This is a genomic window from Microbacterium sp. MEC084 (genome assembly GCF_004514465.2).
Classification (GTDB): Bacteria; Actinomycetota; Actinomycetes; order Actinomycetales; family Microbacteriaceae; genus Microbacterium.
The window spans coordinates 55,065-109,696 of sequence record NZ_MYFP02000007.1; the positions used below are offsets into that span (position 1 = coordinate 55,065).

Below are 54,632 nucleotides of genomic sequence, written 5' to 3' on the forward strand. Positions count from 1 at the left end.
GTGAACGTCGTCCCGGGCGAGGCCCGGTTCAGCCTGGACCTCCGCGGCGAGTTCGACGCGGACCGCGACCGCGTGTGGCGGGCGATCTCGCTCGAGCTCGACGACATCATGGGGCGCCGCGGCCTGCGCTGGCGCGCCCGCGAGGTGCACAGCGCGCCGGCCGTGTTCTGCGCGCCGCTGCTGCAGGACGTCGTGCGCGAGGGCATCCGGCACTCGGTCGGCGCCGCCGCGGAGCCGGCGACGCTGTTCAGCCCCGCGGGCCACGACGGCATGGCGCTGGGCGCCGTCGCGCCGGTGGGCATGCTGTTCCTCCGCAACCCCGACGGCATCAGCCACCACCCCGACGAGTCGGTCTCCGCGCCGGACGTCGCGCTGGGCATCCGCGCCCTCGCCGAGGCGGTCGCGCACGTCGGCGCCGAGCCCCGCTGAGCCGGCGCGGCAGGCGCGGTCAGGCGACCGCGGCGGTGCGCTCGTGGACGAGCTCAGAGATCTCGCGCTTGAGGGCGTTGAACGCGGGGGCCGTGACATCGCGGTCGTCGCCGAGCGGGACCGGGACGACCGCGCGGATGTGCCCCGGCACGCCGTGCGAGGCGCCGCCGGTCATCACGACGACCCGGTCGGCGAGGTACACGGCCTCCTCGATCGAGTGCGTGATGAACACGACCGTGCGGCCCTCCGAGCGCTGGATGCGCCGCAGCTGCACCTGTAGGTCACTGCGGGTGAGGGCGTCGAGCGCGCCGAACGGCTCGTCCATCAGCATCACGGCCGGGTCGTTCGCCAGCACGCGCGCAATGGCGACGCGCTGCTGCATGCCGCCGGACAGCTCGCCGGGGAAGCGCTGCGCGAAGCGCGTCAGCCCCACGGTCTCGAGGTGCGCGTCGGCCGTGGCCCGCGCGGCCGCGCGCGACATCCCGCGGCGCGAGGGGCCGTACGCGACGTTCTCGCGTACGGTCAGCCATGGGAACAGGCCGTAGTCCTGGAACACGACCCCGCGGTCGGGCCCCGGGCCCGAGATCGGCGCCCCCGCGACCGTGACCTCGCCGCCGCTGGGCTCCTCGAAGCCGGCCAGGATGCGCAGCAGCGTGCTCTTGCCGCATCCGCTGGCCCCCACGACCGCGACGAACTCGCCCGCAGCGACGTCGAGCGACACGTCCGCCACGGCCAGGACGTCGCCCGACGCGGTCGCGAACCGCTTCTCGAGCCCCGCGATGTGGATCTCCGCGCTCATCCGCGCGCCCCCTTCTGGAACACCGGGCGCCGCCCGACCAGCAGCCGCAGCACGAGGCTGAGCAGCCGGTCCGACAGGAACCCGGACAGGCCGATGACGATCATCCCGGCCACGATCAGGTCGGTGCGCACGATGTCGCGCGCGAGCGTGATGGTGGCGCCCAGGCCCTCGTTCACGCCCGTGGACTCGCCGAGCACGAGGATCACCCACGCCAGCCCCAGCCCCACGCGCAGCCCGTTGACGATCGCGGGCGCCGCGGCGGGCACCATGACCCGCCACAGCACGGCGGCCCGCGTGGTCCCGAGCATGCGCGCAGCCTCCACCAGCCGCTCGGGCACCTGCCGGGTGCCGCTCGCGGCGCCCAGCACGATCGGGAAGAACGCCGACAGCGTGATCAGGAAGATCGTGGCCTGGTCGCCGATGCCGATCAGCAGCGCGACGAGCGGCACCCACGCGGTCGCGGGGATGGGGCGGATCAGGTTGATGAACGGATCGAACAGCGAGTCCATGACGTAGAAGCGCCCCATCAGCACCCCGACAGGCACGGCGATCAGCGTCGCCAGGCCGAATCCGGCGCCGACCCGCAGCGCGCTCGCGCCGAGGTGCTGCCACAGGGTCGTGCTGAACGCGTCGTCCCGCAGGCCGCCGAAGGCGAAGTCCCACAGCGTCACGGCCACGTCCGCGGGGTACGGCAGGTACCCCATCCGGATGCCGAACGGCAGCTCGAGCTGCAGCTCGCGACCGAGGTGCCAGAACGCGACGAACAGGACGGGGACGACGAGCCCCAGGGCGATCCGGGCGGGCAGGGACCGGATGCCGCGCCCGCGCCGGCGCCCGGAGAAGCCCGGCGCGACCGGCCGCGTGGCGGGCGGAGCGAGAGTCGCGGTGGCGGTCATGCTCACTCCACGAACGACGTGTCGACGACGTCCTCGATCGCGGGCGCCTCCTCGACGAAGCCCAGCTCGCCCATCTCGGTCGCGAGCGCCTCGAGCTGGCCGAGGTACTCCTCCGAGAGGTCGGAGCGCATCCAGAAGTTCGCGATCGCGGTGTCGAAGATCGCCTGGTCGCCGCCGAACATGCTGACCATCTCGGACAGCCATTCGTCCTCGTTGCCGGTCATCCAGTCGGTCGCGGCCACGTGTGTGTCGACCACCTGCTGCACGAGCTCGGGGTCCTCCGCGATCAGCGCACCCGTCGTGACGAGGCCGAGGTTGACCTTTCCGATCGGCGTCGCGTACGGGTCGGCGAACTCGTGGCCGCCCTGCTCGAGCGCGATCGAGGCGCCGATCTCGACGCCGAAGAACGCGTCGATCGACCCGGACCCGAGCTGCCCGGCCATCTCGGGCGCCAGCACCGTGACGAGCTCGATGTCGTCGGGATCGACGCCGGCCTCCTCGAGCGTGAGGCGCATGGCGACCTCCTGCGCGGTCGTCTGCATGTAGCCGACCTTCTTGCCGACCAGGTCGTCCAGCGTCTGGATGGAGTCGTTGCCGATGAACCCGGATCCGCCGTCGGCGGCGGACGCGACGATCCTGAGGTCGCGGCCCTGCGCGACCGAGGCGATCGTGGGGGTGACGCCGCTGATCGCGAAGTCGATCGTGCCGGCGACGAGCGCGTCGCTGAGGGCGGGCGTGGTGTCGAGCGTGATGACCTCGAACCGGACGCCCTCGGCCGCGAAGTCCTCGTAGAGGAACGGCGCGTAGAAGTGCGGCTGGCCGCGCAGGGTGCCGATCTTGACGGTCGCGGTCTCGCCGGCGGCGCCCGATGCGGCGTCGGAGGACGACGAGCAGCCGGACAGGACCAGCGCCGCGGCGGCGCTCGCGGCGATCGGGATGAGCAGTCGACGGAGGTGCATGGCGGCGCCTTTCGGACGGGGGATTCGGTGGGGATCCGCGGCGCTCGTGCGCCTGCTCCGCAGTCAATCGGCCGCGGCGGTCGAGGCCGTTTCCCGGTCATTTCGCTCACGTAAAACCGTGAAGCGATCACTTCATCCGCCGGGCCCGTCGGGGGATCGCGGTCTCGCGCTCAGGCGCCCTGCGCGAGCCGCCACACGCGCTCGCGCGTGAACGGCTGCTCGAACGGGCGGGCGCCCAGCGCCCGGGCGATCGCGTTGCCGATCGCGGGCGCGACGGGGTTGTACGGCGACTCGCTCATCGACTTCGCGCCGAACGGACCGAGATCGTCGCTCGTCGTCGCGAACAGCACCTCGACGTCGGGGATGTCGGCCGACTGCGGCACGCGGTAGGTGCGGAACGCGGGGTTCTGCACGCGGCCGCCCGCGACGACCACCTCCTCGTACAGCGCCCCGCCGATGCCCTGGGCGACGCCGCCCTCGATCTGCCCGCGGCACTGGGCGGGGTTCATCACGAAGCCCGCGTCGGCCGCGTGCACGTTCCGCAGGATGCGCACGGCGCCGGTCTCGGGATCGACCGCGACCCGCACGGCGTGCACGTTGAACGCGAGCGATCGCAGCTCGCCGTGCTCCTCGCCCGAGGCGGTCAGCCCGCCCGCGCCCGCGATCTCCGCGAGCGGCACGACGCCGGCGGGCGTCCGCACGCCGTCGGGCCCGTACGCGCACTCTGCCGCCGGTGCGCCCACGCGCGCCGCGGCCTCCTCGACGATCCGGTCGCGCAGCGCAAGGCACGCGCCGTGCAGCGCCTTGCCCGCGATCGTCGTGCCGGCCGATGCGAACGCGCCCGTGTCGAACGCGACGGCGTCGGTGTCGGCGTGCGCGAGCCGGATCCGATCGGCGCCCACCCCGAAGACGCTCGCGGCGATCTGGCGCTGGACGGTCGTCGTGCCGTTGCCGAACTCGGCCGTGCCCGTCCGCAGCTCGAACGCGCCGCCGGGCAGGAGCGTGGCGGTCGCGTGGGCGCGGTGGCCGCGCGGCGCGAGCGTGGCGATCATCGCGGCGGCCATGCCCTCGCCGACCAGCCACCCCGCGGGCGGGTCCTCCCCGGGCTCGGCGAGCGCGGCCTGCGCGAGGTCGAGGCACTGGTCCAGGCCGTAGCTTCCCCAGACCAGGTCGGCCTCGATCTCGCCGTCCGCCCGGCGGAGCGCGTCGCCCTCCCGCACGGCGTTGATGCGCCGGATGTCGAACGGGTCCATCCCGATGCGCTCGGCGAGCATGTCGAGCGCAGACTCGATCCCGAGCGTGACCTGGCCCAGTCCGTAGCCGCGGAAGGCTCCCGACGGCACGTTGTTGGTGTAGACCGCCTCGGCGTCCACCCGCGCGACGGGTGCGCGGTACAGCGTGACCGACTCGGCGCACCCGTGGAACAGCACCCCGATCGCGTGGTTGCCGTACGCGCCGGTGTCGCTCAGCACGTCGAGCTTGATCGCCGTCAGCCGGCCGTCGGGCTCGGCGCCCAGCGTCACCGACACCCGCATCGGATGCCGCATGGACGAGCGCCAGAACTGCTCGGCGCGCGTGAACTCGTACGCCACGGGGCGGCCGGTGCGCAGCACGGCGAACGCGACGAGGTCCTCCGTGAACATCTCCTGCTTGCCGCCGAAGCCGCCGCCCACGCGGGGCGCGTACACCCGCACGCGGTCGCGCGGCAGGTCGAACAGCGTGCACAGCTCGTCGCGCGTCAGGAACGGCACCTGCGTCGACGAGCGGATGACCAGCCGTCCCTCCTCGTCCAGCCAGCCGACGGATCCGTGCGTCTCGAGCTGAGCGTGGATCGAGCGCCCCGTGCGCCACGTGCCGCTCACCGTGACGGGGCTCGCAGCGAGCGCCGCGTCGACGTCGCCGCCGTAGCCCGCGTGCAGCGCCGCGACGACGTTGCGCCCCGCATCGGCGACGCGGTCCTCGGGCGTGCGCTCCGGATGCACGAGCGGCGCGCCGGGCGTCCGCGCCTCCTCGGGATCGAACACGGCGGGCAGCGGCTCGTAGTCGACGCGGATCAGTGCGCACGCCCGCTCGGCGGCCGCCGCGGTCTCGGCCACGACCGCGGCGACCCGCTGCCCCACGTGGCGCACGACGTCGTCGAGCATGCGGGTGTCGTCGGGGTCGTCCTGCCGGTGCTCGTGGCGCGCGGTCGAGTACCGGGCCGCGGGCGCGTCCTCGTGCGTGTACACCGCCACGACCCCCGGCACCGCGCGCGCGGCGGCGGCGTCGATCGCGCGGATGCGGGCGTGCGGATGCGGCGAGCCGAGCACGCGCAGGATGAGCGCGCCCGCCGGGACGTCGTCGAACGCGTACGGCTCGAGGCCCTGCACCACCCGCTGCGCCGGCTCGGGCACGGCCGAGACTCCGACACCATCGCCGGGGCCCGGGCCGGTCTCCCGGACCGGTCCGAGCACGGCCGCGCGTACGGCCTCGCGGATCGGCCGGTACCCGGTGCAGCGGCACAGGCTCCCCTTGAGGCGGCGGTCGAGATCCGGGAGGTCCTCCTCGCCGAGGCACGATGCCGTAACGCTCATGCCGGGCGTGCAGAACCCGCACTGGAACCCGAAGCCGTTCGCGAGCGCGTCCTGCACCGGATGCAGCGCGTCGCCGGGGGCGAGGCCCGCGGCGGTCGTGACCGCCCGGTCCTCGGCGCGCACCGCCGGCACGACGCACGAGTGCACGGGCTCGCCGTCCAGCAGCACGGCGCACGCCCCGCAGTCTCCGGAATCGCAGCCGCGCTTGACCGACAGGGCGCCGTGCTCGCGCAGCAGCGTGCGCAGGCACTGTCCCGGCCGCGGGTCGGCCTCGACCGCGGCGCCGTCGATCTCGAGCCTCACGCGCGCGTCTCCCCGGCCAGCTCCGCGCGGGCGCGCTCGGCGAGCACGACCGACACGGCCCGCCGCCAATCGGCCGCGCCCAGCGGATCCGAGAAGTAGCCCGGCGCGGACCGCACCGCCTCGGCCAGCTCGGTCGCCGAGGGCGCCGCGGGGAACCGCAGCACGACCGGGCGCTCGGTGGCCGCGGTCACGACGAACACGGCCGCACCGTCCTCGTCGGCCCGGCCCGTCACGACCGCCGCGGACCTGCCGAGCTCGGCGAGCGCGATCCGGTGCAGCGTGAAGCGCGAGCGCAGCGTGCGCGCGGGCAGGTCGATCGCGCGGATGACCTCGCCCAGCCGCAGCGTGCTGACCCCGTCCCGCGCGGGGATCTCGGCGACGGGCAGCGTGCGCTCGCCGCCGTCGGGGGTCCACACCTCGGCGGTGCCGTCGAGCCCGGTGGCGAGCGACACCATCGCCGCGGCCGCGAACGCTCGGGCGATGTTGCCGCCGACCGTCGCGGTGTTCCAGATCTTGAACGACGCGAGCAGCGCGTCCGCGGCGACCGGGAACATCCGGGTCGCGGCCCACTCCGCGGGCGCCTCGCCGTCGCGCGCGAACCGGACGAGCCGCGCGATGGAGCACGTGGCGCCGATCCGCAGCCCGGCGGGGGAGACCTCCAGGTCGGGCCACCCCATCGCCGTGAGGTCGACCAGCCCCGTGACTTCGGGCTGAGGCTCGCCGAACAGCCACGTGCCGCCGGCGAGCACGGTCTCGCCCGGCGCCAGCGCGAGGTCGCCGCGGCCGCGCGCGCGGCGGAAGGACGTGACGGTGCTCAGGTCCACGCGGGCCGCCCCTCGCCGAGCGCGCAGGCGGCGTCCGGGCCGGCGGGCGCGGTGCCGAGGGTGCCGTGCAGGGGGCCCTGGCCGTCGCGCAGTGGTCGTCCCGTTCCGCCGTGGCGCGACTGGACGATCTCGGCCAGCGCCGAGAGCGCCACCTCGTCGGGCGAGGCCCCTCCGAGGTCGAGGCCCAGGGGGGAGTGCAGCCGGGCGAGGTCCGCGTCCTCCACGCCCGCGGCGCGCAGCAGCTCGGCGCGCCGCGCGACCGTGCGGCGGGCGCCGAGCGCTCCCACGAACCCGACGGGCAGGGCGAGCGCGGTCGCGATCGCGGGGACGTCGAGGCGCGTGTCATGCGTGAGGACGCACACGGCCGTGCGGGCGTCGACCCGATCCCCGGCCTCGCCCCGCAGGTACTCGGCCGGGTCGCCCACGACCCGCTCGGCCGCGTCGGGGAAGCGCTCCGGGGTGATGAGCGTCTCCCACACGTCGCACACCGTCACGGCGAAGCCCGCCGCCGCGCCGACCCGGCACAGCGCGGCTGCGTGCTCGCCGGCGCCGAGCAGGATGAGGCGCGGCCGCGGTGCGTGCGCGAGAGCCAGGACCGCCGGGCCGTCCGGAACCGGCAGGATGCGCCCCGCGGCGGCGCCCTGCAGCACGAGCCCGACAGCGACGGGCCGGTCCGCCGCGGCCCGCTCGAGCGCCGCGCGGGCCACGTCGTCGCCGGCCCGGACCTCGTACGCGAGCACGTCGATCCGCCCGCCGCACGCCAGGCCCGCGGCGAACGCGGCCTCGTCGTCGAAGCCGAACCCCGCCGCCTGTGCCCGCCCGGTCGCGAGCACCGTGCGGGCGAGGACGATCGCGTCGCCCTCCACGCAGCCGCCCGAGATCGAGCCGATCACCTCGCCGTCGTCGGCCACCGCCATGGATGAGCCGACGCCCCGCGGGGCGCTGCGCGCGACGCCGGTGACCGTGACCACCGCGATCCGCCGCCCGGCGCGCAGCCGGTCGAGGATCACGGCGGCGAGTTCGAGCATGGCGCCACCGTAGTCATGCCGTGTTACCGGACTGCTACACGCCACGCCCGGCGCGTCACGCGCCCGACCCCGCGCCGTGACCTGCGGGTCCTAGACTGCGGCGATGGACCCCGCCCGCGTGCGCCTGTGCGGCCTCGTGCTCGCCGCCGGAGCGGGTCGCCGGTTCGGCGGCCCGAAGGCGCTCGCGCGCGGCGCCGACGGGGCGCCGTGGGTGGCGCGCGCGGTCGACGCCCTGGTCAAGGGCGGGTGCGACCGGGTCGTCGTGGCGCTGTCGCCGGCCTCCGCGGCGGCCGCCGCCCTGGTGCCGGCGCCCGCGACGTCGGTCGTCGTCGGCGACGCGGCGCGCGGGCTGGCCGCCACGCTGCGCGGCGCGCTCGCCGCGGCGGTCCCGGCCGACGGCGTCGTCATCCTGCCGGTGGACACGCCGGACGTCGTCCCCGGCGCGGTTCGCCGCGTGATCGCCGAGGGCGGGCGGCCGCTGCGTCAGGCGCTGGCTCAGGCCGTGTACCGCGGCCGCCCGGGCCATCCGGTCCTGGTCGGCGCGGATCACGTCGCGGCGCTGCGGGCAACGCTCCGCGGAGACGAGGGCGCCCGGGCGTATCTGCGGGCGGCCGCCGCCCGGCAGGTGGAGTGCGGGGACCTGTGGTCGGGGGACGACATCGACGAGCGCGGCGGCGCCCACCTGGGGTCGTAGGCTTGAGGGAGTGAGCACCCCGGACCAGCCGTCGCCGTCACGCCGCGCCCGGGGCCTCGCCCCGGTGGCGGGAGCCATCGCGGTCGGGGTGCTCACGGCCATCCAGTCGCGGCTGAACGGCGGGCTCGGCGCCGCGCTCGACAACGCGATCGTGGCCGCCGTCATCTCGTTCGGATCGGGCCTGGCCATCATGGTCGCGCTCGCCGCGGCGCTGCCGGCGGGCCGGGCCGGCGTCGCGCGGCTCGTGCGCGGCGTCCGCGCGCGCGACATCCCGTGGTGGATCCTGATCGGCGGCGCGGCCGGAGCGCTCACGGTGGGCTCGCAGGGCGCCGTGGTCGGGGTGATCGGCACGGCGCTGTTCACGGTGGGCGTCGTGGCGGGGCAGACGCTCAGCGGACTGATCCTGGACCGCGTCGGGTACAGTCCGGCCGGCGTGACGGCGGTGACCGTGCCGCGGGTGGTCGGCGTGGCGCTCGCGCTCGCGGCCGTGACCGTCTCGCTCACGGGCGGCACGGTCGCGCAGGCGCCGCTGTGGATGCTGCTGCTTCCGCTCCTGGTCGGCGCCGGCCTCGCGTGGCAGCAGGCCACCAACGGACGGCTGCAGCGCGCGACCGCGTCGGCGATGACCGCGACGCTCGTCAACTTCGTCGGCGGCACGGTCGTGCTCGGGGCGATCGCGCTGGTGCAGGCGCCGCTCGTCGGCGTCGCGCCGCTTCCGGCCGACCCGTGGCTGTACCTGGGCGGCGCGATCGGCGTCGCCTACATCGCGCTGTCGGCGGCGCTCGCGCCGCGGATCGGCGTGCTGCTGCTCTCGCTCGGATCCGTGCTCGGGATGCTCGTCGGCTCGCTCGCGCTGGACCTGCTGTGGCCGCCCGCCGTGCCGCCGTCGCCTGTCCGGTCCGCCATCACGGTCGCGGTCGCGTGCGTGGGCGTCACGATCGCCGCGGTCGGCCGGCGTTCCGCGCGCTGAGGCGCGCGGAACGAGGTCGTCAGGCCTTCTTCTTGGCCTTCTTGCCCGCGGGGAGAGCGGAGAGGAACTTGGCGCCGTCGACGGCCTTGCGGCGCAGCGGGCGCGACCGGGTGGGCTTTCCGCCCACGTAGAGCCAGCCGAGCAGGACCTCGTCCTTCGTGAGGCCGTGCGCCTTGGCGACCGCGCGGTGCCGCGTGTGGCCGCCCGTGCGCCAGAAGACGCCGTAGCCCGCCTCGTCCAGCAGCAGGCTGAGCGCATGGGCGACGCCGGAGGCGACGGCCTCCTGCTCCCAGACCGGCACCTTGCCGCGCCGCACCGACGCGACGATCGCGATCAGCAGCGGCGCGCGGAGGGGCTTGGAGTACACGCCCTTCTTGCCCTCGGCCTTCGCGATCGCGCGGCCGAGCGCTACGCGGTCGTCGCCGCGGATCTCGATCAGCCGCCAGGGTTTGAGCTCCTTGTGGTCGGCGACGCGGCCCGCGGCCGACACCAGCTCGACGAGCTCGTCGTGCGTGGGCGCGTCGTCCGTGACCTTCGACAGCGAGCGGCGCGCGAGCATCGCGGCCCGCGCGCCCCCGACGGCCGCCGCGGTCATCAGGCCGGGGCGTCCTGCTCGTCGCTCTCCTCCGGAGTGAAGTTCAGCGACAGCGAGTTCATGCAGTAGCGGTCGCCCGTGGGCGTGCCGAAGCCGTCAGGGAAGACGTGACCCAGGTGCGAGCCGCAGTTGGCGCAGCGCACCTCGGTGCGCTCCATGCCGTGGCTGTTGTCCTCGAGCAGCTCGACCGCGTCGGGGCGGATGGACTCGTAGAAGCTGGGCCAGCCGCAGTGCGAGTCGAACTTGGTGCCGCTCTTGAACAGCTCCGAACCGCACGCCGCGCACGTGTACAGGCCGGCGCGCTCCTCGTCCAGCAGCTCGCCCGTCCAGGGACGCTCGGTGCCGGCCTCGCGCAGCACCGCGTACTGCTCGGGGGTGAGCTCCTGGCGCCACTCATCCTCGGACTTGCTCACGTTGTACGACATGGGTTCCTCCCGTTGATCGCCTTACAGACTACGTCCGCGGGAGGGTGCGCGGATCGGACGTGTCGTAACGTTCGCGGCCCGGGAGAATGAGGGGATGAGCGCCCCGACGACCGACCACGACCCGGCCGCCGTCGCGGACCGGTTCGCCCGCTTCGCACGCGACGAGGCGCCGGGCCGCTCGGACGTCTATCTCGCGTGGGCCGAGGGCGTCGCGGTCGATCCCGGGATGTGCGAGATCCTCGCCCGCATCCCCGCCACGCGCCGGCAGCCGCCGCTCGTGTTCGCCGTCACGCGGATGCTGGGCGCCCCGCTGGACGGCGGCTACGACGCCTGGGCGGCGTTCGTGCGCGCGCACGCCGCCACGGTGGTCGCCGAGTGCGCGGCGCGCACGCTCCAGACGAACGAGCCGCTGCGCTGCGCCGCGCTCCTTCCCGCCCTCGCGCGCCTGCAGGGCCCGATCGCGCTGCTCGAGCTCGGCGCCTCGGGCGGGCTGTGCCTGTACCCGGATCGCTACGCGTACCGCTTCCGTGCGGGCGACGACGTCGTCGCGGTGGATCCGGGCGGGGGAGCGGCCGTCGTGCTCGAGGCCGAGCTGCGCGGAGCCGTGCCGGACCTCCGCCTGCCGGACGTCGTGTGGCGCGCGGGCATCGACCTGCAGCCGCTGGACGCCGGCGACCCCGCCGACCGGGCCTGGCTCGAGGGGCTCGTGTGGCCCGAGGAGACGGCCAGGGCCCGGCGGATCGCCGCCGCGATCGACGTCGCCGCCGCCGACCCGCCGCGCCTCGTCGCGGGGGATGCCGCGGATCTCGGGCTCGTGCGCCGCCTCGCGGCCGAGGCGCCGCGCGATGCCGCGCTCGTGATCACGACCCCCGGTGTGCTGCCGTACGTGCCGCGCGGCCGGCGCGACGCGCTGATCGCGGCGCTGCGGGCACCGGGCGGCATCCGCCCCGAGCCCGTGCACTGGATCACGCTCGACCAGCCCGCGCTGCACGACGCCTGGACCCCGCCCATCGACACCGGGACGTGGGGCCCGGGATTCGCGCTCGCGCTCGACGGCGAGGTGCTCGCGGCCGCCGACCCTCTGGGCGCCTGGATCGACTGGCGCGCCTGACCGGCGCGCGCCGCAGCGCCGCCTACCGTGGGGACGTGCCCCTCTCCGACCGCGACCGCGCCATCCTCGCCTTCGAGGCCGAGTGGCGCCGCCACGGCGGCGCGAAGGAGGAGGCCATCCGGTCCCAGCTCGAGATGGCGCCGGCGCGCTACTACCAGCTGCTGGGCCGGCTGATCGACTCGGCCGACGCGCTCGCCGAGGACCCGCTGCTCGTGGGCCGGCTGCGCCGCCTGCGCGACGCGCGCCGCGCGGACCGCTCCCGCATCGCCGGCTGACCGGAGCCGCGCCTGAGGCGTCGCCCCAGGGTCGTCCGGGTAGCATCGGGGTCGTGCCGACCACCTACCCCCGGGACCGCTTCGACGACGTCCCGCGCCAGTCCGCCAGGGTCGGCGCCCATCGTGCCGAGCAGCCCCGCGCACCCCGCCGCGTCGTGCTGCTGTGGGCCGCGCTCGCGACGGTCCTGCTCACGATCGCGGGCATCCTCGCGTTCCTCGTCCTGTCGCAGCGCGTCGACATCGTGCCGGGACAGCAGTCCCCGGTGCCGCAGTCCACGGTGTCGCCGATCGTCGACCCCACCTACACGGTGCTCGTGCTCAACGGCACGGGCTCGCAGGGCGTGGCCGAGGAGGTCGCCGCCGAACTTGTGGCGGCCGGATGGTCGGACGACATGGTCCTGCCGAGCGAGTCGTCCGCGACGGACTTCCCCGCCACGACCGTGTACTACGCGTCTCCCGAGGAGGAGGCCGTCGCGCTGGGCATCGCGCAGGCCATCGGCGGCGCGCGCGTCGCGCTGAGCGACCAGTACCAGAGCCCGCCGGATCCCGCGCTCAAGGAGATCACGGTGGTCGCCGGTCTCGACCGTGTTTCGGCCGGGTAAACAGTTCGATTCGGGCGTGTTCATTCTCGCCCTCTCGGCGTTCTGGCGCGGAACGGCGCGGATACCATTCCCGATATCCGCCCCCAGCACCAGGAGAGTTTTCGCATGACCCAGGGCACCGTGAAGTGGTTCAACGCCGAGAAGGGCTACGGGTTCATCACCGTGGCAGACGGCAGCCAGGACGTCTTCGTCCACTACTCGAACATCGAGATGAGCGGCTTCCGCGTCCTGGAGGAGGGGCAGTCCGTCGAGTTCACCGTCGGCTCGGGCCAGAAGGGCCCGCAGGCGGAGGCCGTCCGCCCCGTCTGACCCGGCGTCCACGCAGAGCGCCCCGCGGCCCGGACCGCGGGGCGCTCTCGCGCGTCCGGGCGTCGCCCGCCCACGGGCGCGCCCGCCGGACGCGGCTTGCACTCGATGGGGGAGAGTGCCAGAATCGTCCTAGCACTCGTGCAAGAGGAGTGCTAAAGACCACACGCCTACGTCCGGGAGGGACGACACCAACATGGCAAAGATGATCGCTTTCGACGAGGAGGCCCGTCGTGGCCTCGAGCGCGGCCTCAACACGCTGGCCGACGCCGTCAAGGTGACGCTCGGCCCGCGCGGTCGCAACGTCGTGCTCGAGAAGAAGTGGGGCGCCCCCACCATCACGAACGACGGCGTCTCGATCGCCAAGGAGATCGAGCTCGACGACCCGTACGAGAAGATCGGCGCCGAGCTGGTCAAGGAGGTCGCCAAGAAGACCGACGACGTCGCGGGTGACGGCACCACGACCGCCACGGTCCTCGCCCAGGCGCTGGTCCGCGAGGGCCTCCGCAACGTCGCCGCCGGCGCCGACCCCATCAGCCTGAAGCGCGGCATCGAGAAGGCCGTCAAGGCGCTCTCGGACGAGCTGCTCGCGCAGGCCAAGGAGGTCGAGTCGAAGGAGCAGATCGCCGCGACCGCGTCGATCTCGGCCGCCGACCCCGCGATCGGCGAGCTCATCGCCGAGGCCATCGACAAGGTGGGCAAGGAGGGCGTCGTCACGGTCGAGGAGTCGAACACGTTCGGCACCGAGCTCGAGCTCACCGAGGGCATGCGCTTCGACAAGGGCTACCTGAACCCCTACTTCGTCACGGACCCGGAGCGCCAGGAGGCGGTCTTCGAGGACCCGTACATCCTGATCGCGAACCAGAAGATCTCGAACATCAAGGACCTTCTGCCGGTCGTCGACAAGGTCATCCAGGCGGGCAAGGAGCTCGTCATCATCGCCGAGGACGTCGAGGGCGAGGCCCTCGCGACGCTCGTGCTGAACAAGATCCGCGGCATCTTCAAGTCGGTGGCCGTCAAGGCCCCCGGCTTCGGCGACCGCCGCAAGGCCCAGCTGCAGGACATCGCGATCCTCACGGGCGGCCAGGTCATCACCGAGGAGGTCGGCCTCAAGCTCGAGAACACCGACCTCGAGCTGCTCGGCCGCGCCCGCAAGGTCATCGTCACCAAGGACGAGACCACGATCGTCGAGGGCGCCGGCGACGCGTCGCAGATCGAGGGCCGCGTGACCCAGATCCGTCGCGAGATCGAGAACACCGACAGCGACTACGACCGCGAGAAGCTGCAGGAGCGCCTCGCCAAGCTCGCCGGCGGCGTCGCCGTCATCAAGGCGGGCGCGGCCACCGAGGTCGAGCTCAAGGAGCGCAAGCACCGCATCGAGGACGCCGTGCGCAACGCGAAGGCCGCCGTCGAGGAGGGCATCGTCGCCGGTGGTGGCGTGGCCCTCATCCAGGCCGGCAAGACCGCGTTCGACGGCCTGGACCTCGTCGGCGACGAGGCGACCGGCGCGAACATCGTCAAGGTCGCGATCGAGGCTCCGCTGAAGCAGATCGCCCTCAACGCCGGCCTCGAGCCGGGCGTCGTGGCCAACAAGGTCGCCGACCTCCCGGTCGGCCACGGTCTGAACGCCGCCACGGGCGAGTACGGCGACCTGTTCGCGCAGGGCATCATCGACCCCGCCAAGGTGACGCGCTCGGCGCTGCAGAACGCCGCGTCGATCGCCGGCCTCTTCCTCACCACCGAGGCCGTCGTCGCCGACAAGCCCGAGAAGGCGGCCGCTCCGGCGGGCGCCGAGGGTGCGGGCATGGACTTCTGATCCACGCCTGATCTCCTCTCGGACGGCCCCTTCCCCTCGCGGGGGAGGGGCCGTCCCGCGTCTCCGGGGCGTGGATGACACAGGGCGTAACACCCGCTTGGAGCACGGTAGGGTGCGTCGCCATACTTGCGTGACCCGATCCGAACACCCGAAGGATTCCCATGACCGTCATCGACACCGAGGTCTCGCCCGTCGCCGACCTCGAGACGCCCCTGAAGTTCGCCTACTGGGTGCCGAACGTCTCCGGCGGCCTCGTCGTCTCCACCATCGAGCAGCGCACCAGCTGGGACTTCGACTACAACAAGAAGCTCGCCCGCATCGCCGAGGACGCCGGCTTCGAGTACGCGCTGTCGCAGACGCGCTACGCCGCGAGCTACGGCGCCGACAAGCAGCACGAGGCCACGTCGTTCACGCTGGGCCTGCTGGGCGCGACCGAGCGACTCAAGATCATCGCCGCCGTCCACCCGGGCATGTGGCACCCCGGGGTGCTCGCCAAGTGGCTCATCACGGCCGACCACATCTCGAACGGCCGCGCCGCCGTCAACATCGTGTCGGGGTGGCTCAAGGACGAGTTCGTGAAGTTCGGCCTGCCCTGGCTCGAGCACGACGAGCGCTACGTGCGCACCGAGGAGTTCATCTCGATCCTGCGCGGCCTGCTGACCGAGGACGGCTACTCGTTCGACGGCAAGCACTACCAGATCTCGGACTTCACGCTCTCGCCGAAGCCGCTCGACGTGCCCGGCCGCGCGCACCCCGAGATCTTCTTCGGCGGCAACTCGACCGCGGCGCAGGCCGCGGCCGGCCGCACCGCGGACTGGTACTTCTCGAACGGCCGCTCGCTGGAGGGCTTCCAGGAGAACATCGCGGGCGTCGTCGCGGCCGCCGAGTCGGGCGGGCGCACCGCGCCGCAGAAGCCGCGCTTCGGCATCAACGGCTTCGTGATCGCGCGCGACACCGAGAACGAGGCGGTCGAGACCCTGCGCGAGATCATCGCGAAGGCCCACCGCCCCGCCGTCGAGGGCTTCGCCGCGGCGGTCAAGGAGGCCGGCCAGTCGACCAAGGACGGCAAGGGCATGTGGGAGGACTCGACCTTCGAGGACCTCGTGCAGTACAACGACGGCTTCCGCACCGGCCTGATCGGCACCCCGGAGCAGATCGCCGAGCGCATCATCGCGTTCAAGAAGATCGGCGTGAACCTGGTCCTGACCGCCTACCTGCACTTCCAGGAGGAGGTCGAGGCCTTCGGCCGCGACGTCCTGCCGATCGTCCGCGAGCTCGAGGCCGACCTGGCACGCGCCAACGGCACCGAGCTGAACACCGAGCTGCTGCCGCAGGTCGCCGCGCCCGCGGCCGTCTGACCCGGCGCACGAACGGCACCCGGAGGGGGTGGGGCATCGCGCCCCACCCCCTCCGCGCGTCAGCGGAACATGCCGGCCGCCGTGCGCTCGGTGTCGGCGTACTGCGCCCCGGCCGCGCCGAGCAGCCGGCCGATGCCGTCGAGCGTGTCCTCGACCGCGCGCTGGGTCGCCTTCCACTGATCGAGCGTGCCCTGGAACGCGACCGCCGCCGAGCCCGTCCAGGCCGATTGCAGGCCCAGCAGCTGGGCGCTGAGCGCGGCCGTCTCGGCCCGCAGGCGCTCGGCGGTCGCGAGGGCCTGCCCGTTCGCGGTGAGGATCGCGTCGCTGTCGACACTGAACACGGCCATGAGGTGCTCCCTGGGTCATCGGATGGGTGACACCCACGCTAGGGACGCGTGGCGCGGCCCGTCGGCCCGTGCCCGGCGGCCTCGAACAGCCCGCCGCGTCGGCGAGGCTGGGGACGAACGGCCGCTCAGCCCGAGGGCGTCTCGGCGCCGCGGATGCGCGGCATCGGCCGGGTCGCGGCCAGCGCGAGCTCCTCGTCGGTGCGCGGCGCGAGCGGGAAGGCCACGCGGAACGTCGCGCCGCCGCCCGGGGTGTCGCGCACCTCGACGGAGCCGTGCAGCGCCTCGACGATCGAGGCGACGATGGCCAGGCCCAGGCCGCTGCCGCCGGTCTCCCGCGCGCGCGACGTGTCGGCCCGCCAGAACCGCTCGAAGATCTGCTCGCGGATCGCCTCCGGAACGCCCTCGCCGTGGTCGACCACGGCGATCCAGCCCATGCCCGCGCCCACGTCGACCCCGACCTCGATCTCGATCGGGGAGCCCTCCGGGCTGAAGCGGCGCGCGTTGCCGAGCAGGTTCGCGATCACCTGGCGCACGCGGTGCTCCTCACCGAGCACGATCGGCGGAACGGCCACGGGCCGCAGGGCCTGCGGCACCGAGAAGTCGAGCCGCGGCACGGCGGTCTCGGTCTCGCCGGTGTCGGCCGCCGGCTCGCCCGCGGCGCGCGGGCGCCGGCGCAGCAGGGCCGTGAGGGCGTTCGCGGCGACCGGGCGCGCGCGGCGACGCGGGGCCTCGTCCGCGCCGCCGCCCGCCTCGGCCGGCAGCTCCTCGTCCGGCCGCGAGATCGTGATGGGGCCGGTCAGCGCCTCGATCGTGGTGTCGATCACGGTCACCGTGCGCGACGGCTCGGCCGCGCGCACGTCGAGCGCGGCGTCGCGTGCCAGCGGGCGCAGGTCGAGCGGCTGGATGTCGAGCTCGCGCTTCTCGTCCAGGCGCGCGAGGGCGAGGAGGTCCTCGACGAGGACGCCCATCCGGATGGCCTCCTTCTCGATCCGCTCCATCGCGCGGGCCGTGTCCTCGTCGCCCTGGATGGCGCCCATCCGGTACAGCTCGGCGTAGCCGCGCACGCTGACCAGCGGCGTGCGCAGCTCGTGGCTCGCGTCGCCCACGAAGCGTCGCATCTGCCGGACGGTCGCGTCGCGCTCGGCGATCGCGTCGTCGATCCGGTCCAGCATGGTGTTGATCGCGGCCTTGAGCCGGCCGATCTCGGTGCTGGGCTCGATGTCGGTCAGGCGCTGGCTGAAGTCGCCCGCCGCGATCGACATCGCGGTGGCCTCGACCTGCCCGAACCGGCGGAACGTGAGCGTCACGGCCCAGCGGGTCAGCAGCGCCCCGCCGATGATCGTGACGAGCGCGACCAGGAAGAAGATCCCGAAGTAGGTGCCGACGACCTTCTCGACCTCGTCGAGCGGCAGGGCGACCAGCTGCGTGTAGATGTTGTTGCTGCCGGGGAACTGCACGACCGCGAACGCCGCGTGGTAGCCGGGGCCCTCGCCCGTCGTGTTGTCGAGCAGGATGATGCTGCCCTGGTGCGAGTACGCGTAGTCCGTGCCGAACGTGGCGGGGAAGTCGGGGCGGCTCTGCCGCGGATCCTGCCCGCCCGCGCTGGCCATCAGGTCGCCGTCGGGGCCGTAGATCGCGACGTAGTACTCGGTGCGCGGCGCGCCCGCCTTGGCCGTGAACGTCGGGCCGGCGTCGCCGCTCGACGAGATGTTGAACAGCTGCTCTCCGACCGCGCCCGCCGCGAGCTGCGTGAGCGACGAGTCGACGTTGCTCAGCATCGCGTTGCGCAGGATGGGCACGGTGCCGACGCCCGCCGCCATCAGGCCGAGCGCGAGCACCGTCACCGTGACGCCCGTGACCTTGGCCCGCAGGCTGATGCGGCGCCACCATCGCGTCAGCGCATCGGTCTTGTCAGCCAGGGCGTCGCCTCTTTCGAACGGGGGCGCCGCCGCGGGGATGCGGCGGCGCGGGCGGGGATCAGCCCGCCTTGTCGACCTTCAGCATGTAGCCGAAGCCGCGCTTGGTCTGGATGAGCGACTCCGACGCGTGCGGGTCGATCTTGCGGCGCAGGTAGGAGATGTAGGACTCGACGATGCCCGCGTCGCCGTTGAAGTCGTACTCCCACACGTGGTCGAGGATCTGCGCCTTCGACAGCACCCGGTTCGGGTTGAGCATCAGGTAGCGCAGCAGCTTGAACTCGGTGGGGCTGAGGTCGATCGCGGTGTCGCCGACGTACACGTCGTGCGTGTCCTGATCCATGGTCAGCTCGCCGGCGCGGATGACCTGCTCCTCCTCGTCGTTCTGCATCGTGCGGCGCAGGATCGCCTGGATCCGCGCCACGATCTCGTCGAGGCTGAACGGCTTGGTGACGTAATCGTCGCCGCCGACGTTGAGGCCCTTGATCTTGTCCTCCGTCTCGTCCTTGGCGGTGAGGAACAGGATCGGGGCGGTGTAGCCCGCGTCGCGCAGGCGCTTGGTGACGCTGAACCCGTTCATGTCGGGCAGCATCACGTCGAGCACGATCAGGTCGGGCTCCTCCTCGAGGACGGCCGAGATCGTCTGTGCGCCGTTCGCGACGGTCTTCACCTGGAAGCCCGCGAACCGCAGGCTCTGCGAGAGCAGGTCTCGGATGTTGGGCTCGTCGTCGACGACCAGGATGCGCGGTGCGGTCATGCGCCCATTATGTCGGTGCTGCTCATGATCCGGCTGGATATCGCGCCGGATCGGCCGAAAGCGAACAGCGGCCCGCTGTCCGGGGTCACGCTTCGGTGAGGCGACTTCAAGCGGCGAGGCCCTGGGGCGCCCCGCCTCACTCATGCACCCAGACCTCGGTGCCGATCTGGGCGAAGCGGTACACGTGCTCGGCGGCCGCGACGGTCATGTTGACGCAGCCGTGGCTCATCCGAGCGCCCGCGCCGAAGTTGCCGTGCCAGTACGTGCCATGGAAGCCCTGGTCGCCGTTGAAGTACGACACCCACGGCACGTTCGGCTGGCAGTAGGCGAACCGGCCGCCCGGGATGTGGTTCCCCCGTGCGTCGCAGGAGCCCATGTGCTGTCCCGCGAGCTGCGACGTCACGGTGAAGCGGCCCGTCTGCGTCTCGGTCTGGACGCCGTCGCGCACGCCGCCCGTGCCGATCGCCACGGGATAGGACGCGACGAGCGCGCCGTTCTCGTAGAGGTGGGTCCTCCCGCCGCTCTTGTCCACCTCGATGGTGCGCAGCAGCGTCTGCGCCCCGTGCGGGATCGCCCGGCCCTGCAGCTCGAAGGTCAGGTCGCCCTTCTCCACCGAGGCGGCGACCTTCTCGGCGAGCCCCGCGGTGGAGGCCAGGCCGTAGCCGTCCTGTCCCGCCTGGATGGCGCGCAGGTGCCGGCCGGCCGAGTCCGTCACCACGAGCGAGTCCGCCGGCGCGCGGTTCAGCTTCTGCGGCAGCCCCGCCACGACCTCGCCGATGGCCGGGACGTCGGCCCAGATCGTGAATCCTCCCGCGGCCGGATCCGGGGCGATGTCGATCCACGACGCGACGGTCGCCAGGCCGATCGGGAGCGAGCCGGCCCCGTCCAGGTGGAAGCCCGCCTCGTCGGCCTGTCCGTTGAGCCGCGACGCGAGCTCCTCGGCGGCGCCGGTCTCGATGGCCGGCTCCTGCTCGGTCGGCCGCGGCTCCGCGGCGAGGGCGCCGCCCGCGGTCAGCGCGTCGCGCAGGTCGGTCTCGAGCGCGGCCAGGTCGACGCCCCGTCCGGGACGGGCGGGATCCGCGGCGAACCTCCCGGCCTCCTCGTCGAAGACCACCCGGGCGTCGACCGGGTCGGCGAACAGGTCGGGGAGGTGCTGGCGCAGCGTAGCGGCCGCCGTGGCGGCGTCGAGCGCGAGCCCCGTCGGGAGCGGCCCGGGGTCCCACGCCGTCACGTTCCAGAGGGGATGCGCCCCCAGCGCCCGCGCGGCGAGCGCCTCCGCGTCGACCGAGACGCCCAGGCCCGCGGAGGTCAGCGCAGCGCCCGCGACGTGCACCTCGGCGCCCGACACGCGGTCGCGGATGGCGTCGGCGGCCGCGTCGACGGTCATCCAGCCGATGTCCGCGCCGGCCACGGTGACGCCCGGCGCGATCAGCTGGGTGGAGGCGACGGCCGCCGCCGCGCCGGCCAGGAGCAGGGGGAGCCCGAGCCACAGCGCGACGCGGGCGCCGCGCGCGCGGGGTCGCGACGGCGGCGCGGGCTCGACGGCGGCGTCGGGGAGGACGATCGGCTCGGTGACGGTGCTCACACCAGGTATTGCCCGGTGGAGCCCGTTCCCTTCACGCGGATGCGGTCAGGCGGCCTCGAGGCGCTCGGCATCCAGGATCGTGTAGCTGTAGCCCTGCTCGGCGAGGAACCGCTGACGGTTCTGCGCGAAGTCCTGGTCCACGGTGTCACGGGCGATCAGCGTGTAGAAGCTGGCCGTGTGGTTCGACTGCTTGGGCCGCAGCAGGCGGCCCAGGCGCTGGGCCTCCTCCTGGCGCGAGCCGAACGAGCCCGACACCTGGATCGCGACCGAGGCCTCCGGCAGGTCGACGGAGAAGTTCGCGACCTTCGACACCACGAGCAGGTTGATCGTTCCCTCGCGGAAGGCCTGGAACAGCTTCTCGCGCTCGTCGACCGGCGTCGAGCCGGTGATCTTCGGGGCGTCGAGCGCCTCGGACAGCTCGTCCAGCTGCTCGAGGTACTGCCCGATCACGAGGATCTGCTCGTCGGGGTGCTTGGCGATCAGGCTCTTGACGACGTCGATCTTGGCCGGCGCCGTGGCCGCGAGGCGGTAGCGGTCCTCGTCGGCGCTCGCCGCGTACTCGAGGCGCTCGCCCGGCGGCAGGTCGACCCGCACCTCGTAGCAGGCGGCGGGGGAGATGAAGCCCTGGGCCTCGATCTCCTTCCACGGGGCGTCGAAGCGCTTGGGCCCGATCAGGCTGAACACGTCGCCCTCGCGGCCGTCCTCGCGCACGAGCGTCGCGGTCAGGCCGAGACGCCGGCGCGCCTGCAGGTCGGCCGTCAGCTTGAACACGGGCGCGGGCAGCAGGTGCACCTCGTCGTACACGATCAGGCCCCAGTCCAGCGCGTCGAGCAGCGCGAGGTGCGGGTACTCGCCCCTCCGGCGCGCCGTCAGGATCTGATACGTCGCGATCGTGACGGGCTTGATCTCCTTGGTCTGGCCGGAGTACTCGCCGATCTCCTCGGGCGTGAGCGACGTGCGCTTGAGCAGCTCGTCGCGCCACTGGCGCGCCGAAACCGTGTTGGTGACGAGGATGAGCGTGGTCGTGCGGGTCGCGGCCATCGCGCCCGCGCCGACCAGCGTCTTGCCGGCGCCGCACGGCAGCACCACGACGCCCGACCCGCCCTCGCTGAACTTCTCGACCGCCTCGGCCTGGTAGGGCCGCAGCGCCCAGCCGTCCTCGTCCAGGTCGATGGGGTGCGGAGTGCCCGGCGTGTAGCCGGCGAGATCCTCCGCGGGCCAGCCGATCTTCAGCAGCTCCTGCTTGATGTGACCCCGTGCCCAGGCGTCGACCACGTAGGTCTCGGGGCTCGGCTGCGCGATCAGCAGCGGCTGGATGCGCTTGTTGCGCGACACCTCGGCGAGCACGGCGCGGTCCGTGGAGGTGAGCAGCAGCTCGCCCTCGTCGCCCCGGCGGATCGACAGGCGGCCGTACCGCTCGACGGTCTCGCGGATGTCGACCGACACCGACGGCGGCACCGGGAACCGCGACCACCGGTCGAGGGTCTGCAGCATGTCGTCGGCGGTGTGGCCCGCGGCGCGCGCGTTCCACAGGCCCAGCCGGGTGATCCGGTAGGTGTGGATGTGCTCGGGCGCGCGCTCGAGCTCGGCGAAGATCGCGAGCTCGTGACGCGCGGTCTCCGCGTCGGGATGCGCGACCTCCAGCAGCACGGTGCGGTCGCTCTGGACGATCAGGGGGCCATCAGCCATAGCGGACCAGTCTACCGGCGTGCCGGATGGCGGGGCCCGGTCAGCGGGGACGGACCGCGATGATGCTCTTGATCGGGAGCGTGCGCTCCACGTCGGCGCCGCGGTCGCGGCCGCGCAGGCGCCCGCCGCCGAGGCCGGTCGCCTCGAGCGTGAACGTGCGGCTCGAGCCGTCGGGCAGGGCCACGTCGACTTCGAGCACGGCCTTCGTGCGCACGGCCGTCTCGAGCTCGCGCTCGAGCCACGCGGCATCGGCGTCGGCGCCGTGGGCTCCGCGCAGGCGCTCGATCAGCGCCGCGTACCGCTTCGCGGAGCCGTCGTCGGCCGCGCGCGGGGCGACGCGGCGGCGGTCGAGCGCCTGCGCCTCGCCCTGCTCGTCGAGGGCGACGACGGGGTACCGGGCGTCGGCGAGCGCCCAGTACACGGCATCCCGGGCCGCGCGGGTGCGGAGCATCCGGCCGTCCTGGACCAGCCCGAGCGCCCGCAGCGACTGGTCGACCGCGATCGTCTCGAGCAGCGCGTGGTCCCGGCTCGACACGATCGTCTGGTCCGTCGACGGATCCAGCGTCACGCGCACGAGGCCGTGGCGCTCGGCGGTCCGCTGCACGAGGTACTCGAGTGGCTGCGGCACGCCCGTGAGCGACAGCTGCGACAGGAACGCCAGGATGCCCTCGGCGGTCTCGCCGGCCGACAGCGCGCCCGCGATCGTCGCCTCCGTGAAGCGGTAGGTCGAGGCCTGCGCGTGCGACTCGCGCGCCGCGATGCCCTGGAGCCGCACATCGAGCGTGGGGGCCAGCGGGCCGGGCGAGATGGCGGTGAGGTCGTTCTGCAGGAACACCTGGTCCACCTCGTGCGGCAGCAGCTCGATGAGCGCGGCGACGTCCGGCGCGCGCCCCTCGCGCAGCGGCGCGGCCCAGGGCGGCTCGGCGTCCCACGGGGCCCGGGCCCCCTCGGTCACGAGGCCCGCGAGCCGCATCAGCCCGCGCCATCTCGCCGCGCGCGGCGGCCACGACTCGTCGAGCGGGTAGGCGTCGTCCCACAGCGCGGGGTCGATCCATCCGCCCTCTGCGGTGCGGACGCCCTCGGGGAGCGCGTCGCGCAGCGACGTCACCAGGCGGCTCCAGCGCTCGCCGGTGGACTCGCGCACCCATGCGGCCCCCGCCGGGCTGACGAGCCACTGCCGGTCCGCGACCGACAGCAGGCCGCCAGCCTCGCCGAGCGCGACCAGCTCGTCGGCGTCATCCGGATCACGCACGATCTCGTCCTGCGCCATCCGGCGGCGGTCGGCGGCGCCGACGGCCCCCGTCCCGACGCGGGAGAGCGGGGCGCGCAGGGTGAGGAGCACGAGGTCGGCGAGCGCCGAGGTCGTGGTGAACGCGCGCTCCGCCGCATGCGCCGTGGCGAGCTCGTCCGCCGGGGCCGGCGCGCCGGCCGGCGTGCGCGTCGGAGCGACGTCGCCGAGCGCCGCGCGCACCTCGGCGTACGGCGCGCCCTGCGCGTCCGTCAGGCCCAGGCGCTCGGGACCCGCCCCGGCCGCGAGGTCGGCGAGCACGTCGCGCGGCAGCGCCGACACGGCGCGGGCGACGGCGTCGGGGGCGAGCAGCGCCTCCGCGGCGTCGAAGAAGTCATGCCATCCGACGGAGGCCGGGATCCGGCGCCGGCGGAGCAGCGCCGAGATCTCCTCGTCGGAGGCCTCGGCCAGCCGTTCGGCCAGGGCGCGGGAATCAGCGGTGTTCACGGCGCTCAGACGTCACGGGGAGGCGGTGGTCAGGCCCGACCGTTCGCCTTGCCCCTCCGCACGAAGCTCATGATGAGGAGCACGAGGATCAGGGCGAACGCGATCGGCAGTCCGAACAGCGGGATGGCGGCGACCACCGGCCAGATCCCCGTGGCGTAGTCCGCGTGCTGCATCCCGGCGGCCGTCGAGATCATGATCGCGAAGAAGCACAGGACCGACAGCACCGCGATGCCGAGCGCCATGAACGCGAGGACGCGGTCGATACGGCGCACGTGGAGATCGTCGGGGCGGTTCGTGCTCATCCTCCTCAGACTAGCCGCACGCGCGGGCGCGATAGGCTGGAGGGGCGGGATCGGACGGTCTCGCGTTTCGTCTTTCCCCAGCGCATCGAGGTTGTGTCATGCCCACCGGCAAGGTCAGGTTCTACGACGAGGAGAAGGGCTTCGGCTTCATCAGCTCGGAGGACGGCCAGGACGTGTTCCTGCACGCCAGCGCGCTGCCCGCCGGCACGACCCTGAAGCCGGGTGCGCGCCTGGAGTTCGGCATCGCCGACGGCCGCAAGGGCCCGCAGGCGCTGTCGGTGCGCGTGCTCGAGGCGCCGCCCAGCCTGGCGAAGGCCAAGCGCAAGCCGGCCGACGACATGGCGGTCATCGTCGAGGACCTCGTGAAGCTGCTCGACGGCGTGGGCGAGGACCTCCGCCGCGGGCACTACCCGTCGTCCGGTCACGCCCGCAAGGTCGCCGCCGTGCTGCGCAAGGTCGCGGACGAGCTCGATGTCTGACGCCCCCGCGGACGGCGCGGAGGGCGCCGAGCTGCCCGAGCCGGTGGAGGCCGGGACGGAGCTCGAGGTGCCCGCGTCGGCCGTCGCCGAGGCCGAGGTGGCGGACGCGGAGCCCGTGGCCGAGCCCGAGGAGCTGCCCGAGCCGGACCGTCGCCTGCTCGAGGCGCACGACCTTGCCCTGGCCGCCCTGCACGAGATCACGCCGCCGTCGACCGTGGGCGCGCCCGCGGGTCACACGGTCGAGCGCGACGGGGTCGTCTCCCTGCGATTCGAGAACACGCTGCTCGGCTATCCGGGCTGGTTCTGGACTGTGTCCCTCGCGGTCGTCGAGGGATCCGAGCCCACCGTGCTGGAGGCCGAGCTGCTGCCCGGCGACGACGCGCTGCTCGCCCCCGAGTGGGTGCCGTGGGCCGTGCGCCTCAAGGAGTACCAGGCCGCCCAGGCCGCCGCAGCGGCCGAGGCGGCGGCGGCCGCCGAGGGCGAGGACGGCGAGGACGGCGACGACTTCGAGGACGAGGGCGAGGAGGACCTCGACGAGGACGGCTCGCCGATCCTGCACGCCGGCGACGTCGACGGCGTCGACATCGACACGCTCGACCCGGACGAGGAAGCGCCGGACGACGACGAGGACGAGTCGGACGAGGACGACGACGAGGACTTCGACGAGCAGGACGACGAGGACGACGACTCGGAGGAGTGACCCTCCGGCCCGCCCTCCGGTCGTTGAGCGGAGGCGCGCCAGCGCCGGCCCGCCCTCCGGTCGTTGAGCGGAGGCGCGCCACTCGTCCACAGGATGCACCCGCGACGACTTGTCCACAGATTCGGTTTAGATACCTGATCGGCCCTTTCCGGGCGTCGGAATGTCGGTGGCCCCTGGAAGAATCGGGGCATGACGACGCGGCCGCATTCGACCGGGTGGACTCCCACCCTGGGTGAGCTTGCGCGCACGTCGGAGCTGGTCGAGGGGTTCTTGGAGGACCAGGCGGTGATCGCGAGGGCGCAGGCGCGCCAGGCCAAGCGGCTCGCCGAGGCCCGTGCGATCGCCGAGGCGCAGATGCGCCGTGCCGGCATCGGGTCGGAGTTCGAGCACCCGGTCCGATCGATGGCTGCCGAGTTCGGAGTGGCCGCCAGGATCTCGGACCGCACGATCCGGGCCCGGATGGAGTGGTCGGTGGACCTCGTCGACGGGTTCCCGGCGACGTTCGCCCTGTTCGAGGAGGGCCGGATCAGCGAGGGCCATGTCCGCGCGATCGTCGACGCCGGGTCACGGCTGGAGGATGACGACGCCCGGGGGGAGTTCGAGCGGATCATCCTGCCCCGCGCGGTGAAGACGACCCCCGGTCAGCTGGGCTCGGTCGCGCGGAAGCTCGCGGACGACATCGAGCCGCTGCCGTTGGAGGAGCGGCACGAGGAGGCGATGGCCGAGCGCGGCACCTCGGTGGCTCCCATGCCGGATGGAATGGCGGCGTTCACGCTCATCGGCCCGGCGGGGACGGTGTACGCGATGCACGACCGGGCGACTCAGATGGCGCGCACGATCTACCGCACCAAGGCCGAGGGCGACGTCCGGACGTTGGATCAGATCCGGGCGGACGTGTTCGCCGAGATCGCCCTCGCCGGCCTCCCCACCGCGGAGCTGATCGACCAGCACGGTGGGGATGCCCTGACCAAGATCAAGGCCACCGTGCAGGTCACTGTCCCGTGGCGGTCACTCACCGGCGTCGGTGACGAGTCGGCGTTCCTCGCGGGCTACGGACCCATCCCCGCGGAAGCCGCCCGCCGCCTGGCCGGGGAGGCCGCGACGTGGATCCGCCTGTTCCAGAACCCGGACACCGGGTGTCTCAAGACCGTCGACACCTACACGCCGACCAAGGCACAGCGCCGGTTCCTCATCGCACGGGACGAGCACTGCCGCTTCCCCGGCTGCCGGCAACCCGCGATCCGCTGCGAGGACGACCACACCATCCCGTACTCCCACGGTGGCCCGACGGACGTCCGCAACCTCGCCAACCTGTGCCGCGCCCACCACGTGTTGAAACACAACTCCGCGTGGAGATTCCGTCACGGGCCAGGCGGCGTGCTCGAGGTCATCAGCCCCACCGGCCGGGTCTTGAAACACAAACCCACACCGGTGGTCCGGTTCGAGGCGTCCTCGGAGATCGCGCGCGCCGACTTCGGCGCCGGCCCGCCGCCGTTCTAGGACGCCGGAGCGTCAGCGGGCGGTGTTCTCGATGACGAAGTCGATGCTGCGGATGAGCTGACGGACGTCCTCGGGGTCGATCGAGACGAACGTCGCCACACGCAGCTGGTTGCGCCCGAGCTTGCGGTAGGGCTCGGTGTCGACGATGCCGTTGGCGCGCAGCGTCTTGGCGATCGCGGCGGCGTCGATCGACTCGTCGAAGTCGATGGTGGCGACCACGGGGGAGCGGTGCTCGGGGTCCGCGACGAACGGCGTCGCGACCTCCGACGCCTCGGCCCACGCGTAGAGCGCGCCCGACGACTCGGCGGTGCGGGCCGCGGCCCACTCGAGACCGCCGTTGTCGAGGATCCAGCCGAGCTGGCTGTCCAGCAGGTGAAGCGTCGCGAGGGCCGGGGTGTTGAGCGTCTGCTGCAGGCGCGAGTTCGCGACGGCCTGCGACAGGCTCAGGAACTCGGGGATGTACCGGTCCGAGGCCGCGATGCGCTCGATGCGCTCGATCGCCGCCGGCGACATGGCGGCGAACCACAGGCCGCCGTCCGACCCGAGGTTCTTCTGCGGCGCGAAGTAGTAGACGTCGGTCTCGGTCATTTCGAAGTCGATGCCGCCGGCGGCGCTCGTCGCGTCGATCACGGTGAGCGCGCCCTCGTCGCCCTGCACGCGGGCGATCGGCGCGGCGACGCCGGTCGAGGTCTCGTTGTGCGGCCACGCGTAGACGTCGACGTCGGCCACGGCCTCGGCCGCGACGCGCGAGCCGGCGGGGGCCTCGCGCACATCGGGCGCCTCGAGCCACGGGGCCTTGGCCGCCTTGGCGAACTTGGACCCGAACTCGCCGAACGTGAGGTTCTGGCTGCGGCGCTCGATCAGGCCGAAGGCGGCCGCGTCCCAGAACGCGGTCGAGCCGCCGTTGCCCAGCACGATCTCGTAGCCCTCCGGCAGGCGGAACAGCGTCGAGAGCCGCTCGCGGACGCTCCCGACGAGGTTCTTGACCGGCGCCTGCCGGTGCGACGTCCCCAGCAGCGACGAGCCGATCGCCGCGAGGGCCTGCACCTGCTCGGGGCGCACCTTCGAGGGGCCGCATCCGAAGCGTCCGTCGGCGGGAAGGAGGTCGGCGGGGATCGTGAGCGTCATGGCCCGACTTTATCGCTCCGCGCGGGCCGCCGGTGCCAGGTGACGGCTGGTTAGGATGGCCTGAGTATCGCGACACCGCTGCCAGCTGACGGGGCTCCCATGACCGACCTGATCGACACCACCGAGATGTATCTCCGCACGATCCTCGAGCTCGAGGAGGAGAACATCGTGCCGCTGCGGGCGCGCATCTCGGAGCGACTGGGTCACTCGGGCCCCACGGTCTCGCAGACCGTCGGCCGGATGGAGCGCGACGGCCTGGTCGTCGTGGGCGAGGACCGCCGCCTCGAGCTGACCGACGCCGGGCGGCAGAAGGCCGTGGACGTGATGCGCAAGCACCGCCTCGCGGAGCGCCTGCTGTCCGACGTGATCGGACTGGACTGGGCGTACGTCCACGAGGAGGCCTGCCGCTGGGAGCACGTCATGAGCGAGCAGGTGGAGCGCCGCCTGGTCGAGCTGCTCGGCCACCCCACGGAGTCGCCGTACGGCAACCCCATCCCCGGCCTGGATCAGCTCGGCGGCCCCGCCGCGCACACGTTCGAGGAAGGCGTGGTCGGCCTCGTCAAGCGCCTCGACGCGGAGGGCGGCCCCATCCGCGGCACGGTGCGCCGCCTGGCGGAGCCGGCGCAGGTCGATCCCGACCTGCTGCAGCAGCTGCGCGAGGCCGGCGTGGTCCCCGGGGCCGAGGGCCAGTACCGGTACAGCGAGGGCTACGTGCTCGTCCACATGGGCGACCGCGAGGAGGGCCTCGAGCTCCCGGTCGAGGTGGCCTCGCACATCTTCCTCGTGGACGACCGCGTCTCCGCATGATTCCGGGGGCGCCAAGCCGCTTCGCCCCACTCTCCGGGGATCCACAGGGTCGGATGCCGATCCGAGCGTGACAATTCCGTTACTTTCCCGTATGGTCGGGGGATACCCAAGGCACCCTCCTTGGGTTGCTCCGTGGGAAATCGCCTCAACGGCTCGTCGTTTCCACGGATCGCACACTGCGTGCCCCGACAAACCAGTGCTGACGAGCCGGCGGACCCGAACCGCAAGGTGATGGAGGAACAGATTTGTCCGAGACCCGTTCGTCTGCCGTCGTGCCCGTGGCCGACTCCGACGCCCCCACCTCTCTCGTCCCGTCCCGTCCCGCAAGCGCCCGCTCCGTGCGATCGACCATCCGTCGCGCCGAGCGTGAGGCGCGTCGCGCCGGCAAGCCCCGCGTCCGTCCCCTGCAGGCCATCGGCACCGTCGCCGCGGTCGGCGCCCTGATCGCCGGCGTGGCCTTCCCGGCCTACGCGGCGATCCAGTCCGACACCGAGGCCGTCACCATCCACGACGTCGCCGCCGGCGAGGCCCAGTCGCTCGTCGTCGCCTCCGAGGTCGAGTCGCCCGAGCTGACCGGCTCGAGCTACGCCGCCACGACCCCCGAGGAGATCGCCAAGGCCGAGGCCGAGCGCGCCGCGGCCGAGCGGGCCAAGGAGCAGGCGGAGGCCGCCAAGGCCGCCGCTGCCGCCGCCGCGAAGGCCCAGTCCTCGAGCGCCTCGGTCGCCTCGGCCCCGTCGGTCGCCAGCGCGGCCGCCCCGGTCTTCAACGGCAGCTTCGGCTCGCCCCTGCCCGGCGGCTCGTACTACATCAGCCGCTCGGTGGGCGGCGCCCATCAGGGCACCGACATGGTGAGCCCCGCCGGCACCCCGATCTACGCGGTCGCCTCCGGCAGCGTCGTGACGGCCGGCTACTCGGGCGCCTACGGCAACCTGGTCACGTTCGTCGGAAACGTCAACGGCTCGTCCGTGGAGGTCCGCAACGCCCACATGAGCTCGATCGCCGTGAGCCCCGGCCAGACGGTCTCGGCCGGCCAGATCATCGGCTACGTCGGCACCACCGGCCGCTCGACCGCCAACCACCTCCACATCGAGGTGCGCATCAACGGCGGCCTGGTCGACCCGGTCAACGTCCTCCCCATCTGACCGGACCCCCGCGTCCTCGAGAGCCCCGGCATCCGCCGGGGCTCTCGTCGTCTGCGCGACACGCAGGAATTCACCGTGCGTTCGGCGCACGGCTCACCCGCGTGGGCTACCCTGATCCCGTCGCCGAGAGGGACGAAGGGAGAAGCCGATGGAGCGAATACCTCGCATCCGCACCATGGATGCGCTCGGGCGTTACGTCCTTCGGCATCGTGTGCACACGGGCCGCGGTCACACCGCGGTGGAGAAGGCGCTGTCTGCGTGACAGCGCCTTTTTTCGTCTCTGCACATCCCTGAGCCCCGCGACGCGGCAGATGTTCGAGAGCCCGGAAGCCGTCCGGGACCCATCGAGAGGATGCAGATGCGCACGCTGGTGCTGAACGCGGGCTACGAGCCCCTCGCCGTGGTGTCGTTCAAGCGGGCCCTGGTGCTCGTGATGAACGAGAAGGCGACCGTCATCGAACACGACCCGGAGGAGCCCGTCTGGGGCACCCGCGCCTCGTACGACCGCCCCGCGGTGATCGTGCTCACCCGCTACGTGCGGGTGCCGGTCTCGCGGCGCATCCCGGTCACGCGCCGGGGCGTGCTGCGCCGCGACGCGTACCGGTGCGCGTACTGCGCGAAGCCGGCGTCGACCATCGACCACATCCTGCCCCGCTCGCGCGGCGGCGCCGACTCATGGGAGAACCTGGCGGCCTGCTGCCTGCGCTGCAACAACATCAAGAGCGATCGCACGCCGCAGGAGATGGGGTGGGAGCTGCGCATCACGCCGAGGCCGCCGCACGGCACGGCGTGGAGCGTGCGCGGCGCCGAGCGCGCGGACCCGCGTTGGGAGCCCTACCTCGCCCTCGCGGCCTGAGATCTCGGGATCGAGCCGCCTGATGACGCGGCCGTTCTCCTGTCGTTTCCCGGTGGCCGGTAGACTCTGCGGCCGCGCACGGCGCGCGATCCTCGGGACCTGAGAGGGAGGGGCCGATCGTGGCGAAGAAGACCAAGACCGAGAAGGCGGCGGAGTCGGCGGTCGCGGCCGCCGCCGACGCCGCGAAGGGCGCGAAGAAGCTCAGCAGGACGCTGCCGAGGAAGGACGCGAACAAGCTGCGCTCGCTCGCCGAGGAGGCCGCCGCCGCGGCCGACGTCTCGAAGAAGAAGCTCGCGCGCAAGCCGCGCAAGGTCGAGAAGGCGGCGACGGCCGCCCTGGCCGCGCTCGTGAAGGCGACCGGCAAGGTCGAGGCGAGGCTCGCCGCGCGCAGGGCCGCCGAGAAGGCTGCGGAGAAGAAGGCGGCGGCGAAGCTCGTCGAGAAGGCCCGCAGGCGCGCGGAGGCGCGCGAGGCGCGACCGGTGCATGAGGAGCCGCCCGCGGTCGAGGTCTCGTCGGCCGCGGCCGCCGAGGCCGCCGAGGCCGCCGAGGCCACCGCGGCCCCCGAGGTGCCCGAGGCGCCGGTGGAGGAGGCGCCGCCGGCCGACGTCGAGGACCTCGCCACGATCGGCGCCCCCGCCCCGGCGGTGGCGAACGAGCCCGCGCCGCGGAGGCGGGCGCCGAAGGCGGCCGTGGCGCCGTTCGACGCGTCCGACCTCTCGTCGCTCACGGTCGCCGAGCTGCGCGCGAAGGCGCGCGCGGAGCAGCGCACCGGGTACTCGCGCCTGACGAAGGCGCAGCTCGTCGAGCTGCTCTCCTGACGCGCGCGTGCTCACCGCAGAGGCCACCGGTCCGCTGAACCGGAGCGGCGCGACGCCGCCTGCCCGGACGCTCATCGACATCCTGCGCGAGACCGCGCAGCGCCATCCCGAGGCCTCGGCGCTCGAGGACGAAGCAGGAGCGCTCAGCTACCGCGAGCTGCTGGCCCTGGTGTGGCGCACGGCGCCGCGCCTGCGCGAGCAGGGCGTGCGGCGCGGCGACCGCGTCGGCGTGCGGATGCCGTCGGGCGACCGCGAGCTGTACATCGCGATCCTCGGCGTCATGGCGGCGGGCGCCGCCTACGTGCCCGTCGACGCCGACGACCCGCAGGAGCGGGCGGATCTGGTGTTCGGCGAGGCCGCCGTGCGCGGCGTGGTCGGGCCGGGCGGAGAGTATCGGGCCGCCGACGCCGCGGCGGATGCGGCCGCCGGAGCCGGCGCGCTGTTCGCGGGCGAGGACCCGCATCCGGCCACCCACGCCACCGCGGTGGTCGCGCCGCCCACGACCGAGGACGACGCCTGGATCATCTTCACGTCGGGATCGACGGGCGTGCCGAAGGGCGTCGCGGTCTCGCACCGGTCCGCCGCGGCGTTCGTCGACGCCGAGGCCCGCCTGTTCCTGCAGAGCGCCCCGCTCGGACCGGGTGACCGCGTGCTCGCGGGCCTGTCCGTGGCGTTCGACGCGTCGTGCGAGGAGATGTGGCTCGCCTGGCGCCACGGAGCCTGCCTCGTGCCGGCCCCGCGCGCGCTGGTCCGCTCCGGGGAGGACCTCGGGCCCTGGCTGGTCGGGCACGGGATCACGGTGGTCTCGACGGTCCCGACCCTCGCCGCGCTGTGGCCTCAGGACGCGATCGAGAACCTGCGGCTGCTGATCTTCGGCGGCGAGGCGCTGCCGCCCGAGCTGGCGGCGCGCCTCGCGAGCGACGAGCGCGAGGTCTGGAACACGTACGGTCCCACGGAGGCCACGGTCGTGGCCTGCGCGGCCCTGATGGATGCGGACGCGCTCGCGGTGGGGGAGCCGGTGCGCATCGGCCTGCCGCTCGACGGCTGGGCGCTCGCGGTGGTGGACGCCGAGGGCAGCCCGGTCGCGGAGGGCGAGGTCGGCGAGCTCATCATCGGCGGCGTGGGCCTGGCGCGCTATCTGGATCCGGCGAAGGACGCCGAGAAGTACGCCCCGATGCCCGCCCTGGGGTGGGAGCGCGCGTATCGTTCGGGCGACCTCGTCCGCGCGGACGCCGCCGGCCTGGTGTTCCAGGGGCGGGCCGACGACCAGGTGAAGATCGGCGGGCGCCGGATCGAGCTCGGCGAGGTGGAGTCCGCGCTGCAGGCCCTCACGGCGGTGTCGGCGGCCACCGTGGTCGTGCAGCGCACGGAGGGCGGCGTACCGCTGCTGGTCGGCTACGTCGTCCCGGTGGACGGGTTCGACCGGCAGATCGCGCGCGCGGAGCTCGCCGAGACGCTGCCGGCGCCGCTCATCCCGGTCCTGGCCGTGATGGACGAGCTGCCGGTGCGCACGTCCGGGAAGGTCGACAAGGCCGCCCTGCCCTGGCCGCTCGAGGTCGGCGATTCGTCCGACTCGAGCCTCTCGGGCACGGCGGCGTGGCTCGCGGAGCAGTGGCTCGGCGTGCTCGGGATCCGGCCCGCCGACGAGTCCGCCGACTTCTTCCAGCTCGGAGGCGGGTCGCTCGCGGCCGCGCAGCTCGTCTCGCGCATCCGGGCGCGCGCGCCCGAGTTCACGATGGCCGACGTCTACGATCTGCCGCGACTGGGGCAGATGGCCGCCGCGGTCGAGGCCGAGTCGACGGACGAGCCGCACGACGTCGCGCGCATCGCACACCCGACCCCGCGGCGCATGCAGTTGGTGCAGACCCTCCTGGGCGCGCCGCTGCTCGCCCTGAGCGGCGCGCGGTGGATCGTGTGGCTGCTCGCGGCGAGCTGGATCCTGCAGCTGCTGCCGGGGTTCGAGGTGCTCCCGGACGCGCCGTGGTGGGCGATCCTGCTGGGCATCCTCGTGTTCGCGACGCCGTTCGGGCGGATGGCGATCGCGGCGGCGGCCGCCCGCCTGCTGCTCGGGGGCGTCCGGCCCGGCGACTACCCGCGCGGCGGCGGCGTGCACCTGCGCCTCTGGCTGGCCGAGCAGATCGCGCACCAGATCGACCCCGTCGGCCTCGCGGGCGCCCCGTGGGTGACCTACTACGCCCGCGCGCTCGGCGCCCGCATCGGCGAGGGCGTGGACATGCACACGCTGCCGCCCGTCACGGGCATGCTTCAGGTCGGCGCGGGGGCGGCGATCGAGCCGGAGGTCGACCTCAGCGGGTACTGGATCGACGGCGACACCGTGCGCATCGGCGGGGTGCGGATCGGGGCCGGCGCCACGATCGGATCGCGCAGCACGCTCGCGCCGGGCGCGCGGATCGGCCGCGGCGCCGAGGTGGCCCCCGGCTCTGCGGTGTTCGGGCGCGTCAGGGCGGGACAGCGCTGGGCGGGCTCGCCCGCGGTCCGGGTGGGCGGCGTCTCCGAGCCGTTCGCCGCGAGCCGGCCCGCGGCGCCGCGCCGCTGGCTGTGGGCGTACGCGGCGTCGTCGCTCGTGCTGGGGCTCCTGCCGTTCGCGGCGTTCGCCGTCGGCGGTCTCGTGCTCTCGGCCGGATTCCGCGGCGCCCCGTCGCTCGCCGATGCCATCCCGGGCATCCTGCTGTGGCTCGTGCCGGCGGTGCTCGCGGCGGGGGTCGCCTTCGCGGGCGGGGTGCTCGCGCTCGTGCGGCTCCTGTCGATCGGCCTGACCGAGGGCGTGCACCCGGTCCGCAGCCGGGTCGCGTGGCAGGCGTGGACGGTCGAGCGCCTTCTCGACTCGGCCCGCACGCTCCTGTTCCCGATCTACTCCAGCCTGTTCACGCCCGTGTGGCTGCGGCTGCTCGGCGCCCGCGTGGGGCGCGAGGTGGAGGCCTCCACGGTCCTGCTCATCCCGTCGATGACGACGATCGACGACGGAGCGTTCCTCGCCGACGACACCATGGTCGCGACGTACGAGCTGCGGGGCGGCTGGATGCGCCTCGCGGCCGCGCGGATCGGAAAGCGCGCGTTCCTCGGGAACTCGGGCCTGGCGGGCGCGGGGCACCGCGTGCCCAAGGACGCCCTGGTGGCCGTGCTCTCGGTCGCGCCCGAGAAGGCGAAGGCGGGCTCGTCGTGGCTCGGATCGCCCGCTGTGCGCCTGCGCCGGGTCGTGAACGAGGCCGACCTCGAGCGCACCTACCGCCCGCGCACCTCGCTGCGGGTGGCGCGCGCCCTGTGGGAGCTGTGCCGCTTCGTGCCCGTGGTCGTCACGTGCGCGCTCGGCGTCGCGGTCATGCTGACCCTGGCCTGGCTCATCTCCGTCGTGGGAGTGCTCGGCGCGTTCCTCCTGTCCGGCGTCGTCCTGCTGGCGGCGGGCGCGCTCGCCGCGGCCGTCACGACGATCGCGAAGTGGACGTTCGTGGGCGCCATCCGGGCGGGCGAGCATCCGCTGTGGTCGAGCTTCGTGTGGCGGACCGAGGTCGCCGACACGTTCACCGAGATGCTCGCGGCGCCGTGGTTCGCGAACGCGGCGGCGGGCACGCCGGCGCTCGCGGTCTGGCTCCGCTCGCTCGGCGCGCGGATCGGACGCGGCGTGTGGACCGACAGCTACTGGCTGCCGGAGCCCGACCTCGTCTCACTCGGCGACGGCGCCACGGTGAACCGCGGGTGCGTCGTGCAGACGCATCTGTTCCATGATCGGGTGATGAGCATCGACACGGTCACGCTGGAGCCCGGCGCCACGCTGGGGCCGCACAGCGTGATCCTGCCCGCCGCGACGATCGTCGCGGCCGCGACCGTCGGCCCCGCGTCGCTCGTGATGCGCGGCGAGTCCGTGCCGGCCGGCAGCCGCTGGAGCGGCAACCCGATCGGCCCGTGGCGCGCGGTCAAGGTGCGCGCGTGCCAGGCGGTGGAGCGACCCTCCGGGGCGACGCCGTGAAGCCCGACGCCTACACGCCGCGCAGCGGCGACCCGAACGTCCGCATCGACCACTACGACCTCGTGCTCGACTACCGCGTGGGCGCCAACCGGCTGTCCGGCACGGCCACGCTCAGCGGCCGTGTGCGCGACCGCGCCCGGTCGATCTCGCTCGACCTGATCGGGCTGCGCGCGTCGCGCGTGAAGGCCACGCGGGGGATGGACGTCACGCACCGCCAGTCCGACGGGCGGCTGAAGGTGAGCTTCGCCCGGGCGCTGGAGGCGGGCGAGACGTTCACGATCGCGATCTCGTACGCCGGCTCGCCGCGCCCGCGCTCGACCCGCTGGGGCGCGCTCGGGTGGGAGGAGCTGGCCGACGGCGTGCTCGTCGCCTCGCAGCCGACCGGCGCCCCGACCTGGTTCCCGTGCAACGACCTGCCGCGCGACAAGGCCACGTACCGGATCGAGATCACGACCGACCCGGAGTACACGGTCGTCGCGGGCGAGCCGACGACGCCCGAGACGCGGCGCGGCCGCCGCACCTGGCGCTTCGAGCTCGCCGTGCCGACCCCGACCTACCTGGTGGCGCTGCACATCGGCCGGTACGCGCGCCGCGACGTCGCGCTCGGGGCGGTGCGGGGCGCGATCCTGTATCCGCGCGCGATCGAGGCCCGCGTGGACGCCGACTTCGCGGACCTGCCGCGCATGATGGCCGCGTTCGAGGACGCGTTCGGCCCGTACCCGCTGCCCGGCTACACGGTCGTGGTCACCGAGGACGATCTCGAGATCCCCCTCGAGGCGCAGGGCATGGCCGTGTTCGGAGCGAACCACATCGACGGCCGGGGCGGGCTCGAGCGGCTGATCGCCCACGAGCTCGCGCACCAGTGGTTCGGCAACAGCGTGGGAGTGCACCGCTGGCGCGACATCTGGCTCAACGAGGGCTTCGCCTGCTACGCGGAGTGGATCTGGTCGGAGCGGTCCGGCGGTCCGGATGCGCACGGCCTCGCCCTGGCCCACCACGCGCAGCTCGCGCACGAGCCGCAGGACCTGGTGCTGTCGGACCCCGGCGCGGACCGGATGTTCGACGACCGCGTGTACAAGCGCGGGGCGCTGACGCTGCACGCGCTGCGGCTCACGCTCGGCGACGACGCGTTCTTCGGCATCCTGCGCGCGTGGACGGCCGCACACCGGGACGGCACCGCCAAGACCGCCGACTTCCTGCGCCTGTGCGAGGAGACGGCCGGCCCCGCGGTCGTGGAGATGCTCCGGGCCTGGCTGGACGACGAGGAGCTGCCGCGGCTGCCCAAGGGCGGCTCGCACGCGACGCCCGCGCCGATCAGCCCGTCGCTCCCCGCCGGGGGAGCGCCAGCGCCACGCTGACGACGCACCCCTCCGGCGCGGGCCCGTCCGCGACCTCGATCGCGTCCGGGCGCCCCGGGACGCGCGCGAGCGCCGATCCGGGCAGACGGTCTACCGCGACGCTCGAGACCGCCAGTTCGCCCGGAGGGACCCGCAGCCCGCGTCCGTCAGTCTTGAGCACGGCCTCGATCCGGGTCCAGCCGCGCAGGTCCGGGGGCGGCAGCGGGGCGAACAGGGGAGCGAGGTCGTCGAGCACGGAGCCGGCGGCGCCTCGCTCGACGTCCACGCCCAGCGAGGCCGCATCCCGCGCGTGCGCGGCGGCGGCCACGATCGTCGCGCCCGCGTATGCAAGGGCGACAGCCACGGGGGCGGCGAGGGCCCGCGGCGCGCCGTGGTCGTGCCCGCCGCAGCGCGCGCAGCGCCGCGCGACGCGCTCGTCCGCCCCGGGGGCGACCCGGCGGATCAGATCCGCGAGCAGCCGGTCGCCGGCGCGGGAGCGGGTCTCCGTCTCGCCGACGTCGTCCCAGGCGATCAGCACGGGCCCGAGCTGCCGGATGTCGGACATGCGCGCTCCCGGGGCGGGCGGTGCCAACGGCACTCGCGGCGATCGCTGGTGCCCCTGGAGGGACTCGAACCCCCAACCGTTTCCTTAGGACGGAACTGCTCTTCCATTGAGCTACAGAGGCTGGCCCGTCCAGTCTACGGGGTGCGCTCGGCCGGGCCCGGAGACGCGACGCGGCGCCGCCCGGACGGATCCGGACGGCGCCGCGTCTGCGCGTCTGTCGGCGCGCTACTGCTGCAGTGCGAGGGCGAAGCGGACGCCCTCCTGGGTGACCTGCGCGTCGAGCACCTTGTCGTCGAGCTCGTTGGCGGCGACCTGCTCGAGGAACACGCGGGCGTCGCCGTTCTCGATGACGGTGTCACCCTGCTCCGGCGACGGCGCGAGCGTCAGGGCGTAGCCCTCGGCCGACGCGCTCGTGCCCTGGATGCGAAGACCGGCGGTCGCGGCGTCCGGCGTCTGCTGCACGATGGTGCGAACCGCGTCCGCGGCGTTCTCGGTGAGCGTGAGCATCTGGCTCTCCTTCCCTCGGGACCGGCCACGATTCCGAGAATGGGAGCCGATTGCAAGGCTGACGCCCGACGTCCAGGCGATACACACCTGTATGCGACGTCGGGCGTCAGCGGGACAAAAGGAAATGAGGCGTGCGGTCAGTTCGCCGCTTCGTATGCCTCGATGATGTTGGCGGGAACGCGGCCGCGCTCCGAGATCGAGTATCCGTTTTTCTTGGCCCACTCACGAATAGGGGCGTAATCAGTCTGACCGCCTCGACGACGTCCGCGCGCGGGAGCCGGGCTCGACGACGAACCGGAAGACATGCGGCGCGCGGCCGAAATGTATTTCGCGAAATCGTCGCGCAGAGCCTGGGCGTTGTCTGCGGTGAGGTCGATCTCGTAGCTCTTGCCGTCGAGCGAGAACAGGACGGTCTCGCCTTCTCCGGGCTCGAGGACGGTGCCGTCGATGTCATCGACGAGCTGGTGAACGATTTTTCGGGCCATGCCCGAGATGATAATGCTCGCGATGGGCATTTCACACCGGAGAGAAGTACCCATCAGGGGGGGATGTGGATATTCCGCCGCGAAAGGCGGAATCTGCTAAGGAAGCAGGCCCCATTTCCGTGCTCGCGCGACCGCGGCATGGCGCGTCGAGGCATCGAGTTTCGCCATCGCCGCGCCCAGATATGCCTTGACGGTTCCCTCGCGCAGGCCGAGAAGCGCGCCGATCTGCGCATTCGTCTCGCCCAGCGCGGCGCGCGCGAGCACGTCCACCTCGCGCGGCGACAGGCGCACCTCGGGAACGGACTCGAGTCGCGTCGTGTGGGCGTCCCCGGAGAGCGCGGCGAGCCGGCGCTCCACGTCGGCGAGCCGGGCCCGGATGGCGGGGTCGTCGATCGCGGAGGCGATCGCCCGCAGCTCGGCGTAGCTCTCGCGCAGCTCCTCCCGCTGCTGCGGCGCCAGCGCGCCGGGGTGATCCGCCGCGGTCCCGTCGGTCGCGGGTCGTCGGGTCTCGTCGCGCCGGCTCAGCTCCGCGGCGACCTCCTCGGCGACGCGCACGGCCGGCGCGGCCGCCACTCCTCCGATGTTCCAGTCGCCCCACGCGCCTCCGTAGAGCACGCCGCGCGCGCGACCGTCGACCACGATCGGCGCCGCCATCAGGGTGCGGATCCCCTCGCCCAGGATGTAGCCGTCGTAATCGTGCGTGATCTGGCGCGCCGTGCGGTAGTCGCCGGTCATGCGCGGGCGCAGCTCGATCATGGCGCGTCCGCCGAGGCCGCGCTCCAGCTGGACGGCGAGCCCCTCGAGGGAATCGGTGTGGGTGCCGTGGAAGGCGGTCATGCGCGCGACGCCGCCCTCGACCAGGCCCCCGAAGGCGACGGGGAAGCGGGTGCGGCGGGACAGCTCGACCACGGCGTCCGCGACCAGTCGGCGGTCCTCGGCGAGCTGCTGCGGCAAGGTCAACCGGCTACCTACTTTCGGGGGTGACGGGCCCTTCCCCGTCTTTCGTAGCGTCGAACCTATCACCGGCTCCGCGTGCGCGCAGGGCCGTTCGCGGCGCGACGCAGCGCCGCGGTTCTCGACATGTGGCAAGGAGGCCTCGTGACAGAAACGCCCACCGGTGCGCCCGCGAAGGGACGCATCGATTACATCGCGGTGGAGGATTCGCCCCGATTCCGGGAGCTGAAGCGCGCACACCGCGGCTTCGTGTTCCCGCTCGCAGCGTTCTTCCTGATCTGGTACTTCGTGTACGTCCTGCTGGCCGGCTGGGCGCCCGGATTCATGGCGCAGAAGCTGTTCGGCGACGTCAACGTGGGTCTGCTGATCGGACTCGGGCAGTTCGTCACCACGTTCGCGATCACGATGGCGTACGTGTCGTTCGCGAACAAGCGGCTCGACCCGCAGTCGTCGGCCATCCGTGAGGACCTCGAGAAGCAGGAGGCGGGCGCATGAACGCGGTCTTTGCGGCGGCCGCACCGGCCGCGGAGAACAATCCCGTCCTGAACATCTCGATCTTCGGGGCATTCGTCGCGGTGACGCTGTTCATCGTCATCCGCGCGTCGCGCAACAACAAGTCGGCGGCGGACTTCTACGCGGGCGGGCGCTCGTTCTCGGGGCCGCAGAACGGCTTCGCGATCGCCGGTGACTATCTGTCGGCGGCGTCCTTCCTCGGCATCGTCGGCGCGATCGCCGTGAACGGATACGACGGATTCCTGTATTCGATCGGCTTCCTCGTGGCCTGGCTCGTCGCCCTTCTGCTCGTCGCGGAGCTGATGCGCAACACCGGCAAGTTCACGATGGCCGACGTGCTCTCCTTCCGGCTCAAGCAGCGCCCCGTGCGCATGGCGGCCGCCATCAGCACCCTCACGGTGTGCTTCTTCTACCTGCTCGCTCAGATGGCGGGCGCGGGCGGGCTGGTGTCGCTGCTCCTCGGCGTCAGCGACAAGGTCGGCACCGCGGCGGTCGTCACGGTGGTCGGCGTCCTGATGGTGGGCTACGTGCTCATCGGCGGCATGAAGGGCACCACCTGGGTGCAGATCGTGAAGGCCTTCCTGCTGATCGGCGGCGCCGTCATCATGACGCTGTGGGTGCTGGTCATCCACGGGTTCGACTTCAACACGCTGCTCGGCGCGGCCGTGCAGGCCTCGCCCGACGGCGAGGCGACCCTGGCTCCCGGCCTGCAGTACAAGAACCCGATCGACTTCCTGTCGCTCGGTCTGGCGCTCGTGCTGGGCACGGCGGGCCTGCCGCACGTCCTGATGCGCTTCTACACCGTGCCGACGGCCAAGGAGGCGCGCCGCTCGGTCGTATGGGCGATCTGGCTGATCGGCCTGTTCTACCTGCTGACCCTCGTGCTCGGCTACGGCGCCGGCGCGCTCGTCGGCGAGGAGACGATCCTCGCGGCGCCCGGCGGCGTGAACTCGGCGGCGCCTCTGCTCGCGCAGGCGCTCGGCGGTGCGGTGCTCATGGGCATCATCTCGGCCGTCGCGTTCGCCACGATCCTGGCGGTGGTCGCCGGCCTGACCATCACGGCCGCCGCGTCGTTCTCGCACGACATCTACAACGGCGTGATCAAGCGCGGCACCGCCACGGAGGGTCAGGAGCGCAAGGTCGCGAACGTGACGATCCTGGTGATCGGCGCCCTCGCGATCATCGGCGGCATCGCGGTGCTGGGTCAGAACGTGGCCTTCCTCGTGGCGCTCGCGTTCGCGATCGCCGCGTCGGCCAACCTGCCGACCATCCTGTACTCGCTGTTCTGGCGCGGCTTCACCACGCGCGGAGCCGTGTGGAGCATGTACGGCGGTCTGGCGGCCGCGATCATCCTGATCGCGCTCTCGCCCGTGTTCTGGGGCACGCCCACGAGCGTGTTCGGCGAGACCGGCGTCGCGATCTGGCCGCTGAGCAACCCCGGCATCGTCTCGATCCCGGTCGGGTTCCTGCTCGGCTGGCTCGGGTCGATCACGACGCCCAAGGGCGCGGAGGACCCGCGGCTCGCGGCCGAGATGGAGGTGCGATCGCTCACCGGCCACGGCGCCGAGAAGGCGGTGCACCACTAGAAGCGGAGGGGGAGCCGAGCGCCGGCTCGGGGCGGCCTACACGCCCCGGGTCGGCGCTCGGTGGTCTCCGGCCCCGTCGTCAGGTCCACACGCCGCTGGTGCCGCGGCGGTGGCTGCCCACGAGATGCGTGTCGACGATGCCCACGGCCTCCATCAGCGCGAACATCGTGGTCGGCCCCACGAACCGGAAGCCGCGGCGCTTGAGCTCCTTGGACAGCGCGACCGACTCGGGCGACGACGAGGGGATCTCGGCGTAGCTGCGCGGCGCCGGGGTCTGCGCGGGGCGGAAGCTCCACACCAGGTCCGCCAGGCCGCCGTCGGACCGCAGCGCCACGGTCGCGCGGGCGTTGCCGATCGTCGCGAGGATCTTCGCGCGGTTGCGCACGATGCCGGCGTCGGCCATGAGGCGCTCGACGTCGGCCTCGCCGAACGCGGCCACCGCATCCGGATCGAATCCCGCGAACGCCGCCCGGAAGGCGGGCCGCTTGCGGAGGATGGTCGCCCACGACAGCCCGGACTGGAAGCCCTCCAGGCTGAGGCGCTCGAACAGGCCCTGCTCGTCCCGGATCGGCATGCCCCATTCGGTGTCGTAGTACGCCTGCATGAGCGGATCGCGGGCGGCCCACAGCGGCCGGGTCAGCCCGTCCGCCCCCGTGACGAGGTCGTCGGTCTGCGAGGCGGCCGATGCGCATGCGGGCGGCGGAGCGGTGTCGGTCATGGGCGTCGGCTCCTCAGGGCGGGGGCGGGTGGGATGACGGCGGACGCGGCGCCGCTCGCACGGCGCTCGAGGTCGACCAGGAAGCGCTTGGCGCCGGGATCCGATCCGTACTCGCCGAGCGAGCCGTCGGCGCGCACGACGCGGTGCACGGGCACGACGAGCGAGAACGGCGTGGTCCGGCACGCGGTGCCGACCGCCCGATGCGCGCCGGGGCGGCCCGCGCGCGCGGCGACCTCGCCGTAGCTCGCGGTCTCGCCGTAGGGGATGTCGCACACGGCCTGCAGGGCCTCGCGGGCGAAGCCGCGCGTCAGGCCCCAGTCGAGATCGACGTCGAAGGCCATGCGCTCGCCGTCGAAGTACTCCTCGAGCTGCGCGCGGAGCGGATCGGCGGAGCCGGGGGCCCGATCGGGGACGACCCCCTGCTCGCGCGCGAGCATCTCGAGCGCCCAGCGGGTGTCGTCGCTCGTGAACCGCAGCGCGAGAAGGCCCGCGTCGGACAGCACGGCGATCGCGGTGCCGACGGGGGTCGGGATCAGGTCGTAGCGGAGGGTCACGCTCCCATCCTTGCCGGGTCCGGCGACACCGGCGGCCCCTCGTGGCCGCTGTGAGACGGACGGGGCGGAAGTGACGCATGTGGACGAGCGCAACGCCGCCCACCGGGAGGCCCGGCCCAATCCGGCGAAACTCCGCGGCACGCCGCGTCGATCCCTCCGCGCGCGCCTACCCTGGCTCACGTGTGGCGAGCAGAAGGCAGCGCCGCGGTCGACGACACCGTGGCAGACACGGGCGCGATCGTGACGCCCATGGACCTCGGCGTGGCCGAGCCCGGGGCGGTGATCGCGCACGTGGCGGACCCCGAGCGCGAGCGCATGCGGATCGTCGCGGGCGACCTGGGCGGGCCCTCGCCGCTGCTGCACTACCCGCTGGGCGGAGACGCCGAGGCGGGCATCGACATCACGCGCGCGCACCCCGGGAGCCTCCCGCAGTTCATCACGGGCAAGTCGACGCTGCTGTCGAACCTGTTCCGCGACGAGGTCGCGCTGCGCACCGCGCGCATCGCCGCCGAGCGCATCACGACGAAGCACCTCGAGCTGCGCACCGTGCGCGGCATCGACGCCGTGCGCCTGGCGGTCGGCATGGCCGTGTGGAGCATCGGCGGCGAGGAGTTCGCCGCTCCGGTGCTGCTGCGTCCGCTCGCCATCCGGCGCCACCACTCCGACTTCGAGCTGAAGCTGCACGGCCGCTTCCACGTGAACCCCGAGCTGGTCCGCGCCGCGCGCGACCACTTCGGCATCGAGCTCGATGGCGAGGCGCTCGCGGCGCTCGCGTACGGCGAGGGCGTCTTCAAGCCGCAGCCCGTGATCGACCGGCTCCGGGCGGCCGCCGCCCACGTCGACACCTTCACGGTCAAGCCCCGCCTGGTCGTCTCGACCTTCGCCGACGTCGGCGGCGCGATGGCGCGCGACCTGAGGCGCCTGGACCACCCGCTGCTGAACGCGCTCGCGGGGCACTCCGAGGACCTCGCGGCGCTGGAGGCCGACGCGGCCGCCCCGGTCGTGACGAGTCCCGACGAGCGGGCGCCCGCGGCCGACACGCTGCTGCTCGACGCCGACGCGGAGCAGGAGGCCGTGCTCGCGCGCATCGCGGCCGGCCAGTCCCTCGTGGTCCACACGCTGCCCGGCACGGGCGGCACCCAGACCGTGATCAACGCGATCGGCTCGCTCGTGCGCGCCGGCAAGCGTGTCCTCGTCGTCAGCGCGCGCCGTTCGACACTGGACGGCGTGCGTCACCGCCTGTCGGGCATCGGGCTGGACGGGCTGGCGGTCTCGCCCGCGGATCTGCGGCGCGACCTCATCCGCGCGATCGGCCGCAACGAGAAGGCCACGCAGCCCAAGGTCGCCGAGATCGACGACGCGCTCGTGCGGCTGCGCAACGTGCTGCGCGACTACCGCCGCGCGCTGACCCGCACGCACGACCGCCTCGGCGTCTCGGTGCTGGACGCCACGCGCGCGCTCACCAAGCTCGCGAACCTGCCCGAGCCGCCGTCGACCTCCGCGCGGCTCGGGATCCGCGCGCTGGAGTCGCTCGCTGGGGACCGCAGGCAGGCCGCATCGACGCTCGCGCTCGCGGCGCGGCTGGGCGAGTTCAAGATCGGTCCCGACGACTCGCCCTGGTACGGCGTGACCTTCGCCACGACCGAGGAGGCGCGGCGCGCGCACGAGCTCGCGGGCAAGCTGCACCGCAAGAGCGTCCCCGCCCTGCTCGAGCGCGGCTACGAGCTCATCGCGCAGACGCACATGCGCCCGTTCACGACGATCGACGAGCTCGGCGAGTTCCTGCGTCTGCTGCACGGCATCCGCGACTCGCTCGACCGCTTCAGCCCGACCGTGTTCGAGCGCCCGCTCGCCGACATGATCCGCGCGTACGGCCCCCGCCGCGAGTCGCAGAACATGACCGGCGCCGCGCGCCGCCGGCTCAAGCGCCTGGCCAAGGAGTACCTGCGCCCGGGCGTCCACATCGCCGACATGCACGACGCGCTCGTGCGCATCCAGCACCAGCGCGCGCAGTGGCAGAAGCTCGTCGACGTCGGCACGATCCCCGACATCCCCCTGGGACTGGCAGACGTGCAGGTGGAGTGGCAGCGGGTCGAGGCCGAGCTGACCGATCTCGACGGCGCGCTGGGTCGGGGCACGCGGCTGGCCGCGATGCCCGTGCAGCGCCTCGTGCGCACGATCGCGGGCCTGGCCGCCGAGTCCGACGTCTTCGACAACATCGTCGAGCGCGCGGAGCTGCGCACGGAGCTCGCGCGCCTGGGCCTCGAGCCCCTTCTCACGGAGCTGTCGGTGCGCCACGTGGACGAGGCGCGCGTGGGCGACGAGCTCGAGTTCGCCTGGTGGCAGTCGGTGCTCGAGCACCTCCTGCAGAACGACCGCGCGCTGCTGGGTGCCAACACGTCGGTCGTCGACCGCCTCGAGCGCGACTTCCGGCTCGTGGACGAGGCGCACGCGGCGGCCTCCGGCCCTCTCCTCGCGTGGCAGCTGGCCGCGCAGTGGCGGATCGGCATCGTCGACGAGCCCGAGGAGTCGGCGGCCCTGCGCCGCGCCCTGACCCAGGGCGAGATCACGCCGGCCGGCCTCGCGGCGGCCGCCCCGACCCTGGCGCGCACGCTCGCACCCGTGTGGATCGCCTCGCCGTACGACGTGCCGTCGATCCCGGATGAGCCCGCCTTCGACGTCGTGCTCGTCGCGGACGCCGGGGCGATCGGCCTCACGGAGGCGGTTCCGGCCATCCGCCGCGCCCGTCAGGTGGTCGCGTTCGGCGACCCCGTGACGCAGCGCCCGACGCCGTTCGTCGTGGCGGCGACGGGGGAGCCGGCCGAGGACGCGGCGGTCGACCGAGACAGCCTGTTCGAGACGCTCGCCGAGGTGCTTCCGGTCGAGACGCTCACCCGCAGCTACCGGGCGGGCGGTGAGGACCTCGCCGAGCTCGTGAACGACGCGTTCTACGGGGGCGAGATCGTCTCCCTGCCGTGGGCCGGCTCCTACCTCGGGCGCGGCAGCCTGTCGGTGGACTACGTCGAGGGCGGCTCCGGCACGCCGGACCCGGTCACCGGCTCGGTCGAGAGCCCGGATGCCGAGGTCGCGCGCGTGGTGACGCTCGTCGTGGAGCACGCGATCAACCGGCCCACGGAGTCGCTCATGGTCGTCACCGCGAGCCGCCGCCACGCGGAGCGCGTGCGCGCCGCCGTCATGGAGGCGTTCGCCGGCCGCGCGGACGTGGCCGACTTCGTCGCCAGGGAGACCGCCGAGCCGCTCGCGGTGCTGACCCTCGAGGAGGCCACGGCCGAGAGTCGTGACCGCGTGATCTTCTCGCTCGGCTACGGCCTCACGAAGCACGGCCGCGTGCTCAGCGACTTCGGCGACCTCTCGACCCCCGACGGCGAGCGCCTGCTCACGGTCGGCATGACCCGCGCGCGCCGCTCGATGGTGATCGTGTCGTCGATCCGGCCCTCGGCTTTCGACGAGGGGCGTCTGGAGCACGGCGCCGCGACGCTCATGGGCATCCTCGGCGGCATCGCCGCCCGCGGTCGCGAGGCGCGTCTCGAGGACCTCGCCGACCCGCTCACGCTGGCCCTCGCCCGCGAGCTGCGCCGTCTCGGCGTCGCGGTCGACGTGGACTACCGGGGCCTGCTGCCGCTGGTCGCGCAGCACGCCGGCAAGGCGGTCGTGGTCGAGTCCGACCCGGAGTCGCGCGGCGAGTCCCTGCGCGAGTCGCTGCGCCTGCGGCCGCACGTGCTGCGGCGCCTCGGGTGGCACTACGTGCGCGTGCACGCGTTCGACCTGTACAGCGACCCGGCGGCCGTGGCCGAGCGGATCGCCGCGGTGCTGGGCGTCTCGCCCGAGGCGCAGCGCGCGGACGGCGACACGCAGCCGCTCGACACCCAGCCGTGACCGGCGGATCGGACGAGGAGCCGCGGCAGCGGATCGTGCGCGTGCGCGGCGCGCGGCGCGCCAGACTCACGCCGGTCGAGGGCACGCTCAGCGACTCCGAGGCCGAGGCGACGCTGCGCGGGGAGGAGCCGGCGCCCGCGAAGCCCGCGGAGGAGGGCCGCGGCCCGAACGACGAGCGCCTCCGCCGCGACGTCCCGCCGCACTACTGACGAAGACGAGAGGCCCGCCCGATCCTGAGGATCGGGCGGGCCTCTCGTGAGCGGTCTGAGCGGATCAGGCCTGGTTGCGGGCGGCGAGCAGGTCGCGGATCTCGGCGAGCAGCTCCTCCTGGGTCGGAGCGGCGGGCTCCGGCTCCTCCTGCACGCCCAGGCGGGCGGCGCGGCGCTCGGCCATCTTGTTCATCGGGACGATGAGCAGGAAGTACACAACGGCCGCCACGGCGAGGAAGTTGATGATCGCCGAGATGATCGCGCCGATGCCGAAGTTGGCCGTGGCGAAGATGCCGGGGATCGGGATGACCCACTCGGCGAGGTTGCCGGACGGCACGAGCGCGCCGATCAGCGGGTTGACGAGGTTGTCGACGACAGCGGTCACGATGGCGGTGAACGCCGCGCCGATGATCACGGCGACCGCGAGGTCGATCACGTTGCCGCGAGTGATGAAGTCCTTGAAGCCCTGGATCATGTGGTCCCCCTTATGTGCCGGTCGTTCCGGCGTCATGGTCTCGGAGTCACGCGCCCGATGCGGGCGTCGTCTCCGGCTTAGATGATGCCGCAGGGGCAGGGGAAGTGCCAGCACCGCCCGAGGAGGCGCCCTGCGTGTCGCGCGAGCCCGAGTTCCGCGAATCGGTGCGGTAGAAGCCGCCGCCGTTGAACGTCACTCCGATGGATCCGTACTGCTTGCGCAGCGCGCCGCCGCACTCGGGGCACTCGGTCAGCGACGGCTCGCTGAAGGACTGGACGGCGTCGAAACGGTGCCCGCACGACTTGCAGGCATAGGCATAGGTGGGCATGCGACCTCGGATGGCGATCGGTGGTGGGTGTCTGGGTGCGCGTGACCCGCTCGCCGGGGGCGAGGCGGATCAGCGGTCGGCCGGCAGATCCAGGGTGCGCGTCGGGGTGACGACCCCGGAGACCGGCTGGTCGTGCACGTCCCGCGGCACGCTGTCGACCAGTTCCGAATCATAGATGACCGCGTAGACCGGCGGGCGCCGGTCCATCGAGCCCAGCGTCTTGTCGAAGTACCCGCGACCCCATCCCATCCGCATCCCGGTCCGATCGACGGCCGCGGCCGGGATGAGCATGACGTCCACGTCGTTCACCGCGATCGGGCCGAGCAGATCGCCGACGGCCTCCGGCACGCCGAGCGGGGTCTCGACCTCCTCGCCGCCGGGGGAGGCGACCGTCCAGTCGAGCAGGCCGTCCTCGCGCATCACGGGGAGCAGCACGCGGATGCCCCGCGACATGGCCCAGCGGATGAACCCCCGCGTGCCGGGCTCGGTGGGGGAGGAGAGGAAGCACGACACGCTGTGCGCCCCCAGGCGCGCGATCAGGGCCTCCAGCTGTGCCCGGATCCCCTCGTCCGCCGCCTCGCGCTGCGCGTCGGAGAGGAGCTGACGTCGCTCGCGGAGTTCGGCGCGGAGCGCGCGCTTGGCCTGATCCAGCGTGTCCGTCATGCCGCGATCATACGGGGAGTGCCCCGGGATCACGGGCGGATAACGGCTCGTCGCATACGATGAGGGAATGCATCCCCCGCAGATCAAGGCAGTCATCCCCGCGGCCGGACTGGGCACGCGCTTCCTCCCGGCGACCAAGGCCACTCCCAAGGAGATGCTGCCGGTCGTCGACAAGCCGGCCATCCAGTACGTCGTCGAGGAGGCGGTGGCCGCCGGCATCCGCGATGTGCTCATGATCATCGGGCGCAACAAGAACGCGCTCGCCAACCACTTCGACTCGGTGCCCGAGCTCGAGACCAAGCTGATGGACAAGGGCGACCAGGCTCGCCTGGAGCGCGTGCAGGCGTCGAGCGACCTCGCCGACATCCACTTCGTCCGCCAGGGCGAGCCCAAGGGCCTGGGGCACGCGGTGCTGCGCGCCCAGGCGCACGTCGGCAGCGCGCCGTTCGCGGTCATGCTCGGCGACGACCTGATCGACGAGCGGGACGAGCTGCTCACGACGATGATCGACGAGCAGGCCAAGCGCGGCGCCATGGTCATCGCCCTCATGGAGGTCGACCCCGACAGCATCCACATGTACGGCTGCGCCGACGTCGAGGCCACCGACACCGACGACGTCGTGAAGGTGAAGGGCCTGGTCGAGAAGCCCGCGAAGGAGGACGCGCCGTCCAACCTCGCCATCATCGGCCGCTATGTGCTCACCCCGGAGATCTTCCCGGTCCTGGAGCGCACGCAGCCCGGCAAGGGCGGCGAGATCCAGCTCACGGACGCGCTGCAGGAGGTCGCGGCCGACCCCGAGGGCCCCGGCGTCTACGGCGTCGTGTTCCGCGGTCGTCGCTACGACACGGGCGACCGCGTCGACTACATCAAGGCCATCATGCGCCTCGCCGCCGACCGGGCCGACCTCGGCCCCGAGCTGCGCCCGTGGTTCAAGGAGTTCGCGGCGTCGCTCTGAGCGTGCCCGCCGTTTCGACCACGAGGAGCCGGATGGACGGTCTCGCCCCGCGCCAGCACGGGCCGATCTCCATCCGGCTCGTCCGTTCCCGGGACGCCCGCGTGCTGCAGCACGAGCTCGTGACGAACCGCTCATGGCTGCGGCCCTGGGAGGCGACGAGCCCCGGCGGCCCGGCGCCGCTCGACATGCGCGGCAGCATCCGCCGACTGCTGCAGCAGTACCGCGACGGCCAGGGCGTGCCCTTCGTGATGGAGTACGACGGCGAGATCGCCGGTCAGCTCAACGTGTGGGGGATCGCGCGCGGATCGCTGTCGTCGGCCACGATCGGCTACTGGGTCAGCGAGCGGTTCGCCGGGCGCGGCGTCACGCCGACCGCGGTCGCGCTCGCGACCGACGTGTGCTTCACCGAGCTGCAGCTGCACCGGATGGAGATCTGCATCCGTCCCGAGAACGCCGCGAGCCTGCGCGTCGTGCAGAAGCTCGGCTTCCGGTACGAGGGCCTGCGCCGTCGGTACATCCACATCGACGGCGACTGGCGTGACCACTATGCCTTCGCGCTCACGGCCGAGGAGGTGCCGGAGGGCGTGCTGCAGCGCTGGCTCGCCGGACGCGCGCCCCAGCATGCGGCGGACATCTCTTAGCTCACGCCCCGTCGATCGGCTCGGGCACCGCAAGCGGTGCCGCTCGCCGCTCGACCACTGTCGCTGACGCTCCAGTGAGGCGTGAGGGCGCGCTTCGCGCGCGGGCCGCATCCGCGGCACGCTCGCCTGCGGCTCGCACGACGGTCGGCGTACCGCCCCGGTCATTGAGTGGCGGGGGACACCCTCCGGTCGTTGAGCGGAGCGAAGCGGAGACGAAACGGCGGGCGGGTGCGCGGCGGGACACGCCGGTGGGTGACCGGACACGCCCGCGGCCTGCGGGGCGGGCGGCGGCGCGTCCCCTACCGTGGGTCGCATGGATGGGCAGCTGCTGGGCGGAGGCGTGGTCGTCGCCGTCGCCGTGCTGCTCTGGCTCGTGTACCTGCTGCCCACCTGGCAGAGCCGCATGCAGTACAACGCGGCCGAGCGCAATGCCGTGCGGCTGAACCAGGCCCTGCGGGTGCTGGCCGAGACGAGCGAGACGCCCGAGGAGGTGCGCGTGGAGCTGACCGCGCGCGAGGCCGCCGCCAAGCAGAAGCTCGCCCGCCGGCTCCAGGCCGAGCGCACGAGGCTGAGCGTCGAGCAGGCGCGCCTGCAGGCCGAGAAGGATCTCGTCGCGCTCGAGCGGCAGCGGATGGAGCTCGCCCGCCAGCGGTCCACGCCGGCGGTCCGTCAGGCGAAGGCCCGACGCCGCGTGCGCCTCGTCGCGACCGCGCTCTCGCTCACCGGGCTCGCCGGCGCCGGCTTCGGCGCCTGGGCGCTCCTCGCCGGAGGGGGAGCGCTGTGGCTGTCGCTCGGCGTCGGCGCCGCGATGACCGGGGCTCTCGTGCTGCAGCGGATGGCCGCGGTCCAGGCTCGGGCGGCCCGCCGGGTGGTCGCGCCGCCGGTCGTGCAGTCCGTTCGCCGCTCGGCGCCCGGCACGCTCATCGACGAGGCGGATCGGGGATGGGTCCCGCGTCCGCTTCCCGCGCCGCTGTCGACCACGAGCGGATCCCGCGCGCAGGCGGCCCGCGCCGAGCGTGACGCGCGCGAGGCGCTGCGCCGCGCGGCGCAGGAGGAGGCGCTGCGCGCCCGCGCCGAGCAGCTGCGCCCCGCGCCCGTCCCCATTGAGACCGCCCGTCCCGCCGCGGCGGCATCGCCGTTCGCGGGGATGGGGTACGTCGACGACGCCGAGATCGAGGCGCACGTGCGCGAGCTGCTCGCGCGCCGCGCCACGGCCTGACGCCCGTCGCGGCGCGCCCGACGGTTCCGGCCGATGTGCGGGAGCGCCCGCCGGGTCTGGTAATGTAGTCCGAGGTTCACGGGCCCATGGCGCAGTTGGTAGCGCGTCTCGTTCGCAATGAGAAGGTCGGGGGTTCGAATCCCCCTGGGTCCACCGGAACACAGAAGGCCCCGCCGCATGGCGGGGCCTTCTGTCATTCCCGACGGGACTACGCGCCCAGTCGGCTGAGGAGCGCGCGGGCGACCGAGGCGGACGACTGCGGGTTCTGCCCCGACACGAGCGCACCGTCCTCGACGAGGTGGTCCGCCCAGGGCTCGGCCGCCTCGACCCGCACGCCCTGCGCGCGCAGTGTGCTCTCGAGAAGCCAGGGTGCCTTGTCGGCGAGCCCGCCCTGACGCTCCTCCTCGTCGGTGAAGGCCGCGACCTTCCGGCCCTCCGCGGTGAGGGAGCCGTCCTCACGCCGAGCGGCAAGCAGGGCGGCGAGCCCGTGGCACACGAGGGCGAGGGGCTTGTCGGTCTCGAGCGCCTCGGCGAGGAGCGCCCCCGACGTCGGATCCGACGCGAGGTCCTCCATGGGGCCGTGGCCACCGGGGTAGAACACCGCGTCGAACGCGGCCAGGTCGATGTCGTCGAGCCGGCGCGGCGCCTGCAGGCCCTCGATCCCCGCGAGCGCGTCCCGGGCATCCTCGTCTGCGGCGAGCGAGCCCTCGTCGGCGACCGGCGCCACGCCGCCCGGCGTCGCGAAGACGACGTCGTGGCCCGCGTCGGTCAGCAGGCGGTAGGGCGTCAGGAGCTCCTCGGCCCAGTAGCCGGTGGGGTGCGAGGTGCCGTCGGACAGCGTCCAGGAGCGGGCGCCGGTGACGACGAAAAGGACGGTGGACATGTCTCTCCTCCAACGTGGGATGCGACGTCCGGGCGGGCGCCGCATCCGTCACAACGCCCCACGGCTCGCACTCTTCCGATAGCTTCGCGATATGGGTCATAGATCTGCTGATGGGCTGGATCGCCTCCCGCTGTGGCGCGCGTTCCTCGCGGTGCACGCGTCGGGATCGCTGTCCGGCGCCGCGCGCACGCTCGGCCTCACCCAGCCGGCCGTGACCGCGCAGCTCAGGTCGCTCGAGGAGGTCCTGGGCGAGCGGCTGTTCGAGCGGAGCGCGCGAGGCGTCACACCCACGCCCCGCGCCGACGAGCTCGCGGCACGCCTCGCCGGTCCGTTCGCGGCGGTCGCCGAGGCGATCGGCGGCGCCGGCGCGGGAGACGACGGGCCGCATCCACCGGTGCGGCTCGGGGGAGCGGCGGATCTCCTGGCCGAGGTCGTCGTCCCGGCGCTCGCGCCTCTGGTCGCCGCGGGGGTGCGGCTGCAGGTCGTCCCGGGGTCGAGCGGCGCCCTGGTCGACAGCCTGCGCGCGGGGGTGCTGGACCTCGTGGTGGCCTCCGAACGACCGCGCGGACGCTCGGTGCTCGCGACGCCGCTCACGGACGAGACGTTCATCCTGGTGGCCGCGCCCGGGGTGGTGCCGACGCCGGTCGCGTCCCCGGACGATCTCGGAGCGGTGCCGCTGCTGGCATACGCACACGACGTGCCCATCCTGCGCCGGTACTGGCGCCACGTCTTCGGCGCGCGCCTCGAGCGAGAGCCGGCGCTCACGTTCCCCGACCTGCGCGCGCTGCGCGAGGCCGCGCTCGCGGGCGCCGGCGCCACGGCGCTTCCGCTGCACGCCTGCCGCGAGGCCTGGCGAGCGGACGGCTGGTCGACCTGCACCCGAGCGACGACCCGCCGATCAACACCCTGTTCCTGGTCCGCCGGTCGGGAGCGCCCGCCCCGCACGTGGAACGCGTGCGGGCGGCCGTGACGCGTGCGGTGATCGACGCCCTGAGCTAGACCGGTCAGCCGGGCCTCTGCAGCCAGCCGCGCGCCGTGAGATACCGCAGGAACTCGTACTTCTCCCGAATGAGCCCGGCGAACTGGTTGCGGGTGTCGGGGATGAACCAGAAGGTCGCTCGGGACCGGCGGAGCGTCCATCCCATGAGGTGCTGGGCGACGTAGCTGAGCCAGACGTCCTCGACGAGCCGGAACCGGTCCGGGCACTCGAACACGCGGTCGTCGAGGAAGACCGACGTGTCGATGATCATCCCGCAGGTGCCGAGGTACTGCGCCCGCCGGCCGCGTCGCACGGGCACCCGGAGCCAGTAGTGCGGTGGGAACAGGAAGCGGTACGCCCACCATTCCGTCGCGGTGCGCGGCCGCGCCTCGCCGACCAGCGTGCGGATCGTACGCGGGCCGAACAGCTGGTCGTCGTCGATGAACACGACGTGCGGATGGGACGGGGCGAGCTCGCTGGCGAAGTGGAAGCGGCCGAAGCCCCCGATGTTCTCGGGGCTGTGGAAGCGCACGGGGAGCGGGCCCTCGGCGGCGGCAGCCTCCAGCTGCTCGGAGATGGCGGGGTTGTTGTTCCACACGTGGAGCTCGACGGACACGTCGGACTGCGCCGCCAGGGCGCGCAGGGTGCGGCGGAAGTACTTCGGCCGCCGCCAGGTGCACATCACGACCGGGATCCTCGCGGGCGCATCGCTCACGGAGCGACCGTAACGCGGTGCGGTCCCGCCGCCGAGGGGCTTCCGAGCGGTGCGAGCCGTCGCTACAGTCACGCCCTACGGGCCCCTCGGCGGCCTGACGGCATCGCCGCTGCGGGGCGCGGGAGAGCCTGAGAGCCGGGGCGGGGACGGTGCGACACGCCCGGGGGATGGCGTGGTTTGCCCCGCCCCTCGGATCCACGTAATGTATTCCCTTGTCGCCGCCAAGCGGTGAGGTTGAGCCGGAAGGCTCCCACCCCAGGTCGACGACGAACTCCACGACAGGACCACCCGGAACGGGCGCGACTGGCGTGGGATTGCTGCCCGCTCTGCGGTCACAGCGACACGGAGTGTCGATTTGACAGCGAGAGAGCGAGCGGTAAGATAGAGAAGTTGCCCCGGAGGGCTGCGGCGGGAGTCGCAGGGCTGGGAGCATCCGATCCTTGAGAACTCAACAGCGTGCACTTGTCAAATGCCAAATAACCTCGGCAACTGGCCTTTTTGGTTGGTTGCGAGATTCCTTTGGATCAATTTTGGAAGTCAGTTTTGACATCCGTTTTTGGTCAGCATCAAACTCGCTGCTTCACCGTTTTCCCGGTGGGGTCAGCATTTTTTCTTCACGGAGAGTTTGATCCTGGCTCAGGATGAACGCTGGCGGCGTGCTTAACACATGCAAGTCGAACGGTGAAGCTCCAGCTTGCTGGAGTGGATCAGTGGCGAACGGGTGAGTAACACGTGAGCAA

The 54,632-nt window shown here is 73.2% G+C and carries 53 protein-coding genes, 2 tRNA genes and 1 rRNA gene (1 of these 56 only partly in view); 28 read left to right on the forward strand and 28 right to left on the reverse strand.

What is annotated here, in order from left to right; translation table 11 throughout:
* Positions 1-429, forward strand: partial view of an allantoate amidohydrolase gene (locus B5M43_RS08460; protein ID WP_134745843.1) — the 3' end only. The gene continues 870 nt to the left of window position 1, outside the view; the window shows 429 of its 1,299 coding nt (coding positions 871-1,299); its start codon lies off the left edge, out of view; its stop codon occupies positions 427-429.
* A 19-nt stretch (positions 430-448) separates the two neighbouring features.
* Here the strand turns inward: B5M43_RS08460 and B5M43_RS08465 are convergent, their stop codons facing one another.
* The 6 genes from B5M43_RS08465 to B5M43_RS08490 all read right to left on the reverse strand — a co-directional run bounded on the left by B5M43_RS08465 (position 449) and on the right by B5M43_RS08490 (position 7,811).
* Positions 449-1,228 carry an ABC transporter ATP-binding protein gene (locus B5M43_RS08465; RefSeq protein WP_055988957.1) on the reverse strand — a complete coding sequence of 260 codons (780 nt, stop codon included), beginning with the start codon at positions 1,226-1,228 and terminating at the stop codon, positions 449-451.
* A complete protein-coding gene (locus B5M43_RS08470; protein ID WP_082542974.1) occupies positions 1,225-2,124 on the reverse strand; it encodes an ABC transporter permease in 900 nt (299 codons plus the stop codon). The genes B5M43_RS08465 and B5M43_RS08470 overlap by 4 nt, the downstream gene beginning before the upstream one ends.
* 2 nt (positions 2,125-2,126) lie before the next feature.
* Positions 2,127-3,083, reverse strand: coding sequence for an ABC transporter substrate-binding protein (locus B5M43_RS08475; RefSeq protein WP_055988959.1), 957 nt, complete (start codon positions 3,081-3,083; stop codon positions 2,127-2,129).
* 170 nt (positions 3,084-3,253) lie between these two features.
* Positions 3,254-5,959 (reverse strand): molybdopterin-dependent oxidoreductase, encoded by a 2,706-nt coding sequence (locus B5M43_RS08480; RefSeq protein ID WP_134745844.1) that lies wholly within the window; start codon positions 5,957-5,959, stop codon positions 3,254-3,256.
* Positions 5,956-6,783, reverse strand: a complete 828-nt coding sequence (locus tag B5M43_RS08485) for an FAD binding domain-containing protein (protein ID WP_134745845.1) — start codon at positions 6,781-6,783, stop codon at positions 5,956-5,958. Before B5M43_RS08485 ends, B5M43_RS08480 begins: the two co-directional genes overlap by 4 nt.
* A complete protein-coding gene (locus B5M43_RS08490; RefSeq protein WP_134745846.1) occupies positions 6,774-7,811 on the reverse strand; it encodes an XdhC family protein in 1,038 nt (345 codons plus the stop codon). The genes B5M43_RS08485 and B5M43_RS08490 overlap by 10 nt, the downstream gene beginning before the upstream one ends.
* A 103-nt stretch (positions 7,812-7,914) precedes the next feature.
* On the opposite strand from B5M43_RS08490, the gene B5M43_RS08495 reads away from it, so the two are divergent.
* Positions 7,915-8,505, forward strand: a complete 591-nt coding sequence (locus B5M43_RS08495; RefSeq protein WP_205829488.1) for an NTP transferase domain-containing protein — start codon at positions 7,915-7,917, stop codon at positions 8,503-8,505.
* A 10-nt stretch (positions 8,506-8,515) separates the two neighbouring features.
* Positions 8,516-9,475 carry a DMT family transporter gene (locus B5M43_RS15325; protein ID WP_134745847.1) on the forward strand — a complete coding sequence of 320 codons (960 nt, stop codon included), beginning with the start codon at positions 8,516-8,518 and terminating at the stop codon, positions 9,473-9,475.
* A 19-nt stretch (positions 9,476-9,494) separates the two neighbouring features.
* Here B5M43_RS15325 and B5M43_RS08505 read toward each other — a convergent pair whose 3' ends face one another.
* Together B5M43_RS08505 and msrB are read right to left on the reverse strand one after the other, a co-directional pair.
* Positions 9,495-10,070, reverse strand: a complete 576-nt coding sequence (locus B5M43_RS08505; protein WP_230667830.1) for a nitroreductase family protein — start codon at positions 10,068-10,070, stop codon at positions 9,495-9,497.
* Positions 10,070-10,495: a peptide-methionine (R)-S-oxide reductase MsrB gene (gene msrB, locus B5M43_RS08510; RefSeq protein WP_134745848.1), complete on the reverse strand. Its 426-nt coding sequence runs from the start codon at positions 10,493-10,495 to the stop codon at positions 10,070-10,072. The genes B5M43_RS08505 and msrB overlap by 1 nt, the downstream gene beginning before the upstream one ends.
* 94 nt (positions 10,496-10,589) lie before the next feature.
* On the opposite strand from msrB, the gene B5M43_RS08515 reads away from it, so the two are divergent.
* From B5M43_RS08515 to sfnG, 6 genes are all read left to right on the forward strand, one after another.
* A complete protein-coding gene (locus B5M43_RS08515) occupies positions 10,590-11,606 on the forward strand; it encodes a DUF2332 domain-containing protein (RefSeq protein ID WP_134745849.1) in 1,017 nt (338 codons plus the stop codon).
* A 35-nt stretch (positions 11,607-11,641) separates the two neighbouring features.
* On the forward strand, positions 11,642-11,881 hold the full coding sequence (locus B5M43_RS08520) for a DUF3263 domain-containing protein (protein WP_055988973.1): 240 nt from the start codon (positions 11,642-11,644) through the stop codon (positions 11,879-11,881).
* 53 nt (positions 11,882-11,934) lie between these two features.
* Positions 11,935-12,483: a LytR C-terminal domain-containing protein gene (locus B5M43_RS08525; RefSeq protein ID WP_230667834.1), complete on the forward strand. Its 549-nt coding sequence runs from the start codon at positions 11,935-11,937 to the stop codon at positions 12,481-12,483.
* A gap of 105 nt (positions 12,484-12,588) precedes the next feature.
* A complete protein-coding gene (locus tag B5M43_RS08530; protein ID WP_055988977.1) occupies positions 12,589-12,792 on the forward strand; it encodes a cold-shock protein in 204 nt (67 codons plus the stop codon).
* Positions 12,793-12,985: 193 nt separating this feature from the next.
* A complete protein-coding gene (gene groL / locus B5M43_RS08535; protein ID WP_055988979.1) occupies positions 12,986-14,605 on the forward strand; it encodes a chaperonin GroEL in 1,620 nt (539 codons plus the stop codon).
* 161 nt (positions 14,606-14,766) lie between these two features.
* A complete protein-coding gene (gene sfnG, locus B5M43_RS08540) occupies positions 14,767-15,963 on the forward strand; it encodes a dimethylsulfone monooxygenase SfnG (RefSeq protein WP_055988980.1) in 1,197 nt (398 codons plus the stop codon).
* A 59-nt stretch (positions 15,964-16,022) separates the two neighbouring features.
* On the opposite strand, the gene B5M43_RS08545 is transcribed toward sfnG, so the two are convergent.
* The 7 genes from B5M43_RS08545 to B5M43_RS08575 all read right to left on the reverse strand — a co-directional run bounded on the left by B5M43_RS08545 (position 16,023) and on the right by B5M43_RS08575 (position 24,294).
* On the reverse strand, positions 16,023-16,310 hold the full coding sequence (locus B5M43_RS08545; RefSeq protein ID WP_134745850.1) for a WXG100 family type VII secretion target: 288 nt from the start codon (positions 16,308-16,310) through the stop codon (positions 16,023-16,025).
* A gap of 125 nt (positions 16,311-16,435) precedes the next feature.
* On the reverse strand, positions 16,436-18,130 hold the full coding sequence (locus B5M43_RS08550) for a cell wall metabolism sensor histidine kinase WalK (protein ID WP_134745871.1): 1,695 nt from the start codon (positions 18,128-18,130) through the stop codon (positions 16,436-16,438).
* 157 nt (positions 18,131-18,287) lie between these two features.
* The gene (locus tag B5M43_RS08555; protein WP_055988984.1) at positions 18,288-18,983 is read right to left on the reverse strand and encodes a response regulator transcription factor; all 696 of its coding nucleotides are present in this window, start codon (positions 18,981-18,983) and stop codon (positions 18,288-18,290) included.
* A 136-nt stretch (positions 18,984-19,119) separates the two neighbouring features.
* Positions 19,120-20,568, reverse strand: coding sequence for a L,D-transpeptidase (locus tag B5M43_RS08560; protein ID WP_134745851.1), 1,449 nt, complete (start codon positions 20,566-20,568; stop codon positions 19,120-19,122).
* 45 nt (positions 20,569-20,613) lie between these two features.
* Entirely contained in the window at positions 20,614-22,257 is a 1,644-nt protein-coding gene (locus B5M43_RS08565; protein WP_134745852.1) for a DNA repair helicase XPB, read from the reverse strand.
* Between the two features lie 40 nt (positions 22,258-22,297).
* Positions 22,298-23,992, reverse strand: a complete 1,695-nt coding sequence (locus B5M43_RS08570) for a helicase-associated domain-containing protein (RefSeq protein ID WP_134745853.1) — start codon at positions 23,990-23,992, stop codon at positions 22,298-22,300.
* Between the two features lie 29 nt (positions 23,993-24,021).
* Positions 24,022-24,294, reverse strand: a complete 273-nt coding sequence (locus B5M43_RS08575) for a multidrug ABC transporter ATPase (RefSeq protein ID WP_134745854.1) — start codon at positions 24,292-24,294, stop codon at positions 24,022-24,024.
* 98 nt (positions 24,295-24,392) lie between these two features.
* Between B5M43_RS08575 and B5M43_RS08580 the strand changes: the two genes are divergently transcribed.
* From B5M43_RS08580 to B5M43_RS08590, 3 genes are all read left to right on the forward strand, one after another.
* The gene (locus B5M43_RS08580) at positions 24,393-24,773 is read left to right on the forward strand and encodes a cold-shock protein (RefSeq protein WP_055988995.1); all 381 of its coding nucleotides are present in this window, start codon (positions 24,393-24,395) and stop codon (positions 24,771-24,773) included.
* Entirely contained in the window at positions 24,766-25,473 is a 708-nt protein-coding gene (locus B5M43_RS08585) for a DUF3027 domain-containing protein (RefSeq protein WP_134745855.1), read from the forward strand. The genes B5M43_RS08580 and B5M43_RS08585 overlap by 8 nt, the downstream gene beginning before the upstream one ends.
* A gap of 189 nt (positions 25,474-25,662) precedes the next feature.
* The gene (locus tag B5M43_RS08590) at positions 25,663-26,973 is read left to right on the forward strand and encodes an HNH endonuclease signature motif containing protein (RefSeq protein WP_134745856.1); all 1,311 of its coding nucleotides are present in this window, start codon (positions 25,663-25,665) and stop codon (positions 26,971-26,973) included.
* Between the two features lie 12 nt (positions 26,974-26,985).
* On the opposite strand, the gene serC is transcribed toward B5M43_RS08590, so the two are convergent.
* A complete protein-coding gene (serC, locus tag B5M43_RS08595; protein ID WP_134745857.1) occupies positions 26,986-28,101 on the reverse strand; it encodes a phosphoserine transaminase in 1,116 nt (371 codons plus the stop codon).
* Between the two features lie 99 nt (positions 28,102-28,200).
* On the opposite strand from serC, the gene B5M43_RS08600 reads away from it, so the two are divergent.
* The 6 genes from B5M43_RS08600 (at position 28,201) to B5M43_RS08625 (ending at position 37,067) form a co-directional block, all read left to right on the forward strand.
* Complete coding sequence (locus B5M43_RS08600) at positions 28,201-28,908, forward strand: metal-dependent transcriptional regulator (protein WP_055989002.1); 708 nt, start codon at positions 28,201-28,203, stop codon at positions 28,906-28,908.
* Between the two features lie 338 nt (positions 28,909-29,246).
* Positions 29,247-30,050 carry a M23 family metallopeptidase gene (locus B5M43_RS15130; RefSeq protein WP_308068193.1) on the forward strand — a complete coding sequence of 268 codons (804 nt, stop codon included), beginning with the start codon at positions 29,247-29,249 and terminating at the stop codon, positions 30,048-30,050.
* A gap of 358 nt (positions 30,051-30,408) precedes the next feature.
* Positions 30,409-30,906: an HNH endonuclease gene (locus B5M43_RS08610; protein ID WP_134745858.1), complete on the forward strand. Its 498-nt coding sequence runs from the start codon at positions 30,409-30,411 to the stop codon at positions 30,904-30,906.
* A 119-nt stretch (positions 30,907-31,025) separates the two neighbouring features.
* A complete protein-coding gene (locus B5M43_RS08615) occupies positions 31,026-31,724 on the forward strand; it encodes a hypothetical protein (protein ID WP_134745859.1) in 699 nt (232 codons plus the stop codon).
* Between the two features lie 7 nt (positions 31,725-31,731).
* The gene (locus B5M43_RS08620; protein WP_134745860.1) at positions 31,732-35,709 is read left to right on the forward strand and encodes a Pls/PosA family non-ribosomal peptide synthetase; all 3,978 of its coding nucleotides are present in this window, start codon (positions 31,732-31,734) and stop codon (positions 35,707-35,709) included.
* On the forward strand, positions 35,706-37,067 hold the full coding sequence (locus B5M43_RS08625) for a M1 family metallopeptidase (RefSeq protein WP_134745861.1): 1,362 nt from the start codon (positions 35,706-35,708) through the stop codon (positions 37,065-37,067). The genes B5M43_RS08620 and B5M43_RS08625 overlap by 4 nt, the downstream gene beginning before the upstream one ends.
* Here B5M43_RS08625 and B5M43_RS08630 read toward each other — a convergent pair.
* The 5 genes from B5M43_RS08630 to B5M43_RS08650 form a co-directional block, all read right to left on the reverse strand.
* Positions 37,024-37,611, reverse strand: a complete 588-nt coding sequence (locus B5M43_RS08630) for a hypothetical protein (RefSeq protein ID WP_134745862.1) — start codon at positions 37,609-37,611, stop codon at positions 37,024-37,026. The two genes, B5M43_RS08625 and B5M43_RS08630, sit on opposite strands and share 44 nt — an antisense overlap.
* 46 nt (positions 37,612-37,657) lie before the next feature.
* A tRNA-Arg gene (locus B5M43_RS08635) sits at positions 37,658-37,732 on the reverse strand.
* 104 nt (positions 37,733-37,836) lie between these two features.
* Positions 37,837-38,118: a Fe-S cluster assembly protein HesB gene (locus B5M43_RS08640; protein WP_134745863.1), complete on the reverse strand. Its 282-nt coding sequence runs from the start codon at positions 38,116-38,118 to the stop codon at positions 37,837-37,839.
* A 137-nt stretch (positions 38,119-38,255) separates the two neighbouring features.
* Complete coding sequence (locus B5M43_RS08645; protein ID WP_055989115.1) at positions 38,256-38,603, reverse strand: Lsr2 family protein; 348 nt, start codon at positions 38,601-38,603, stop codon at positions 38,256-38,258.
* 96 nt (positions 38,604-38,699) lie between these two features.
* The gene (locus B5M43_RS08650) at positions 38,700-39,557 is read right to left on the reverse strand and encodes a LuxR C-terminal-related transcriptional regulator (protein ID WP_230667837.1); all 858 of its coding nucleotides are present in this window, start codon (positions 39,555-39,557) and stop codon (positions 38,700-38,702) included.
* A 126-nt stretch (positions 39,558-39,683) separates the two neighbouring features.
* On the opposite strand from B5M43_RS08650, the gene B5M43_RS08655 reads away from it, so the two are divergent.
* Positions 39,684-40,052 carry a DUF485 domain-containing protein gene (locus B5M43_RS08655; protein ID WP_055989118.1) on the forward strand — a complete coding sequence of 123 codons (369 nt, stop codon included), beginning with the start codon at positions 39,684-39,686 and terminating at the stop codon, positions 40,050-40,052.
* The gene (locus B5M43_RS08660) at positions 40,049-41,656 is read left to right on the forward strand and encodes a cation acetate symporter (protein ID WP_055989061.1); all 1,608 of its coding nucleotides are present in this window, start codon (positions 40,049-40,051) and stop codon (positions 41,654-41,656) included. The genes B5M43_RS08655 and B5M43_RS08660 overlap by 4 nt, the downstream gene beginning before the upstream one ends.
* 79 nt (positions 41,657-41,735) lie before the next feature.
* Here B5M43_RS08660 and B5M43_RS08665 read toward each other — a convergent pair whose 3' ends face one another.
* Entirely contained in the window at positions 41,736-42,374 is a 639-nt protein-coding gene (locus B5M43_RS08665; protein WP_055989064.1) for a DNA-3-methyladenine glycosylase I, read from the reverse strand.
* Positions 42,371-42,928: a methylated-DNA--[protein]-cysteine S-methyltransferase gene (locus B5M43_RS08670; protein WP_134745865.1), complete on the reverse strand. Its 558-nt coding sequence runs from the start codon at positions 42,926-42,928 to the stop codon at positions 42,371-42,373. The genes B5M43_RS08665 and B5M43_RS08670 overlap by 4 nt, the downstream gene beginning before the upstream one ends.
* 249 nt (positions 42,929-43,177) lie before the next feature.
* On the opposite strand from B5M43_RS08670, the gene B5M43_RS08675 reads away from it, so the two are divergent.
* Together B5M43_RS08675 and B5M43_RS08680 are read left to right on the forward strand one after the other, a co-directional pair.
* Entirely contained in the window at positions 43,178-46,825 is a 3,648-nt protein-coding gene (locus B5M43_RS08675) for an AAA family ATPase (RefSeq protein ID WP_205829491.1), read from the forward strand.
* Complete coding sequence (locus B5M43_RS08680) at positions 46,822-47,034, forward strand: hypothetical protein (RefSeq protein WP_134745867.1); 213 nt, start codon at positions 46,822-46,824, stop codon at positions 47,032-47,034. The genes B5M43_RS08675 and B5M43_RS08680 overlap by 4 nt, the downstream gene beginning before the upstream one ends.
* Before the next feature lie 64 nt (positions 47,035-47,098).
* Here B5M43_RS08680 and mscL read toward each other — a convergent pair whose 3' ends face one another.
* The 3 genes from mscL to B5M43_RS08695 all read right to left on the reverse strand — a co-directional run bounded on the left by mscL (position 47,099) and on the right by B5M43_RS08695 (position 48,500).
* The gene (mscL, locus tag B5M43_RS08685; protein WP_055989121.1) at positions 47,099-47,509 is read right to left on the reverse strand and encodes a large conductance mechanosensitive channel protein MscL; all 411 of its coding nucleotides are present in this window, start codon (positions 47,507-47,509) and stop codon (positions 47,099-47,101) included.
* 46 nt (positions 47,510-47,555) lie between these two features.
* Positions 47,556-47,837, reverse strand: a complete 282-nt coding sequence (locus B5M43_RS08690) for an FmdB family zinc ribbon protein (RefSeq protein ID WP_082542978.1) — start codon at positions 47,835-47,837, stop codon at positions 47,556-47,558.
* A 69-nt stretch (positions 47,838-47,906) separates the two neighbouring features.
* Entirely contained in the window at positions 47,907-48,500 is a 594-nt protein-coding gene (locus B5M43_RS08695; RefSeq protein ID WP_055989073.1) for a 5-formyltetrahydrofolate cyclo-ligase, read from the reverse strand.
* A 67-nt stretch (positions 48,501-48,567) separates the two neighbouring features.
* Here B5M43_RS08695 and galU point away from each other — a divergent pair, with 67 nt between their 5' ends.
* The 4 genes from galU (at position 48,568) to B5M43_RS08715 (ending at position 51,468) form a co-directional block, all read left to right on the forward strand.
* Positions 48,568-49,455 (forward strand): UTP--glucose-1-phosphate uridylyltransferase GalU, encoded by an 888-nt coding sequence (gene galU / locus B5M43_RS08700; RefSeq protein ID WP_055989077.1) that lies wholly within the window; start codon positions 48,568-48,570, stop codon positions 49,453-49,455.
* A gap of 32 nt (positions 49,456-49,487) precedes the next feature.
* The gene (locus tag B5M43_RS08705; protein WP_055989080.1) at positions 49,488-50,096 is read left to right on the forward strand and encodes a GNAT family N-acetyltransferase; all 609 of its coding nucleotides are present in this window, start codon (positions 49,488-49,490) and stop codon (positions 50,094-50,096) included.
* Positions 50,097-50,409: 313 nt separating this feature from the next.
* Positions 50,410-51,315 (forward strand): hypothetical protein, encoded by a 906-nt coding sequence (locus tag B5M43_RS08710; RefSeq protein ID WP_134747266.1) that lies wholly within the window; start codon positions 50,410-50,412, stop codon positions 51,313-51,315.
* Positions 51,316-51,395: 80 nt separating this feature from the next.
* Positions 51,396-51,468: transfer RNA gene (locus tag B5M43_RS08715), tRNA-Ala, on the forward strand.
* A gap of 55 nt (positions 51,469-51,523) precedes the next feature.
* Here B5M43_RS08715 and B5M43_RS08720 read toward each other — a convergent pair.
* Positions 51,524-52,198, reverse strand: coding sequence for a type 1 glutamine amidotransferase domain-containing protein (locus tag B5M43_RS08720; RefSeq protein WP_134747268.1), 675 nt, complete (start codon positions 52,196-52,198; stop codon positions 51,524-51,526).
* A 91-nt stretch (positions 52,199-52,289) separates the two neighbouring features.
* On the opposite strand from B5M43_RS08720, the gene B5M43_RS08725 reads away from it, so the two are divergent.
* Positions 52,290-53,168: a LysR family transcriptional regulator gene (locus B5M43_RS08725; protein WP_205829564.1), complete on the forward strand. Its 879-nt coding sequence runs from the start codon at positions 52,290-52,292 to the stop codon at positions 53,166-53,168.
* Positions 53,169-53,202: 34 nt separating this feature from the next.
* Here the strand turns inward: B5M43_RS08725 and B5M43_RS08730 are convergent, their stop codons facing one another.
* Complete coding sequence (locus B5M43_RS08730; protein WP_167626841.1) at positions 53,203-53,892, reverse strand: glycosyltransferase; 690 nt, start codon at positions 53,890-53,892, stop codon at positions 53,203-53,205.
* A 613-nt stretch (positions 53,893-54,505) separates the two neighbouring features.
* Between B5M43_RS08730 and B5M43_RS08735 the strand changes: the two genes are divergently transcribed.
* Positions 54,506-54,632 (forward strand): 16S ribosomal RNA (locus B5M43_RS08735); the annotation flags it as partial.

Excerpts from the sequence above, each read along its gene's own strand:
- B5M43_RS08465 (WP_055988957.1), bottom strand. The coding sequence starts at position 1,228 with ATGAGCGCGGAGATCCACATCGCGGGGCTCGAGAAGCGGTTCGCGACC.
- B5M43_RS08470 (WP_082542974.1), bottom strand. The coding sequence starts at position 2,124 with ATGACCGCCACCGCGACTCTCGCTCCGCCCGCCACGCGGCCGGTCGCG.
- B5M43_RS08475 (WP_055988959.1), bottom strand. The coding sequence starts at position 3,083 with ATGCACCTCCGTCGACTGCTCATCCCGATCGCCGCGAGCGCCGCCGCG.
- B5M43_RS08490 (WP_134745846.1), bottom strand. The coding sequence starts at position 7,811 with ATGCTCGAACTCGCCGCCGTGATCCTCGACCGGCTGCGCGCCGGGCGG.
- B5M43_RS08495 (WP_205829488.1), top strand. The coding sequence starts at position 7,915 with ATGGACCCCGCCCGCGTGCGCCTGTGCGGCCTCGTGCTCGCCGCCGGA.
- B5M43_RS08505 (WP_230667830.1), bottom strand. The coding sequence starts at position 10,070 with ATGACCGCGGCGGCCGTCGGGGGCGCGCGGGCCGCGATGCTCGCGCGC.
- msrB (WP_134745848.1), bottom strand. The coding sequence starts at position 10,495 with ATGTCGTACAACGTGAGCAAGTCCGAGGATGAGTGGCGCCAGGAGCTC.
- B5M43_RS08515 (WP_134745849.1), top strand. The coding sequence starts at position 10,590 with ATGAGCGCCCCGACGACCGACCACGACCCGGCCGCCGTCGCGGACCGG.
- B5M43_RS08530 (WP_055988977.1), top strand. The coding sequence starts at position 12,589 with ATGACCCAGGGCACCGTGAAGTGGTTCAACGCCGAGAAGGGCTACGGG.
- groL (WP_055988979.1), top strand. The coding sequence starts at position 12,986 with ATGGCAAAGATGATCGCTTTCGACGAGGAGGCCCGTCGTGGCCTCGAG.
- sfnG (WP_055988980.1), top strand. The coding sequence starts at position 14,767 with ATGACCGTCATCGACACCGAGGTCTCGCCCGTCGCCGACCTCGAGACG.
- B5M43_RS08545 (WP_134745850.1), bottom strand. The coding sequence starts at position 16,310 with ATGGCCGTGTTCAGTGTCGACAGCGACGCGATCCTCACCGCGAACGGG.
- B5M43_RS08550 (WP_134745871.1), bottom strand. The coding sequence starts at position 18,130 with ATGGCGGCGGGCGTCGGCACCGTGCCCATCCTGCGCAACGCGATGCTG.
- B5M43_RS08555 (WP_055988984.1), bottom strand. The coding sequence starts at position 18,983 with ATGACCGCACCGCGCATCCTGGTCGTCGACGACGAGCCCAACATCCGA.
- B5M43_RS08565 (WP_134745852.1), bottom strand. The coding sequence starts at position 22,257 with ATGGCTGATGGCCCCCTGATCGTCCAGAGCGACCGCACCGTGCTGCTG.
- B5M43_RS08575 (WP_134745854.1), bottom strand. The coding sequence starts at position 24,294 with ATGAGCACGAACCGCCCCGACGATCTCCACGTGCGCCGTATCGACCGC.
- B5M43_RS08580 (WP_055988995.1), top strand. The coding sequence starts at position 24,393 with ATGCCCACCGGCAAGGTCAGGTTCTACGACGAGGAGAAGGGCTTCGGC.
- B5M43_RS08585 (WP_134745855.1), top strand. The coding sequence starts at position 24,766 with ATGTCTGACGCCCCCGCGGACGGCGCGGAGGGCGCCGAGCTGCCCGAG.
- B5M43_RS08590 (WP_134745856.1), top strand. The coding sequence starts at position 25,663 with ATGACGACGCGGCCGCATTCGACCGGGTGGACTCCCACCCTGGGTGAG.
- serC (WP_134745857.1), bottom strand. The coding sequence starts at position 28,101 with ATGACGCTCACGATCCCCGCCGACCTCCTTCCCGCCGACGGACGCTTC.
- B5M43_RS08600 (WP_055989002.1), top strand. The coding sequence starts at position 28,201 with ATGACCGACCTGATCGACACCACCGAGATGTATCTCCGCACGATCCTC.
- B5M43_RS08610 (WP_134745858.1), top strand. The coding sequence starts at position 30,409 with ATGCGCACGCTGGTGCTGAACGCGGGCTACGAGCCCCTCGCCGTGGTG.
- B5M43_RS08630 (WP_134745862.1), bottom strand. The coding sequence starts at position 37,611 with ATGTCCGACATCCGGCAGCTCGGGCCCGTGCTGATCGCCTGGGACGAC.
- B5M43_RS08640 (WP_134745863.1), bottom strand. The coding sequence starts at position 38,118 with ATGCTCACGCTCACCGAGAACGCCGCGGACGCGGTTCGCACCATCGTG.
- B5M43_RS08645 (WP_055989115.1), bottom strand. The coding sequence starts at position 38,603 with ATGGCCCGAAAAATCGTTCACCAGCTCGTCGATGACATCGACGGCACC.
- B5M43_RS08655 (WP_055989118.1), top strand. The coding sequence starts at position 39,684 with ATGTGGCAAGGAGGCCTCGTGACAGAAACGCCCACCGGTGCGCCCGCG.
- B5M43_RS08660 (WP_055989061.1), top strand. The coding sequence starts at position 40,049 with ATGAACGCGGTCTTTGCGGCGGCCGCACCGGCCGCGGAGAACAATCCC.
- B5M43_RS08665 (WP_055989064.1), bottom strand. The coding sequence starts at position 42,374 with ATGACCGACACCGCTCCGCCGCCCGCATGCGCATCGGCCGCCTCGCAG.
- B5M43_RS08675 (WP_205829491.1), top strand. The coding sequence starts at position 43,178 with ATGGACCTCGGCGTGGCCGAGCCCGGGGCGGTGATCGCGCACGTGGCG.
- mscL (WP_055989121.1), bottom strand. The coding sequence starts at position 47,509 with ATGATCCAGGGCTTCAAGGACTTCATCACTCGCGGCAACGTGATCGAC.
- B5M43_RS08690 (WP_082542978.1), bottom strand. The coding sequence starts at position 47,837 with ATGCCCACCTATGCCTATGCCTGCAAGTCGTGCGGGCACCGTTTCGAC.
- B5M43_RS08695 (WP_055989073.1), bottom strand. The coding sequence starts at position 48,500 with ATGACGGACACGCTGGATCAGGCCAAGCGCGCGCTCCGCGCCGAACTC.
- galU (WP_055989077.1), top strand. The coding sequence starts at position 48,568 with ATGCATCCCCCGCAGATCAAGGCAGTCATCCCCGCGGCCGGACTGGGC.
- B5M43_RS08705 (WP_055989080.1), top strand. The coding sequence starts at position 49,488 with ATGGACGGTCTCGCCCCGCGCCAGCACGGGCCGATCTCCATCCGGCTC.
- B5M43_RS08710 (WP_134747266.1), top strand. The coding sequence starts at position 50,410 with ATGGATGGGCAGCTGCTGGGCGGAGGCGTGGTCGTCGCCGTCGCCGTG.
- B5M43_RS08720 (WP_134747268.1), bottom strand. The coding sequence starts at position 52,198 with ATGTCCACCGTCCTTTTCGTCGTCACCGGCGCCCGCTCCTGGACGCTG.
- B5M43_RS08725 (WP_205829564.1), top strand. The coding sequence starts at position 52,290 with ATGGGTCATAGATCTGCTGATGGGCTGGATCGCCTCCCGCTGTGGCGC.